Origin of the sequence: Lacticaseibacillus suibinensis, assembly GCF_003946175.1 — a bacterium.
Classification (GTDB): domain Bacteria; phylum Bacillota; class Bacilli; order Lactobacillales; family Lactobacillaceae; genus Lacticaseibacillus; species Lacticaseibacillus suibinensis.
This window is the reverse complement of sequence record NZ_RHOK01000017.1, coordinates 1-56,542: the sequence shown is the minus strand read 5'-3', so window position 1 is coordinate 56,542 and position 56,542 is coordinate 1. Positions and strand designations below refer to the sequence as shown.

Genomic DNA, 56,542 nt, shown 5'->3' with positions numbered 1-56,542 from the left:
TTCAAGCAGTCCAATCCGCACTGAACCATCGTCCCAGACGTATTCTGAACTATCTTCGCCCATGCGATTACTACCGATGCATGGCGTAACAGACTAGACCACTATCAAGAATTCGTTATCATCGTTGCACTTGACTTGAAAATTGAGGCGCCATTTTTGGTATACTCGCTGGAGATATAACGCCGAGAAAGGGGTGGTCACATGAGCTATGAAGCAATCTTCTTCGAAAAAAGCGATCTGCAAAAATTCGAAATGTTTCGCACGTTGACGGTTCATCATAGCGATGGTTTATCCATCAGCGATCTGGCCACCAAGTTGCACCTGTCCTACCAGCAAAGCTACAACATTTTTCAAGAACTGCTGCGCGATTTGGTCGACTTAACCGATGACACCCGCGCCGTGTGCAAAAAGGCCTTAAATGGCACCACTCCGCTGAAAATCAGCCTCGATGACTACCGCACTTACCTTTTGCAAGATGCCATCGCCTTTCAGTTCATCGATTATCTGGTGCAGGGCAATCGGCCGTCGCTGGACCGCTTCTGTGCTGAACGCTACATCAGTCGCTCGACCTTGATGCGTAAAACCATACCGGTCCGCAATTTTCTAGCCGAATTTCACCTGAAACTGTCTTTGACCAAAACCGCCTTCGTGGGCGACGAAAAGCAGGTGCGGCTGTTTTTACAGCAGTTCTACTGGCTGAGTTACCACGGCACCGAATGGCCGTTTCAGGCGATTGCTTATCGCCAGTTGCGCGCCCAGTACAGCGAGCTACCGTCTGCGGATCCTGATCCGATTGTGGCCGCCCAAGAGCGCGTGTTCTGGGCCATTTGCCGCACACGCCTGTTGCACGGGCACTACATCAAGCTGGATGCCAGCTTTGCCCGCATCTTTACGCATTATCCGTTCCCGACCATCAATTTTTATCAAGAAAAGGCCTTCCCAGGGCTAACAAAACATATTTTGACGGAAGAAAATGCCTTTTTTTACTTCTTTCAACAAAAGACAATTCGCTTCACGCCACCGACCGCCGACCTCCAGCCAGCCGTCGCCTTTATCAAACAAGCGGAGAGTCCCATTTGGCCACTGGTCAAAAACTTGCTGACCATGCTCCAAACGAACCTGCGCGATCCCGAAGATCCGATCTTAAAAAACGACGAGATTCTCCAAATGAACCTCCTCCGCATGACTACGGCGTTTGCGCTGATGGGCGGCAACTACGTCAAGCAGCCAGACCTATTCCCGCCTGACGCCATCACTTACCAACAAACCCAGCTGCAAACTGAGCTCGCCCAATTTATCGCTGACCTCCCTGATGAGCCTGCTTACCAACCCTATAAGCAATCCGCAGAGGCGTTCATGCGCGTCTTGTTCTACTTGTTGGTCCCTTATTTGCGCCGCTTTAAGTGGGACAACACCGTCAAGGTCAAGTTGGTGATGGAAACCACCGATATTGTCTACCGCAACATCATCAATTTCCTGCAAAACCTCAATGTCGTTGAGCTTTTGCCTGATAATGCCCCGCTGACCAAGGCGGATTTGTTGGTCACCTCCTTGGACGATTTCATCGATCGCGAAAAGCTCACCGCTGATGCCGGCAAAATGGCCATTTTCAACTGGTACCTGGACGCCACGACCAGCGACTACCGCGCCTTGTTTGAACAAATCGCGGCGCTGTATCGCGCCAAGCTGGCCCGCCAAACCACCATTGCATAGGCGTTCGCCACTGAAAACGCCCCCGTTCCGCTTGCGCGGTGACAGGGGCGTTTTGATTCAGCCATTCAGCACACTGTCGCCAACTACAGCCGGCGGGCAGTTCGTGCGCGTGGAAGCCTGCGCATAAAGCGCGCGCAGCTTTGTTTTATCATTGCCAATCTCGTACATCACGATGGTCATCAACTCAAAGCGCGTAAACAAGCGGAGATGCCGCGGCTGGGTATCCAGCCAATTGGAAAAAGCCATTTCAAAATCGGTCAAGGTCCAATTCAACCGGCTCAACAACGTCTTCAAGGTCGTTTTCTCAAACTCCGTGATTTTGGCCCAAGTCGTATCATAGTCGAGCACTGTGCCATCTGGCTGCGGGTCAAGGTCTTGATCAATCAAGGCCATCAAAGTGTGCGCTGCCGCATCATTGTGATGCGTATCATATTCAAGCCGCAACTGATGCCGCAAGAGGATGGCCATGTAAGCAGGATCGTCGCTATATTGCACCTTGGCCTCTTGCAGCAAGCGCTCGAGCACGCCATAGTCCACTTTTGGGTGTGACCACCAATGGTCACGGACATGGGCGAAATCAATCACATCTGCAAGGTAGTACTCATGGACCCAGAGCCAGTTGTCAATATCAGCCAAAGCGGCTTGGCCCTTGGGCGTCAGCTCAAACGCCTGCCCGGCCTTGGCCGGCACCGGCTCAATCAAACTGCGATTTAGCAGCTGCGAAATCAGCCGCAGCGGCTCTAGCCGATAACGATCATGCCACACCGGATCGTTCACCGTCTCCGGCGAGCCAGACATGGTCAGCATATACATGAATACCTTAACGCCTGGTGATAACATGGACTTTCCCCCATTTCCCCACATAGGAGTATTTTAGGCGGATTTGAAAACGCTGTCAAATATTTATCAAAGGCAGCGGAACAAGGCCGGTCTTAGCCTGACGAGTAGCCTAGCCAGATGGTTTGCCACCGCTCTTTGGTGGCGGGCCAGCTGGCGTAGCTAATCGCTCAGGCGTTGGCCTTGCGCAGCGCAACTAGGCAGCGGAGCAAGGCGTGCGCAATGCTGCCGGGCCGGCCAGGCTCCGCAGCAAAGGGCTGGAACGTGGTGGCCAGCGCTTTGAGCCGCTTTGCGTCTCAAAGTCGCGGCTTGTTCTAAGCCAGTAAAAACCACTGGCTAAGAACAATTTCACCACTGAGCCCTTTTCTGCTCCACCTGGCCGGCCCTACTGTTGGGGTTGACTCAAATATTTACCGTCCACACAGCAGCTCCAGTCGCCAATGAAGTAGTGAACCGATTTCTCCTGGAATCAAAAAAGGAAGCCTTAGCCTCCTTCCTGTGTTGCTACTTAAGCTTTAATTCGATTTTAGCCAGGCCCTGGTCGGCGTCGAGGACGTCGAAGGTGAAGCCGAACTTAGGAAAAATGTGTTGGAGCTTGGCAAAATTCTCCTTATCAAAGGAGCTGATATTACCATCCAAGATGCCTGCTTCGGACTTACGGGCCAAATTAACGAAGGCCTTCAAGGCAAGCTGGGCAAGGCCCATGTTCTGGAAGTCGTAAAACGCTAAGCGGCTTTCTGAGCCGAGCGTTTCCAGCACGGTGATGTGCATCCGCTGCGACCAACGATTAACGTCAACCAGCAGTTGGGATTGGAAGTCAGCTTTTGAGTGGCCGTATTTGTCCACATTTTCAAACGGCGTGTACACACTGATGGTGAAACGGGTTTGTGAGCTGTTTGCTTTGTAATCGGTGTAGACGATGTATTGCGTCGCCTTTGTTGTGCCCTCTGGCCGGGCTTGATCCATACTAGATAAAATCGTTAAGGCAGGATCTTTTTCGATCGCTGCCAAGCGCTTGGCATAGATCTCATCATAATCAGTTTGGACACTCATTGTGAAACCTCCATTAAAATTGTCGGTTTCATTATACCATTAAGTGCGCAACTCCACGAGAAATCTTTTGCGATTTGAAATGAAAACTCTAATTTACACCATGAAAAAGTATTATTAGAGCCAATTTTCACTCAATCAACGTCTTCAAGCGCCAAAATGTGATTGACTAATTCGAAGTAAGCTTCCGACTGCGGGCCATCGGTGTGCAGGCCAGCTGGCAGCGGCACGGTAAAGCGATACTCGAACCCCAGCCGCGCGAGCAAGGCAATCGAGCGTTGATTATCGGGAAAAGTAGCCGCCCACAGCGCGGTCATCCGCTGGGTGAACAGCTCACGAATCACCAGCCGCAATGCTTCCCGCATCAACCCCTGCCCCCAATAGGGTTGGGCCAAAGCATAGCCGATTTCTCGGGTGCGGGCTTCTGGGGCGGCGGCATCGGCCGTGCGCGGATAAATCCCCACTTCCCCGACGACGGCGCCGTTGACCACCAACGCTAACTCGGTGGTTTGATTTTTCAGCACATGGGCCTTGGCCTCTTCTAAATTGGCAATCGGCCGCATCCCCGCGGGGCCCGCTACCAGCGGGTCTTGGGCCAAGGCCAAATACGCCGGGGCATCGGCTGCCGTGAACGGTCGAACTGAAACGCGGTCACCTGTTAAGTGCATTATTGTGTTCCTTTCCGCGGTGAACCCCCGACCGCCATGCAATCCCTGCAAGCAAACCTTGACTTTTTTTCTGGTTCCGGTATGCTATTAAGGTTCAATCATTATGAAAGAGGTGCTGTAAGATGCGTGATCACATTCTTCTTGCTTGCGCCGAAACCGGCGAACGGATCTACTTGACTTCCAAGAACAAGCGCAACACACCTGACCGACTCACTTTGAAGAAGTATTCTCCAAAACTGCGTCGTCGGGTTGACTTCGTTGAAGTCCGCAAGTAATTCGTCGTCGCTTACGGCCGTAGCGACAACCGCCGTCCTGACTTCAGGACGGTTATTTTTTTGCCCTTTTTTAGGCAAAAGCTGGCCAGTCCGCCGGCATGGTTAGTTGCTGATCATACTGCTCACCGGTGAACGGGTCAGTGAACTGCAACCGGCTGGCTTGGAGCAACTGATGCGCATACCGCTCATCCGCCTGGCCATACAGCGGGTCACCCACGACGGGATGGCCAATCGCGGCAAAATGCGCCCGAATCTGATGGGTGCGGCCGGTTTCTAGCTGGATAGTGACCAAGCTCAAACCACTTTGACTAGCCACCACTTGATAATCGGTGATGGCCGGCTGGCCGTCAGGTTGCACTTCCCGATGAATGCCATCAGCCGCTTTCCCCAGCGGCAGCGTAATCTGACCACTGGCTGGCGCTGGCGTCCCCACCACCACGGCGCGATATTCTTTTTGCAAGCCAGCATCTTGCTGCTGATCAAGCTTACCTTGGGCAAAAATGTGCTTCGCAATCAGCACCAGCCCAGTCGTATCGCGATCAAGGCGAGTCATGATAGCCGGCTGCGGGCCGTCAATGCCTGCCGCCGCCAAATAGCCCGCCGCCCGGTTTAGCAGCGAATCTTCACGGTTGCTGGGGCCAGGGACACTGGCGAGGCCTGCCGGTTTTTCGACAATCAGCCAGTTCGGCAACTCCAGCACCACCTGCAGCGAGCCGTCACTAGGGGTCACCAAATCACTCGGTGGCAGTTCAAAGCGAATTTTGTCGCCGTGAATCACCTCTTGGTTGGTGGTGACCACACCGTTGCGCCAAACCAGGCGCTCGTTAAAGAGCCGTGTCAGCAGGCGATGCGACACCCCGGCCCGGGCCAGAACGCGCTTGACCGTGGTCGCCCGTTCAGCTGAATATTGGAAAGAAAAGTTCATGTTTGCCTCCTGATTAGGTGGTGCTGGTTTCAATCAAAGCGAAACAACGCTCAAAATAGCGGTGTTCGCCGCCTGATTTAGTTGCGCTCCGCGAGGCCAACGCCTGACCGATTAGCTACGCTGCAAGCCTCGAAGCCTAAGACCGGCTTCAATGCTCGCAGCTAGGCTAATCGTCAGGCTAAAGCCGGCCTCACTCCGCAGCCTGATTTAGTTGCGCTCCGCGAGGCCAACGCCTGACCGATTAGCTACGCTGCAAGCCTCGAAGCCTAAGACCGGCTTCAATGCTCGCAGCTAGGTTAATCGTCAGGCTAAAGGCGGCCTCACTCCGCAGCCTGATTTAAATTATACCCGAATTCACGTGGTTGCGGTATGCTGGTGAAAACCGGAGGCGTCTTGATATGGTAGAAAACCCGAATCAGCTTCAGCACTTACATACCGCAAACGGCTCGGTGCTCTTTGATTATCATGGCTGGCATGCGCGCCTGATGGCAGTGAATGATCACTTACTGCGGCTGACCGTGACGGCTGGCGCTTGGCCGCAGCACCCGAGCATCCCCCAGGCGCCAGCAGTCGCCAAACATGCCGACGAAACCGTCGCCACTGGTGGCAGTGGCCAGCAGTATCAAACCCCGATTGTCACCGCCAGCGGCCAGCTACCGCTGAATTTGCATGACCACCAGTTCTCGCTTGGCGCTTACACCGTGAGCTTACAGGCTGGTCAGATGGTGATTAAGCGAGGCGACACGGTGCTTTTGACCCAAACCCTGCCGCAGCTCGCCGGCCAGGCTTGGACCACTCGGATCAAAACCGCGCTGAATGCGCACTATTTCGGCGGCGGCGTCCAAAACGGGCAAGTTGAGCAAACGGGCCGCCTGATTGCCATCAAAAACGAAAATCGATGGACTCGGGGCAGTGTTTCCAGCCCGGTGCCCTTCTATTGGACAACCAGTGGTTATGGCTTTTTGGCCAACTCCTTTACGCCAGGTGAATATGATTTCGGCGACCCGCTGCACGGTGCTTACCTCACGCATGAAGACAGCTTGTATGATGCCTACCTGATTTTAGGCCAAACCCCGGTCAGCCTCATTGACGGCTACTATGAACTCACCGGCCAGCCGGTGCGCCTGCCGGCCTTCGCCTTTTACCCCGCCCACTTCAATGCCTACAATCGCAATTATTGGGTGGCGGTGACGGCTGATTCGGCCGGGGCGCGGCAGTTTGCGGATGGCCATTGGTACAAGGCCTATTCACCGCTGAACAAGGCCACGTTCAACCTCGGCTTTCGGCCCGGCACCATCACCGTCAACAACCAGCCCCTGGTGCCGAATGTCTATGGCAATGGTCAAGTCACCTTCACTGATCCTGATAAAAATGGCATGCCGAAAACCGCGATTCACGAATCGCTCAATGGCGAACACGACGGCCAATTTTCTGGCCGCGCGGTGATTGACCGCTATGCCGAGGCAGGTTTTCCCTTGGGCTGGATGATTCCCAATGATGGCTACGGCTCAGGCTATGGGCAAACCGATTCCTTTGCCGGTGACTTAGCCAATCTGAAAGCCTTCATTCAATACGCCAACGCCCACGGCATTCAAGTGGGGTTATGGACTCAGGCCCAGTTGAGCCCGCAAACCGCCACTCCGCAGAAAAACGATCGCGACTTGCAACAGGAAGTTGAAGCTGGTAGTCGCGCCGTCAAAACCGATGTCGCCTGGATTGGTGAAGGCTATACCTTCGGCGTTAATGCCACCGCGAAAATTCAGGCCGCCTTCGCGGCTCACCAACTGCGACCGTTGACGGTGACCCTAGATGGCTGGGCCGGCACGCAACGCGCGGCGCTGGTGTGGACCGGCGATCAAACCGGTGGCACTTGGCGCAACCTAGAAACCCATGTCGCCAGTTATTTGGCCGCCGGATTAGCCGGCCAGCCGCACATCGCCAGCGACGTGGATGGTATTTATGGTGGCGGCGACCCTATCATTCAAACCCGCGACCTCCAGTGGAAAGCCTTCACGCCTAGCTTTTTTGCCATGGATGGTTGGGGCACGCAGCCGAAGCTGATGGGCATGGAAATGGCGACTGCGGCCATCAACCGCGCCTTTTTGCAGTACCACACCATGCTGGTACCTTATCTGTACAGCCTAGCGACCCAAACTGCGCCCATTATGCGCCCGACCTTCTGGGCTGACCCTGACGCCTTGGCCGCTGGCGAATTGGCGGATCAATTCATGGTCGGGGCTAGTTTGCTGGTGGCACCAATCGTGCGCCCTGACCGCCTGCAACCAGATGGTCAGGCCACCCGCGCCAGTGTTTACCTGCCGCACGGCGACTGGTTCGATTTTTGGACCGGCGCCAAAATTGCCGGCGATCAGACCTTAAGCGATGTCCCCGCGCCGCTGGCTCAACTGCCTGTTTACGTCAAAGCTGGAAGCATCATCCCCTTGGCTTTGCCGCATCAAAATCCAGCGGCGCGGTCGGCGGCGCGGTTAATTGACTACTGGCCAGGGCCAGCCAGGGCCTTTACGCTAGTGGAGGATGATGGGACCACCCTCGCCTATCAAACAGGTGCGCAAGCCACCACCTTAATCACCGCTGAGCGTAGCAGAGGTACCGTCAGCCTGACCATTCACGCCACCGAAGGCCAATTTGCTGGCCAAGCGGAAACCGTACCCGTTCAGCTCTTTGTGGCGGGTCCAGCGCCTACCCAAGTCACAGCTCGAAGCGGCGAGGTGCCGATCGCAGTGCACATGCAACCGGGCCGGCGCGTAGTCGATCCCCTCAACCGCAGCGAAACCGGCGTCACCATCAGTGTACCGGCACGTTCGATTCGCGAACCTCTGACCTTCACCCTGACTTGGTAAGCTTGCACCAATGCTTTAAGTTGACTAAGGTTAAAGTAGTGAAACAAAGGAGGACGTTATGAAAACTGATTTAGATGTGGCGTATGGCCCAGGAGCCTTGCAAAAAGCAGATTTATATTACCCAGAGACGCCAAATGGCGCCGCCATCGTCTTTGTCCACGGCGGCGGCTGGATTCGCGGGGATAAAAGTGCCGACAGCGACATCGGTGCAACTTTCGCCAACGCCGGCTACTTAGTGGCCCTGCCGAATTACCGGTTAGCCCCTGCTGACTTGTTCCCAGCGGCGCAGGATGATTTGGCCAGCTTTATGACTTGGTTTGAGCAGTCTGACTACACGTTTGACCGCCAGCGCGTCGGCCTGTTAGGCGCCAGTGTGGGTGGCACCATGGCCATCACGCAAAGTCTGCAGTCCGGCCAGCCGGTGGTGTCCTGGTCTGCGATCGTTGACTTTGCCAACTGGGTCCAGCAGCATCCCACCGTCAAAGCAGCGCTGGATGCGCGCGGAGAACTGGGTCTCACCGAAATTCACGCCATTCACAATGCCTTTTACAAGTACTTCATTCAAACCTACTTAGGCGACTTGACGCCGGAGAAACTGACCGCCGTCAATCCTATGAATCATCTCACGACCACGCTGGGTCCCACTTTAATGTACAATGCGACGGATGAACTGTCGCCGCTACCAGGGGTATTCCGCTTCCTAGAGCAGGCCGCCGCCTTTAAGCGCGACATCGCGGTTCATGTGGTGCCTGGCTCTGGCCATGCCCGTGATTACACCGCCTTTGCCCTGCCTGGGACGTTGGCCTTTTTCAACTATCATCTGCAAGTAACCGACTAACTGAGAGGTGAGCCAATTTGCACACCATTGCCCTGTTCGGCGGTCAAGACCCGCAAGGCCTGACCGCCAAACTGACCCACGCCTTGCTGGAGGCCTGCGAAGGCACCCATGAATTCATCGACCTTAATCAACTCACAATCCGACCTGATCGCCGCGGCGAAGCCAACCCGGCGTTAGACGCATTGGAAGAAAAGCTCGCGGCTGCCGACGTCTGGGTCCTGGCCAGCCCGACTTATTATGGCACGGTGGCCGGTACGCTTAAGCAAGCCTTAGACTGCTTGCGACCGCGCCTAACGCGGATGACGCACCAAGGTGACACCCTCCCTGGCAAATACAAAGGCAAGGTTTACCTCACCATCACCTCGTGTTTTGCCAGCGGCTTAGAAAACACCTTTACGCACCAAACCGACGCTTGCCTGACCATGCTGGATAAAGCCATGGCCGCGGCCGGTCTGCGCAAAGCCGGCGAGCTCATTTTGCCTGGGACTTGGAATGCTCATGCCGTACCTGAAGCCAAAATTGCCCAGGCTCAAGCCCTTGCCGCCAAACTCCCAGCCAAAGTCAGAAGGGACAACGAAACCATGAAACGCTATTTGCTCTTATTCGGCATGATTGCCATCATGGCCCTAGCCACCATGGGCATCCAGCTCTTGATTCCAGCCACGACCATGAACTTCTGGACCCGCTACGCCAGCTTCGTCCTCATCTTCTTCGTCCTCCTCGCCGGAATTTTGCATTACGCCACATTTGTAAGACATAAACACCGGTAGGCTGCGAAACGCGCCGGTCTTAGCCGGATGGATAGCCTAGCTTAATGCCTTGCCGGCTGATTTTGCCGGCAAGGCATTAAGCGTAGCTAGCCACTTCGGCGTTGGCGCGCTGAGCGCAACTGGATAGGCTGCGGAGCTGGGACGCTTTTAGCCGGATGAATAGCCTAGCGCCAAGCATTGCCGCCGCTTTTTGGCGGCGAGGCTTGGTGCGTAGCTATTCACTCCGGCGTTGCCCCAGCGGAGCGCAACTGGATAGGCTGCGAAGCTGGGACGCTTTTAGCCAGATGGATCCCCATAATCTCAAGAATCAAAAATGCGAAGGCCCACGCCTTCGCATTTTTGATTCACATTCTCATTAGCGGGTCAAAACCAGTGGTTCACTGGCCCCAGTGACCCAGTTTAACTGGCCATTTTCGAGGACAAAGTACAAATCATCAGCATCCCCGGTGGTTGGGCTGAAGACATAACCAGCGCCGCTCTTCACCGCGGTGTAGGTCGCGGTTTTGCCGGCTTGGCCAGCGGAAGCCACGGTCATGGTGGTAGCAGTCAAGGTAACCGTCACATTGGCGTTGTGCCAAGTACCGTAATATGCCGCCAACCCGGATACCGGCTGGCTCGGCGTGCTAGTCGCTTTAGCCGGTGTCTGAACGGTTTGACTGGCGGTGGTTGACCGACTCGCTTGGGTCGCACTTGTCGTTTTCGCACTCGAAGTAGCTGCCGCGGTGCTCGACTGAGTCGCCGCGCTGCTGGTCGAGCTGGCAGTTGCGGCCTGGCTGCTGGTTTCAGCCTTGGCCGCTTTGGCCGTCGTCTTCTTCGCAGACTTCGTGGTCGTCGATTTAGCCGCGGTTTGAACCGTCGCAGTGCTGGCCTGATCAACATTCGTATAAGCCAGCCCCAGCGCACCGACGCTCAGGCCTAAACTCAAGACACTCACTAACAGCCATTTCTTCATCTCAACCACTCCCTTGCTTTGTTAAATTCAGTATAGCAGGCTTGAAATCTTTTTGTAATAAAATCGTCACATAAAATAGTTAAGAATTCGTTATGCCCCGGTCTAGACAACTTTGCTATGTTACAAAATGACAACGGCCAAGCTCGCCCTTTTCATTTGCGAACGTATGTTTGTATAATGACCAAGAGGTGAGCGACATGACTTATGCAGATGAAATTGGCCAGGCAGCCTTCCAAAAACTGGTGGCGGACTTTTTTGCCCATCATTACCACGACCGCGGCATGGTGAAGTGGCAAGGCTACTATTTATCCGATCACACGGCGGCGCTTAATCAGCAGGCCGCCGCCAAAACCCAGTTGCAAAACCAGCCGCTGCTAGCGCAACAAAGCACGGAGCTGATTCGCCAGCAACTGGCAACGGCTTATCGCACTGGCCAAAGCGTCAACGTCCAATTGCAAACTAGCACGATTGATGGCCAATTGGCGGCGCCGCTGGGCGGCAAGGTGCAAGGTTACACTGAAGATGATGAAGTCGTGATTGGTGAAGTTACCGTCCCGATTGCGGCGATTCGCCATGTGACTTTGGTACCATTTTCCCCTTCATACAGTTAATGCTATACTGGGCGTACTTTACATCAGAGAGGAAGGATACCATGCCCCTGATTGCTCTACTGCTCGACGTGATTGCTGCCGGGGTCTTCTGGTTGCAGCAAAACCAAGGCTTGTATCTGCTCGGAACCGTGATTCAAGCCGGCTTAACTGTGATCTTGCTCATCATGCTCTTTACCTATCAAGGCAAACGCTTTGGGTGGTTCAACTTCAGCACTTGGAGCCATGTGTTTACGGTGCGTTTCGCGGTGATTGTCTTTTCGTTCATCATCAACGCCATTATGCTGTTCGTTTACATTTTGAATGTCACCGGCGCTAATAACGTCATTTTCCGCTGAGGCTGATTTTGGCCCAGCGGAGCAATCAAACGGCCTGTAAAACCCGAACTTGGGTGTTTGCAGGCCGTTTGATTTAGACGTTGTATTTTGGCTCGTTCTGTTCTGGGAGCGGCGAACGCCGATTGTGAATGCTGATGCCCTTTTGCACACAAAAAAGCCGGGTTGCCCCGGCTTCATGGTTAATCGATTTGGACTTGAATCATACTCAAATGCGGTAGAGGCATTGGGATAATCACCCGGTCGCCGACTTGTTGCAACGCCACCCGCTTATTGATGACCTGATCGCCATGGCGGGCAATCACCGTCGCATGCGTGGCCATAACTGGTTCGGCTGGATGCCAAGAAATTTGTTGGTAATCATCCAGCGTAAAGTTGGCCAGCCACAAGGTCAGACCGGCTTGGGTCGACACAATCAGCTTCGTGTTTGGCATGTCAATCAAGTAGTCAATGTCAAAAATCGAACTGAGCATCGCCTGATACAGCCCTTGCTTGAAACCGACATATTGCGACTCCCAGCCATACTTCGGATCTTGATTCATCGGCATCACAATGGTGCGGTGATTAATCAAGGCCATCACATTACCCAGCTGTTCATCGTACTCATTGTAGGCATGACTCCAAATTGCCACGTCAGCATCGTCGGCATAACTCAGCTGCAAATAATCGCCGGTATGCTGCAGCATCGTGATGCGCGGATCCATGATCCCTTCCACCGTATGGCCATCAGCCGCTTCAAAGGACTGATACCCGGTGCGCACGCCATGCCATGAGCTTTCAGTGATGTGCAGCAGGTCGCCCAAACCGCGATCCAGCAGCACTTGCACGGACTCGCCGTCGAGGAGCGTGATGTTGCCATGAAGCAGCTGGGTAATGGCGTCGTCGCTTAAGTTACGCAGCAGTTGACCGCTGATGGCCAGCATTTCATGTTCAAAATGGCTAGCCTTAACCAGCGGCGTAATCGTCGTCGAAAAGCCAAACGTGCTGAGCAGCGCTGCCCAGTTGGTTTCATGCGGCAACAGTTCTTCGGGATCAGCGCCTTTTGCCGTGTGCAGCGTAAAGGAAGAGTTCTGATCCACCAGTACCTTAATACCGCGGGTCTGGCTCATTTGCAGACGCTGCTCGGTAATTCGATCGAGGAACGGCTTGCTCTGGGCCAACATCTCGGCGTAATGGTAATCATTGTCGATGCCATTGCCAATCATATCGAAGAGATTGAGCAGAATGCCACGCGCGCCAACCAGCGCCGCGGTTTCAATCTGAAATTGGGTAAACGCCACCGATTTCACGAATGGCGAGTACATGTAGTTTTCCAGCTCTGGGAACAATTCGGCATCATCGCCCAGGTAAGCAGCAGTCGTGCGGGTATAGTCCTCAAACACGCGGCTGTATTTCAGCGGGGCAATTTCGTTGTAGGCTGGCAAATGCGGCCGCGCCACACGTGGATGCCCTTCGCCGCGCAAAGCATCAAACAACCCTGGCCAATCGCGGCCTTCTAGGGCATGCCAGTTCGGGAAGGAGGTCATCAAAGCCAAATCCGTGTCCGGTGAGACCGCATGAACGCGCTGCTCAACTTGATGCACGGTGTCGATCATTTCCTGCCGAGCCACGCTGAGATACACCTGACGCGCTGGCGTCGGCTCGCCGGGCTGGAGCATTTCTTTGACAAAATCGGCCCGGCTAATTTTCCGACCCAATTTTTCCTGATAAATCGCCATGTGCCGGTCGCAGAAGCAAGCCAGCTTCAGCGGCGTGTGGTTGTAGTGGCGGAAATCGTCCTCCAACCACAACTGCTTAGGCTTGAGCGTCGCGTATTGCGCGTAGCGGTCAGCCAAATAGTCGCGCCACTTCGGATCGGCCGGGCAGCCCATCGAGGTGGCTTTTTTGCCGTTAATATCCACTAAGGTGTCGAACCCGATGCTGGGATCAATGGTTTTGCCCCGGTCGCTGTGCATGATGGTCGTCCAAGGATTAAGACTGGTGGTAATGCCTTGGTCAGCGAGGCGCTTGGCCACCGGCCGAATGGCATCGAGCCATTGATCGGTTTGGGTGGCGGTGAGATGACTGGCGTTCAACTCTTCTGGATTAATGAAGAATGCGACGTTATCGACTTGCGCCTTCTGGCAAAATGCCAACAGCTTATCGTCCTTGATTGGCGTATTCGTGCGGGGATCTTGCGTGTAACGTAAGGAATAATGAAACATGGCTGCCTCCTAGTTTTACTAAATTTAATCGATTGCTGGCGTTTCGGGTTAGCAACCGGTCACATTTCGTCTCCTAGTGTACCATAGCCCAGCAAAAAAACGGTAATAGGTAAAATATTAGTTCACTTTTTTACCACCTTTTAGTAAAATAGGCGTGACGATAACAAAATTCTGATTTTGGGCAAAGGAGGGACCGGTATCGCCACCTTAAAAGATATTGCTGACGCCGCGCATGTATCCAGTGCCACAGTTTCCCGCGTACTCAACGCGGACACCTCGCTGCAAGTTTCCGCCGCCACGCGCAAACGCATTTTTGCCACGGCGGAGGCCTTAAATTACACCAAGCATCAGCATAAAACGCAAACTGCCGCGGGCACCATTGGCATCGTTCAGTGGTACTCCGAGCAGGAAGAAAACAACGATCTCTATTACCGGGCGATTCGCTGGGGCGCTGAAACCCAGCTGCAGGCCGCCGACTTTGCCATCGCCCGCTTTTTCTCTAACGATACGCTGGCCGATGCCGGCAACTTGGCCGGTCTGATTGCCATCGGTAAATATAGTGAAAGTCAGCTCAACCAATTCAAGGCGCTTAACAAGCCGCTGGTGATCGTCGACCAGGACACGCTGGATCAAAGTATCTCCTGTGTCACCACCAGCTTTGCGGCGCCAGTGGGCAAAATCATTGCCTATTTCCGGCAGCAAGGCCATCACCGCCTCGGCATGATTGCTGGCCGCGAGGAAACCACCGACGGCCAAGCCATTGATGATCAGCGGACAGTGGCCTTTGAAGCCACGCTGCGTGACCAAGGCCTGCTGGAAGACGCCATCATTGCCGATGCGCCTTTCACCATTGAAGGTGGCTATGCCACGATGACGGCTCTCATCAAGCAATATGGTGATCAGTTGCCGCATGCCTTCTTCGTGGCTAGCGATGCCATGGCCATCGGCGCCATTAAAGCGCTCCAAGAGCAGCACATCGCCGTACCAGACCGCGTTAGCATCGTCGGCTTCAATGATCTGGCAGTGGGCCGGTTTTTGAACCCGAGCTTGTCCACCGTCAAAGTGGCCACGCAGCAAATGGGCATTAACGCGGCCAAGCTGATTCAAGATCAGCTCTCTGGCCTGCTCACGGTGCCAACTCGCATCACCTTAAGTTCTGAACTGATTTTGCGCGATAGTAGCCGTTAACGGCAAAATACAATATTGGAGGTTTCATCATGGACACAGCAGCACTTAAGCAAGGCTTCAAGCAGGTATTCGGGCACGACGCCGCCCATGTCTATTTTGCACCAGGCCGCATTAATCTGATCGGCGAGCACACGGACTATAATGGCGGCCACGTTTTCCCTTGTGCCATTAGTTTAGGCACCTACGCCGCGGTTGGCTCGAATGATGAGGCCAAGTTCCGGCTCTACTCTGCCAACTTTGAAAATATTGGCATCATTGACCTGCCCCTGGCTGAAATCACCGGCGCCAAAGACGGTAAGTGGAGCGATTACTTCAAAGGCATGGCCCAGCAGCTGCTCAAAGCGGGCGCTACCTTCGACCAAGGCCTAGATTTATACATCAAAGGCGACCTGCCAAACGGCGCCGGCCTCTCCTCTTCCGCCTCACTGGAGCTGCTGACTGGGACCATTTTGAATACGACTTTCAATTTAGGCCATGACATGCTTGAACTCATCAAAATGGGCCAAAAAACTGAAAATGAATTCATCGGTGTCAACTCCGGCATCATGGATCAATTCGCCATCGGCATGGGCCGGGCCAACCACGCCACCTTGCTAGATGCCAGCACCTTGGAATACGAATCCTTACCACTGGCCATGGGCGACAATGTGGTGGTCATCATGAACACCAACAAGCGCCGCGAACTTGCCGACTCCAAGTACAACGAACGCCGCTCTGAATGCGAAGCAGCCGTGGCCCGCCTGCAAGCCAAGCTGGACATCAAAACCTTGGGCGAACTGGATATTGATACCTTCGACCAGTACACCTACCTGATTGAAGACCCGACCCTGATTCGCCGCGCGCGGCACGCCGTTTTTGAAAACCAGCGCACCTTGAAAGCCGCAGCGGCACTTAAAGCCGGCGACCTCGCGGCATTTGGCCGGCTGATGAGTGCCTCTGGCGTATCGCTGGCGTATGATTATGAGGTAACTGGCAAAGAACTGGACACCTTGGTTCAAACCGCCGTTAAGCAGCCCGGCGTCCTCGGCGCCCGCATGACCGGCGCCGGCTTTGGCGGCTGCGCCATTGCTTTAGTCGCCAAAGACCAAGTCCCAGCCTTCACTAAAGCAGTCGGCGATGTTTACCAGGACACCATCGGGTACGCCGCTGACTTCTATATCGCTAATATTGCGGATGGACCCAAGGTGATTGACTAACAACCAGGCTGCGGAGCCGAGCGGTCTTAGGGGGACGGGTAGCCTAGCGTAAGGCATTACCGGCGCATTCTGCCGGTGAGGCCTTATGCGTAGCTACCTGCTCCCCCGTCGCTCGGCGGAGCGCAACTACAGGCTGCGGAGAGTGGCTGTTCTTAGCCCGACAGCTAGCCTAGCTCTGGGCATTGAAGCCGTTCTTCGGCTGCAAGGACCGGAGCGTAGCTAGCTGCTCGGGCGTTAGCCACTCGGAGCGCAACTACAGGCTGCGGAGGCGGGCGCATTTAGCGGGATGGCTAGCCTAGCTCTGGGCATTGAAGCCGTTCTTCGGCTGCAAGGACCGGAGCGTAGCTAGCCACGCCCGCGTTGCCCGCCGGAGCGCAACTACAGGCTGCGGAGGGTGGCTGTTCTTAGCCCGACAGCTAGCCTAGCCTGAGGTATTGCTGGCGCACTTTGCCGGCGAGACCTCAGGCGTAGCTAACTACTCGGGCGTTAGCCACTCGGAGCGCACCTACAGGCTACGAAAGGTGGCTGGTTTTAGCCGGTGGAATAGCCTAGCTCAAGGCATTGCCGGCGTTTTTTGCCGGTGAGGCCTTGGGCGTAGCTATTCACGCCGGCGTTAGCCACCTGTAGTGCAACTACCGGCTGCGAGGCCAAACCAACGTACTTCCCACAGTTTCATCACTCAAAAAGGAGAGCTTATCATATGACAATTGCAGTTTTAGGCGGGGCCGGCTATATCGGCTCCCACACCGTCGCTCAGCTGGTTAAGGCTGGCGAGGATGTGGTGGTTTTGGACAATCTCATCACCGGGCATGAACGCGCCATTGACAAAAAAGCACGCTTTTACCAAGGCGACATTCGCGATTACCATTTCTTGAGTCAGGTCTTTAGCACCGAAAAAATCGACGCGATTATCCATTTTGCTGCCTTCTCCATCGTGCCAGAATCGATGCAGGATCCGCTGAAGTATTTTGACAATAATACCGGCGGCATGATCACGTTGCTGGAAGCAATGAAGCAATTCGGCATCGATAAGATTGTCTTCTCCTCCACCGCTGCCACTTACGGCGAACCGAAGCAGATTCCAATCAAGGAATCCGACCCCCAAGTGCCAACCAACCCGTATGGTGAGTCCAAACTGGCCATGGAAAAAATCATCAAGTGGGCCGATGTCGCTTACGGCATTCACTTTGTCGCCTTGCGCTACTTCAATGTCGCCGGTGCCATGCCTGATGGCAGCATCGGGGAGGATCACCATCCGGAAACGCATCTGATTCCAATTATTTTACAAGCCGCGGCTGGGACGCGCGACAATCTGCAAATCTTTGGCGATGATTACCCGACCAAAGACGGCACCAACGTTCGCGACTATGTCCATGTGGTGGACTTAGCGGATGCCCACATCTTGGCGCTGAACTACCTGCGCGCCGGCAATGCCAGCGACGCCTTCAACATTGGCTCGGCCACGGGCTTCTCCAACCTGGAAATTCTCAACGCCGCCCGCAAAGTCACCGGCCAGGAAATTCCCGCCAAAATCGGGCCGCGCCGCCCTGGCGATCCAAGCACGCTGATTGCCGCCTCTGACAAGGCCCGCAGTGTGCTGGGCTGGCAGCCGCAGTTCGATGATGTCGAAAAAATCATCGGCGATGCCTGGAACTGGCATGAGAATCATCCGGAAGGCTTTGGTGATCGCCTGTGAAAGCCGTTGAACGTCATGTCAACTGGTGCTTGGAGCTGAACCACGACTACACCGCGCTGGATCAAGTTTATTTGACCAACCGGACCTTGGCTTTGGTGGGCGACGAAGCGCAAAGTCTCGCCGGCGCAGAAGCCGGGCTAGATAACCTCGACCTCCTTGTCCAAGCCGCGGTGCAAAACGGCGTGTGCGTAGACACTACTGCGGCCAAACAGATTCTGGAGGCGGAACTGATGGCCCTGGCCACCCCGTTGCCAAGTTCCGTCAACCGCCAGTTCTGGGGCGCTTATGCCACCAGTCCCAGCACAGCGACGGATTGGTTTTACCAGCTGTCGCGGGCGAATAATTACATTCAAACCCGGGCGATTGCTAAAAACATCCAATTCCCAGCCCAGACGCCTTATGGTGAACTCGAAATCACCATTAACTTGTCCAAACCGGAAAAGGATCCCAAAGACATCGCCGCCGCTGCCAAAGTGAAGGCGCTAGGTTACCCTCTGTGCCAGCTTTGCCTAGAAAATGAAGGCTACCGCGGCCGCGCCGACTATCCCGCCCGGGGCAACCACCGCATTGTGCGCTTTCAGCTCAATGGCCAAACTTGGGGCTTCCAGTATTCACCTTATGCTTACTTCCCAGAACACGCCATTTTCCTCGACAGCGTGCATGAACCGATGCACATCAACCGCACCACTTTCACCAACCTACTGGCGATTGTCCACATGCTACCGACCTACTTCGTTGGCTCGAATGCCGATTTGCCGATTGTTGGCGGCTCAATGCTCAGCCATGAACACTACCAAGGCGGTCACCACACTTTCGCCATGGCCAAAGCCCCAGTGGAAAAAGCCATCAGTTTGCCTGACTACGAGGCTGTAGAAGCTGGCGTTGTGCGCTGGCCAATGAGTGTGATTCGCTTAACCTCCGCCAACCGGGAACAGCTGGCCGAAGCAGCCGAACACATTCGGGCCACTTGGGCGACTTACAGTGATGACAGTGTGGCCGTGCGCGCCTTCACCGATGGGACGCCGCATCACACCGTCACCCCGATTGCCCGCCGGGTCGGTGACGCCTACCAGCTGGATCTGGTGCTGCGCGACAACCAAACTTCCGCTGACTATCCTGATGGCATTTTCCACCCGCACCAGGATGTGCAGCACATCAAGCGTGAAAACATCGGCTTGATTGAAGTCATGGGCCTCGCCGTGCTGCCTGCCCGGCTGGCAGCGGAACTGACTGAAGTCAAAAAATACCTGCTTGGTCAGCCCAATCAGATTGAGCCTTCTCACCTGCCTTGGGCCAAGCAGTTGCAGGCCCAGTTCACCTGGACAGAAACCAATGCCACGGCGCAACTGAACGAAGCCGTGGGCCGCGTGTTCGCCCGCGTGCTGGAAGACGCCGGCGTGTTCAAACGCGATGAAGCAGGCCAAGCTGCCTTCGGGCGGTTTATCGCCGCGCTTTAATGCCACTATTGCATTAACCGGGTCGCCAAAGCGACCCGGTTTTTGCTTGCTTCCCGTTTTGTTAGCGGCGTACACTTAAAAGCAGTCGGAGGTGGCAAGATGCCAAGTGAAAAGCAGGTCATTGCCTTGTGTGGCCGGGTGGGGAAAATTCTGTTGGAAAATGGGGCCGAAACCGGCCGCGTCGAAAGTACGGTCGAGTACATCGGCGCCGCGGCAGGGGTGCCGATTTCGTGTCATGCCGAAATGACCGCGATTTTTGTTGACGCCGACACCGATACCGCCACCCATTTGATTAAGGTGCGCACCAAGGACTTCAACTTGCGCCAAGTGGATCGGATCAACTCCTTATCGCGCGCGTTTACCAGCGGCACGATTGATTACGCTACCCTAGAAAATCAGGTCGCGGTGATTGAATCCTCGCGCCGCGATTACTCCTGGCCGCAAAAAATTTTCGGCGCCGGTTTGGTGTCAGTGGCGCCGATGCTGTTATTTCAAGCGACCTGGGCCGACCTCGGCCTCGCCTTTTTTGTCGGCATCGGCGGCTACCTCGCTTCACAGTGGTTGGGCCAGCGCACGACCACGCCTTACATCAGCATTGGCCTTGGCGGCATGGTGATTGGCTTGCTTGCCACCCTGCTGCAGCGGCTCGGCGTGGCGACCAGCGCCGATAACATCATTATTTCGGCCTTGATGCCCTTAGTGCCTGGCGTGGCCATTACCAATTCCTTGCGTGAGCTAATTGCCCGCCACACCATTTCCGGCTTAGTGCGGGCGATGGATGCGATCATGGTCGCCGGCGCGATTGGTGCCGGCGTGGTGGTCGGCAGTGCCTGCATCTCACTGCTGATGGGAGGCGCGCTATGAGCTTGCTAATCGAACTGATCGTCGCTTTTGCCTCCACCATTGGCTTTGGCATCATCACCAATATTCCCAAGCGCACTTTACTACCAGCTGGGATCACCGGCGCCTTGGCTTGGGTCGTGTATGTGGTGGTGGCGGGCCAAACGCCAAACCTGATTTTACCGAATCTGCTGGCGGCCACGACCATTGGCCTGCTCGCCAACATTGCCGCGATTTGGGTGAAAGCCCCAGTCAATGTCATGTATATCCCCAGCCTCGTGTCCCTGGTGCCAGGGGCTATCATCTACATGAGTATGAAAGACTTTACCCTCGGCCGAGAAACGGCGGCGCAAGCGGGTTTGGTCAAAACCTTGAGTATCGCCATTGGCCTGGCGGTGGGTTTTGTGATTGCGGAAGCGATCTTTAAGCCAATGCGCCGACCGCTACGGCACTGGTTCGAAGCCCGCCGCTAACCCCCACTCGCACTCACCGGGAACCGGTGGGTGTCTTTTTGAAATCAGCAACAATTTTCTTTGAAAACTGGTGCATTTCAACTTTCAAACCGGTGGGCTTTCCTCTAAGATAGTAAGGTATGTACCAGGGAGGAGTATCATCTTGAAAACATCGCGCTTAAGAGCTGGGCTTGAGCTCGCTACCGTGCTGGTGATCGTAGTTTTCGCGGTCATCGCCCTCATGCCGCAAACACCGCACCATGCGCATTACACCTTGGATTCTGGCCAGATTACTTATGATGGCCAGGTCTTCAAACATAAGTTCAGCGGCCAAGGCCGGCTGACGATGAAAAACGGCGATCGCTACAAGGGCAATTTCAAGGACGGTCGCTTCAATGGTCAGGGCACCTTCACCTCGCACGAAGGCTGGCGGTATACGGGCACCTTTAAGGCCGGCGCCGTAACCGGCAGTGGCACCTTAACCACGAAACAAAATCAGACATATCGGGGGTTCTTCAAAAATGGCCAGTACCACGCACAAACACATTAGAATCAAATGGTTCAGTCTTGTCCGCGTCACCGGCCTGGTGTTGGTTTTAACCTATCATTTTTTCCAAAATGAATACCCTGGCGGTTTTATCGGCGTTGATATCTTCTTCACCTTTTCCGGCTTTTTGATTACCAGCCTGATGATTGATGAATTCGCCCGCAGTCATACCTTTGGCTTGCTGGCGTTTTACCGGCGGCGGTTCTACCGCATTGTGCCGCCGTTAGTCCTAGCCGTGCTGGTCGTCATTCCCTTCACGTTCCTTGTGGGCAGCGACTTTATCACCAACATTGGTCAGCAAATTGCCGCAGCGGTGGGCTTTGTGACCAACTTCTTTGAAATCGCCACCGGTGGGTCCTACGAGAATAACTTCATTCCGCACTTATTCGTGCACACCTGGTCCTTAGCGGTGGAAATGCACTTTTACCTGATCTGGGGGGTGGTGGCTTACCTGCTCAGCCGCCTCTTCCAAAAGCGGCCGGAAACCGCTACGGCCCGCCGCACCGATTTTCGCATGGCGATGTTTGCCGTTTCCGGCGTCCTCGCCATCGTCACCTGCTCGTTGATGGTGGTGCAGGCGCAAGGTCTGAAAGACTTCTCGCCGGTTTACTTCTCCAGTTTTACGCACAGCTTCCCGTTCTTCGTGGGCGCCATGATTGGCACCTTGACCGGCGTGGCAGTCCTGCCGAATTGGTTCACCCAAAGCTTCAAGCGCATTAACGCTTGGGTGCCAGCCGCAGTGATGGCTGGCGCCGCAGCCTTGCTGGTCGCGCTGGGGTTTGGGCTTGATTTCAACCAAATTGCCACTTACAACTATGGCTTGCTGGTCGCAACCTTGCTGGCCGGCGTGATGATTGTGGCGGCGCGGATTTTGCATGAAAAAACCCCGACCATTGCCGAGCCCAAGGTCATTACCTTCCTAGCGGACATTTCGTACAGCTTATATCTTTACCACTGGCCGCTCTATGTGATTTTCTCCCACCGGATGGACAACACCCTCGCCGCTGGCTTGACGGTCCTCGTCGGCGGGGCTTTCTCAGCGTTGTCCTACTACATTATCGAACCGGTGATTGCTGGCCGCCAAGGCAAGTTTCTTCACTTCCGGCTGCCTGGTCGCTATGTGGCCGCCCCAGTCATCGTAGCGGCCTTAGCCCTCACCGCTGTCACCGTTCAACGCGTGCAAGCAGCGCCAGAGCTCTCGCATTTGGAACAAACCTTGTGGATCGGCGGTATACAGCAAGACGTTGCCCAATACAACACCAGTGAAAAAATTATTGTGGCAGCACATGATCCCAAGAAAACAGCCCAAGCTGATCTGATGGCCCAAGCGAAAAAAGACGCTGCCGCGGCCGCCAAGGCGCACCCGGACAGCTATGCTGCGGTTAACCAAAATAGCACCGCGGCCAAGTACGGCATCCCCGCTGGTGTGACCATCATTGGCGACTCGGTGACACTGGGTACTGCCCATTACCTCGGCCCGCATGTGGCGAACTCCGAAGTTAATGCTGCCGGCGATCGCAAGATGAACGAAGCCTACGACCTAATGATGCAGATGCAGCAAGCCGGTCAGCTCCGTGAATTCGTTGTCCTCAGCGTCGGCACCAATGCGCTGGATGATTACGCGCAGGTGTTGGACCGCGTCATTGCTGGCATCAAACCTGGGCACAAGTTGGTCTTCATGACGCCTTACAACGCGCAGGCCAGCCCAAGCTGGAATTCCAGCAAGTTAGCAGAGCTGGAACGCCAGCTGCCGGCCAAGTACAAGTGGATCACCATTGCGGACTGGGGCAAAATCGCCCCGCAACATCCCCATGTCTTCAAAGGCACCGATGGCGTGCACTTCGGCGGGCATGACGATGGCGATGTGCTGTTTGCTCAAACCATCAATAACGGGTTGATTGAAGCGGCTAAGAAACCCGCCAAGAAATAAATGAAGCAAAACGAAGGCCCCCTGAATTCAATGTGAATTCAGGGGGCTTATTTTGCCTTAGTTTTGATTCAGATAAGTCACCATCCCATATCCGACACCGTTTTCGGTATTGGGCTTGGTGATAAATTGGCCAACTTGCTTAATCTCCGGTGCCGCGTTGCCCATGACGATTGGCACCCCCACCATGTTCAGCATGGGCAGGTCATTGCCCCCATCGCCAAAGGCCGCGGTTTCTTCGCGCTTAAGGTTTTCTTTTGCCATCAGATAGGCAATGCCGCGGGACTTTTTGGCGTCTTGGGAGGTGATTTCAAGCCATGCCGAGCCGGAGTGCTGGGCGGAAACGCCAGGGTAATCGGCGGCGGCGAAAAAGGCCAGCATCTTGGCCATGACGGCTTCATCGAAGTTAATCAGCATGATTTTGAGAATGTGACGCTCACCGGTGGCGAAGACCTCCTGATAGGGTTTGATGGTTGGGTGCAACCGGCTGACGCGAATTTCGCCTTCGATGTTCTCATCCATCCGCTCGGCATACCAGTCTTCCCCATCGTAATAACTCACCGAAGTCGACGGAAACTGGGCCAGCACCGCTCCAATAATCGCCTGAGCGGTGTCGCTGGCCATGGCGGTTTCGGTCAAAATGCGTTTGCCGGTGGCAGTCGGTTCAAAAATCATGCCGCCGTTAAACGCAATCTGCGGTCCCGTGAGCTGCAACACGTCAATGGCTTCGACCATTTCGCGCGGTGAGCGGGCCGAGACCAAGGTCAGTGGCAGCTGACTTTGCGCAATCAACGCCGCATTTTCTGGCGTCACCCGCCCTTCGTCATCCAGCAACGTCCCGTCCATATCAGTAAACACCCATTTGATCATTCGCCCACTCCTTGTCTGCTTGGCGCCTCGCGCCACTACTGCTTTCCATTGTGAAGGGCTCGGGCCAAGGCGTCAACCGTTCGCGCATAAATAACAAACCGCTTTCATCACCATCAGTAAGAAAATGACGCTTTCAGGTACGCCATAAGCCGCTGTGTCGTGCTTTCATCCAGGCGTCAAACTTGACTTGAGAGCCGTTTTCATTATACTAAGGCAGGTAAAGTGAGTGCTCACTCAAAGCCGAGGAGGGGCGAAATGAAACCAAAAATTCAAACCTACACTGCCTTTGACGCGGATCTCGTGCAAACCCGGGGCCAGGCCCAGCCGCTACCAGCCGATTACGATTGGGCCCAGCGCCAAAGGCCAGTGCTCTATCGCCTGCTCCGGCAGCTTGGCAAGGTCTACTGGCAGACCAAGCTTCACGCCCGCTTCGTCAACCTCGAGCGATTACGCCAGATTGAGGGTAGCTTTTTCCTCTACGGCAATCATACCCAAGCCTTTGGCGATCCTTTCTTGCCGGCGGTGCTAAGCCCGCGGCCAGTAGCGACTTTGGCCGCCGCCGCGAATTTAACCGTGCCAGTCCTGGGGCCGCTGCTGCCGCATGCCGGCGCGTTGATGCTACCAGAAACCGCCAGCCAAACGCGGCGTTTTATGACGCAACTCAAAGCGGTGGTAGGGGCCGGCACGCCGGTGGCCATTTATCCTGAAGCCCATGTTTGGCCGTATTACACTGGCATTCGTCCGTTTAAACCGGGGAGTTTTCACTACCCGGTCCAATTTTACCGGCCAGTATTCAGCTTCACCACCACTTATCAGCGCCATCACGTTACCATTTACCTCGATGGTCCCTTTGCCTTTGACGAAAGCCTCCCGCTACGGGCTAGGCGAGAACAATTGGCTGAGCAGGTGCAAGCCGCCATGCTCCGGCGCGCGCAGGCCAGTACCTATCAAGCGATTCAGTATCGGAGGCAGGAGCCATGAATATTCTTTATTGCGGCGATGCCAGTGTTCAAAACGGCGTCCTGCTATCGGCGCTCTCTTTGGCCCAGCACCAGGCACCACTGCACCTCTACCTCTTCACCGCGGCCTTAACGGTCAAGGGCGAGCGCAAGGCCGCGCTGACGCCGGCGGCTGCGGCTGAACTGCAAACCGCGTTGCAGGTAGCCGATTCTCGCAATACCGTGCACTTATTCGACCTCACGCGCCTCGTCAACCAAGCCCCACCAACCGCTAACTGGGAGACGCGATTCACGCCTTACTGCATGCTGCGGCTGTACGCCGATTTGGTGCCAGGTTTGCCGGAGCGAATGCTCTACCTCGATGCTGACGTGCTGGCCCTGAAGCCGGTGACCGCCTTTTACGAGCAGCCGCTGACCACCACCGAATGTGTGGGGGTGCTTGATCATTACGGCCAGTGGTTTTTCCATCAACGCCTCGGCCGCGACTACATGAACTCCGGGGTGCTCTTGTTGAACCTGGCCCGGATTCGCCAAACCGGCTTGTTTGCCGCTTGTCGCCAGCGCTGCGCCGACCAGCGCATGTTTATGCCTGACCAAAGCGCACTGAACAAACTGGCCCACCACAAGCGCCTGGCGCCACGGCGGTTCAATGACCAACACGGCCCGCATGCCGATACGGTGCTGATGCATTTCTCCACGCGCCTTTCGATTTGGCCGTGGTTTCATCCCGTCACCGTTAAGCCCTGGCAGGTTGAAGCGGCCCAGACGTTACTCGGCGCTGCCACCCCGACCGCGCTTTATCGCCAGTATGAAGCGATTTTAGCTACCAGAAAAGGATGATCTCATGACGCAACCCATCACCATTTTTTATGCCGTTGACGACCACTACGTCGACCCGCTGACCGTTTCGCTGCGCTCGTTGGTGCAAAACGCCGACCCGGCCAAGCAATATCAGGTCATTATCTTAACCGAGCATCTGACTCCGGCGCACAAGGCGCAATTAAGCGCCGAGGCGACGGCCAATGTCAGTGTCGCTTTTCAATCGATTGTCGCCCGGCTGAAGGCCCAGATTACCGACAAAAACAACAAGTTGCGGGCGGATTATTTCACCTTCACCATTTACTTTAGGCTCTTCATCGCCGAGCTGTATCCTGACTTGGACCGCGCCGTGTACCTTGATGCCGATACCGTGGTGTTAACGGATATTGCCAAGTTAACCGCGACTCCGCTCAACGGGGCCTTGCTGGGCGCCGTGATTGACCCCTTCATGGCAGCCAACCCCGAAACCACCGCCTACACCAAGGAAAGCGTGGGCGTGGATGTGGCCGCGTATTGCAACTCAGGGGTGCTGCTGATGGACCTGCAGCAGCTGCGGGCGCGGCATTTTGCTGAGCACTTTTTGACGTTGCTGAATACCTATCATTTCCACAGTTTGGCCCCTGACCAAGACTACATCAACGCCATCGCCCGTGATCGGCTGCTGCATCTGGATGAAAGCTGGAATGTCCAAGGCGAGCGGCCGATTGCCCACCCGCAAGTGATTCATTACAACCTCTTTGATAAGCCGTGGCATTACGCGAAGGTCCCGAACGACCAGTATTTCTGGCAATATGCGGACCAAATGCCTGCGGTCGCACAAACACTGCGCCGCACTCAGCAAGCCTTCGGACCTAAGCAAGTCGCGGCGGATCAAAAGCACCAAGCAGCGTTAATTCAGCTCGCCGTGACCACCAACGCAGAACCTGTGACCTTTGCGCGCATGGCTGCAGCAGGAAAGCAGGTGCAACTATGATTGAGCCCAATGTTGATCCACACTTACCCGTCGTGAAAAATATCGAGCAAGCCGTCCAAGAAGGCCGTTTCAATGATAAAGTGGAGGTGAACGATCCGAGTTTGCCGGCCAGCGAGCAAAAGGATGTCATCGCCAATTATTTGCGGCGCCAGCACACCTGGCGCCATCGCGTCAACAACGTGATTGTACGCACTGGCATGAATCTCACCGCCCGTTGGCTTGGCCGCACCGTCACCATCACCGGCCAAGCGAATTTGGCCGGTGTGCACAGCGGCGCGATCGTCACCAGCAACCACTTCAGCCCGATGGAGAACCTCGTGGTCCGCAAAGGCCTGGGCCTGCCGCGGCTGTACATTGTCAGCCAAACCACCAACCTCAAAATGCCTGGCACGCTGGGCTACGTCTTCAACAACGCCGACATCTTGCCGATTGCGGCGGATGTGAATTACCTCGCCCATGAGTTTCCCGCGATGCTGGAAAAGGTGTTAGCGGCGGGCCGGGATGTGCTCATCTATCCCGAGCAAGAAATGTGGTACAACTACCGCAAGCCGCGGCCGCCGAAGCGTGGGGCTTATTACTACGCGGCACAATTCAATGTGCCGATTATCTCGTGCTTCGTGGCCTTGCAAAACAGCAGTCGCCAGGTTTCCCCGGCGTTCAATGCCGTGTCTTATCAACTTGAAATTTTAAAGCCGATTTACCCGGATCCAACCAAAAGCGTGCGGGCCAACAGCATTGCCATGATGAATCAAGATTATCAGCAAAAATGCGCCGCGTATGAACGCGCGTATCACCGGCCACTGAGCTACACCTTCAGCCCCGATGATATTGCCGGCTGGCGCCAGTAAGCTTTGGCGGGTGCCCGCCGAGAAAGAGGAGCTCATGTCTAATTTAACCTTATTCGAATCCGCGCATGTCCTCGCTGGCTACACCCAAAAGCAGCGCCAAATCCTCGATGCCGCAATCTCGGTGTTCGCGGAAAAAGGCTATGCCGGCGCCAGCACCCATGAAATCGCCAAACGTGCCGGGGTTGCAGAAGGCAACATCTTCGCGCGCTTTGGCAGCAAGCGCGGCCTCTTGAATGCGGTGATCAAGCCGATTATCAATCAGATTTTCCCCAACGCGATGGCGGAAATGATCCAAAATCAGCTCAACCTCCCTTTCCCCAGCCTAGCCGATTTTTGCCGGGAGCTCGTGACGGGCCGGCTCCATTTGTTGCGTGATAACACGGCGGTGATCAAGGTTTTCGTCACTGAGCTCTTCAGTCAGGAGCAGATTCGCGAGCTAATTATTCAGCGGTTTAGCGATGATTACTGGGTGCAACTGACCAAGACCCTGGATCAGCTCAAAGCCCACGGGCAGCTGGTCCAATGGGATAATCATGCCATTATGAAATGCCTGTGGTCGATTGTTGGCGGCACCGCAGTCGGCGCCCTTTATTTTGGGCAGCCACTAGATGACCAAAGCATTGCCCTCACCGTTGAAGCGGCCATCAAGGCGCTAACGCCGTAACCACCTTCAAACTGTCAGCCTTAAGGGCTGTGACAAAAGGCGGGTTTGGAGCCGACAGGTAGCCTAGCCATCCACCAAGTCCGAACTCTGGACTCGGTGGATGGCGTAGCTAGCTGCTCGGCTCCGGCCTTTTGGCACGTAACTCTGCTGAAACATTCGGAGTGAATTTAGGGGCTGTGACATTGATCACAGCCCTTTTTTTGTGGGCTAAGCGCTTCACGAGCTGGTCAATCCAAGCTAATGTTCGGTTTTTGGGCAAAAATGAAAAATTTAATGAAAAAATGGCGATAGTTTGCCATTGTTCATAAAGACACGAACATTGTTTGAATATTTTACGAAATTATCCTTGAAATTAGCGATTTGGACTCCTATACTGATTTTGAAAAGCGAAGGCCGGTCATCGACGCCTGATCAGCGCCGCCGATTTTTTCGGCAAATGTTCGGCTTTTGCTTGCTGAGCTGCTCAGACACTAATACTTTTGTGGGGGACTAATAATGAAGTTCTGGAAAGCACTTGCCGCGTTGAGCACCGCCGCCATTGCCGCCGTTTCCTTGGCCGCTTGTGGCAGTAAAGCCGCTACCAAAAGCAGCGACAGCTACACACCAAAGACTTTGAACATTCAATTCGTGCCATCATCTAACGCCAACACCTTGGAAGCCAAGGCCAAGCCGCTGGAAGGCCTGCTCAAGAAACAATTGGGCATTCCCGTTAAAGTTTCTGTTTCCACCAACTACAATTCCATTGTCGAAGCCATGAAGTCGAAACAAGTTGATGTCGGCTTCCTGCCACCTGATGGTTATGTCCAAGCCCACAAGCAAAAAGCCGCCGACGTGCTCCTCATGGCCCAGCGTTACGGCATCAAGCAGCCTGGTGGCAAGAGCACCGGCAAGCTGGTCAACTACTACAACTCCATGATCCTGGTTAAGAAAGGGAGCAGCATCAAGTCCTGGAAGGATTTGAAAGGCAAGAACATCGCCGTGCAAGATGTCACCAGTTCTGCCGGCTACATCTGGCCGATTGCTGAAATCAAAGAAAAAGGCCTCGACCTGGTCAAGGATGCCAAACTGACCACCGTCACCGGCCACGACCAAGGCGTCATGTCCGTTTTGAACGGCGACACCGATGCCGCCTTCGTCTTTGAAGATGCCCGTACCATTGTGCAAAAAGATGTGCCTGACATCATGGACAAAGTGGTGCCAATCTACATCACCAAGAAGCCAATTCCCAATGATACGATTTCGGTCCGTTCCGATATGAGCAAAGCCTTCCGCACCAAGTTAGCTAAAGCCTTCAAGGCCGTGGCGAAGAGCAAGAAAGGCCACCAAATCATCTCTGAAATCTACTCCCATGAAGGCTATGTCAGCGCCAAAGACAGCGACTTCAATGTGGTCCGCAAGTACGACAAGATTTCAGCCAGCATCACCAACAACAAGTAAGCATGCGAAGCGTTTGCAAAGAAGCTAGGCTCGCCTAGCTTTTTTTGTGGGACGGCCACGGAGGCAATTAGTTATGAAACAAGAAGCGACCCCTGTCATTGAATTCGATCACGTGAGCAAAATCTATGAGAACGGCGTGGTTGGCCTCAAGGACATCAATTTAACCATCATGCCCGGCGAATTCGTCGTGGTAGTCGGCTTAAGCGGCGCCGGCAAAAGTACCCTGATGCGCGCTGTGAATCGACTGCACGATATCAGCCAAGGCGATATTCGGATTGATGGCGAATCCATCACCAAAGCCAAAGGCAAAAAGCTGCGGCAAATCCGGCGAAAAATCGGGATGATTTTTCAGAATTTCAATTTGATCAACCGGGCCACTGTCCTGCGCAACGTGCTCACTGGCCGGGTCGGCTATTACCCGACCTGGAAAATGCTGTTCGGCCTGTTCTCCCCTGAAGACAAGCAGCGCGCTTATCAGGCCTTGCAAACCGTGGAACTCGCTGATAAGGTTTACACCCGCGCCGATCAGCTGTCTGGTGGTCAGCAGCAACGGGTTTCGATCGCCCGCGCTTTGACCCAAGCGCCCAGCTTGATTTTGGCAGATGAACCGATTGCCAGCCTGGACCCAGAAACCACCCGCCGTGTCATGGATGACCTCAAACGCATCAACCAGGAACTGGGCATGACGGTGCTGGTCAATTTGCACCAGGTCGACTTAGCCCAGGCTTATGGCAGTCGCATCATCGGCATTCGCGCCGGGGAAAAAGTCTTTGACGGCCCTGTCAGTGAAGCCACCAGCGCCGTCTTCGATGAGATTTACAACGGCGCAGAAGCGGAGGGCTAACATGGAAGATTTGTTGCCAAAACAAAAACTCAACTGGCATAAATGGGCGCTTACCGCAGTGATGCTGGTGGCGCTGGTGTGGTCGGCCTTCATTACCGATGCGCATCTCGGCTTGTTTTTCACCAACTTTAGCCAGTTCACCGAACTCTTTGTGGAAATGGCGCATGTGGATTGGGCCTACACCGGCTACACCTTGGAGCCGATGCTGCAAACCATCAAAATGTCGATTATCGGCACCTTGCTGGGCTCGGCGCTGGCGTTTCCCTACGCCTTGCTGGTGTCGCGCAACATTGTCACCAATAAAGTCGTCGTGGGTGTGTTTCGTTTCATTCTCAACATTGTCCGCACCATTCCTGACCTAATGCTCGCCGCCTTGTTCGTGGCGGTGGTCGGCATCGGGCCGGTAGCCGGGATCTTCGCTTTAACGATTTTCACCTTTGGCATGGTCAGCAAGCTGTTTTATGAAGCGATTGAAACCATCGATCCCGGGCCGCTTGAAGCCTTGCGGGCCGCTGGCGGCAATCGCATTGAGATCATCCGCTTTGCGGTGTTTCCGCAGATTGCCAACTATTTTGTCAGCTATGTGCTTTATGCCTTTGAAATCAACGTCCGGGCCAGCACCGTGCTGGGTTACATGGGCGCTGGCGGGATTGGGGTTTACCTGCAGCAGGCCCTGTCGATGTTCCGTTATGACCGCGTTGGTGTGATTGTGCTGGTCATCTTCGTGGTGGTGTTAGCCATCGATTATGTCAGTGGTAAAACAAGGGAGGCGCTCCTATGACAGAATTGAAACTCCCTAATCCCCCGGCGCAGCGCCGTTGGGGCAAGGTGCTCGCCGCCGTGATTTTCATCGGCTTAGTCATTTGGGCCTTCACCGGCATGCCGGCTTTCAGTATCAAGGCCAACGCTGTCATGGTCACCAAATCGATTGGTGATGGGCTGATTCATCCTGATTGGGCCTATGTTTGGACTGGTGACGGCGAAGATCTGACCTCCACCCTGTTGGAAACCTTGGGGATTGCGATTCTCGGGACGTTTATCTCCGCAGTGATTTCCCTCCCCTTTGCCTTTTGGGCGGCGCACACCAAGCACAAGTTCTGGCTGGTGACGCGCTCTGGGAAGTTTGTCTTAACCGCCATTCGCACCTTTCCTGAAATCGTCTTGGCCTTGATGTTCATCAAAGCCGTCGGGCCTGGCTCTTTCGCTGGTGTCCTGGCTGTGGGCTTCCACAGTATCGGCATGCTTGCCAAGCTGTTCTCCGAAGCCATCGAAAACATGAATGGTGGCGCTGGTGAAGCCGTCACTGCCGCCGGTGGTAGCGCGCTCGATGTCACCATGCTCGCCAGCCTACCGCAGCTCCTGCCAGAATTCGTCTCGAACACGCTTTACCGGTTCGAACTGGCCATCCGGTCTGCTTCCATCTTAGGGATGGTTGGGGCCGGCGGGGTCGGAACACCGCTGATTTTCGCCATTCAAACTCGGTCGTGGCCGCGAGTCGCCATTATCTTGTATGGCATTATCGTGCTGGTCACCGCCACCGACTGGCTCTCTGGGGCGTTGCGGAAGCGCCTTGTATAAACCTAGTGTTGATTGCCTCAATTATCGGTGTTACCACCGGTGCTTGAGGCTTTTTGAATCCGACGGGTTGAAAATTCTGGGCCCGCCCGAGCAATCATGAAGATTAGATTTGACAATCATGGTATTCGCAGGTATGTTTATTAGAAGTTTCAAATACGATTATAAGGAGGACATTTCGCATGACGGCATCTAAAAAGTTCATGACTAAATTGAATGCACGTCGACTGTCGTTTGTCCGCCGAAGCCTCTAGTTTGAGGCAATCCACTCAGATTAGGAAGCCAGTCGCCGCGCGACTGGCTTTTTTGATGCCTAAATTCTTGACATCACCTAATCTGGAGGGCTTTTATTGAAATATACAGCAGTATCATCGTTTCGTTTGAATCACTATTTTCGGCAATCTTGGCGCTTGGGCCTCACCGTGACCTTCTGGCTCCTCATCAATGCTTTAGCCAACACGGCATACGGCGTGGCATTGGGCCGCGCGCTGACCGCGCTGGGCCAACATGCGACGGGCACTTTTCTGACCTGGCTGGGTATCACCACTGTGACCTTAACGGTTTACGCCGCACAGCGGTACTTCGAACCAGTGGCGGAGATGCGAGCCAATGAACAAATGGCCTTGGACATTCGCCGCGATTTGACCACCCGACTTTCGCATACCAACACCACGCAATTCCATGCTCACCCAGTGCCTGATTACACCTCATGGCTGACCAATGATCTCACCACCATTACTGAATACGGGTTTGAGAACTCCTGGCTGGCCTTGGAACAAGCATTGAATGTGGTCTTTGCCGGCGTGACGTTGCTCCACTACCACTGGAGCTTGTTTGTCGCCGTTTTGGCATTAACCGGGCTCATGCTGCTGGTGCCCAAGGCGTTCGTGGGCAAAATGAATGCCGCCAACACCGCCGTCTCACAAGCAAATGCACGCTTAACCACGGTGGTCACTGATTTACTGAATGGCTTCGATCAACTCTTTATGCTCAATCAAACCCGTCACCTTCCAGGTCAAACCACCGCAGAGAGTCGGCACCTACTCAGTAAGCGGGTAGCCTACGCCAAGGCCAGCAGCCGATTTTATGCAGTGAATATCGCCGTCAACTTCTTTTGCCAACTCGTTATCCTGGCACTAACCGGCTGGCTCTATTTTCAGGGTAAAATCCCGCTGGGCGTTTTTTCCACCAGTCAGATTTTATCCGGCACGATTTTTTCCAGTTTGACCGGCCTGACCGAAAACCTGGCCGAGCGCCAAACCGCTCAGCCGCTGCTGGATAAGTTTGCGGCGCTGCCAACCGCAGAGCTCGTTGCCGGCCAACCGCTGACGCCGCTGCAAACCGCACTGACGCTGGATCAAGTTAGCTTTGCTTATCAGAATCACCCCGCAACGCTACAAGGGCTGACTTATCAGTTTACCGCCGGCGGCCGCTACGCCATCGTTGGTCCCTCCGGCGTTGGTAAGAGTACACTCTTAGCCCTGCTGGCCGGTAAACTTGCGCCCACCGCTGGGACGATTTGCTTTGATGGCCACAATCTGACCACCATCGCCCCCTCAGCCTTGCATCAGCAAGTGGCGGTGGTTGATCAGCAGCCGCTTTTGTTTAATCGTAGTTTGCGCTTCAATCTGACTTTAGACGCCAAAACCAGTGAGGCTGACTTGGGGCAAGTGCTAGCAGCAACTGGGCTGGAACCGCTAGTGGCCAGTTTGCCTGAAGGCTTGGACACTGTGATTGATTACGCCAGTGCTAATTTATCCGGGGGTCAACGCCAGCGTATCGCCTTAGCCAGGGCACTGCTCGCCAAGCGGTCGGTGCTATTGCTGGATGAAGCTACTGCCAATCTGGACCCCGCCTCGGTGCAAGCCGTCACCAAAACAGTTTTAACTTGGCCTAACGTCACGGTAATCATGGTCACCCACCACCTGACCGAACCGCTCGCAACGCGGCTGGATGGCATCTTAACGCTCACACCGCAGCAGTGAGAGGCAACTTCTGCTTGGAATGGACGATTACACCCGGCGTTTGCTGGTGTACAATTAGATTAACCACAAGTTCAGAGGAGAAGTCGGATGTTAAAACGCTTGGGACAAGTACTCGCCGCGTTGATCTTACTCGCGGTCATCGCTGCCGGCCTGACGGTTGCGGCGCCGCATCGGCAAGGCGCTAGCCATGAACTCACCACCAGTAAAACCCCGGTGCTGTGGGTGCTGTCGGATTCGCATTTCATCACCCCGCAGCTGCATGATCAAGGCGAGGCCTTCACGGAAATCAAGCAGTCAGCGGCAGGCAAAGATATCCAGCATCAACCCGTCGCCATCAAGGCTCTCGTGCACGCAGCGTTAACCGCCAAGCCGCGGCCGACCGCCGTGATTTTGACTGGCGATGTCACCTTTAATGGTGAACGCGCCAGTGCGCAGGACCTAGCCAAGCGGCTAGCGGCCTTGCAAGCAGCAGGCATTCACGTGCTGGCCATCCCCGGCAATCATGATATCTACGACGGCTGGGCCCGGAAGTACAAAGGCAAAAATCAGTACAAGGTGCCGCAAATCAGCCCCACCGAGTGGCGCCGCATTTTTAGTGATGGCTATCAAAGCGAAATTGATGAAGATTCGGCTTCACTGAGCTACACGATTGCCCTGAATGCGAACTATCAACTGATTATGCTGGATTCCAACATCTACACCATTCAGCCTTCCAATCGCAACCCGAACACTGGCGGTGAACTGAAACCAGCCACCATGAGCTGGCTGAAAACGCAGCTGGCCGCGGGCAAAAAGGCCGGTCGCACCAGCCTGGTGTTCATGCACCACAACCTTTACCAACATAACCATGTCGTGTCGACGGGCTATGTGTTGAACAATGCCAAAGCACTGCGTAAATTGCTCACCCGTTATCAAGTACCGGTGCTGTTCTCTGGCCACATCCACGCCCAAGACGTGATGGCCGGCGGTGATGGTGAGCCCGTCGAAGTGGTCAATGGCTCCTATTCAATCTCGCCTGCCGGTTATGGCGTGGTTCAACTCACCAGCAAGGGCCTGACCTACACCCGCAAGCAGGCCGACCTCAGCCCGGTACTGACGGCTAAGCAAAAGCAGAACCCGGAACTGGCGCACTACCAGCGTTACTTGAAAAAACTGTTCCTGCAAAACGGTGAAGGGCTGGCGGTTCAAAGCCTCTACAATCGCCCTGGCATCACCGAAGCTGACTTAGACGCCGGCATGCACTTCATGGGTGAACTCAACTGGCGCTTTTTCACCGGTCAAGATCACATCTCGGATGCTGAAGTCAAAGCCCTTAAGCAAACCCGCGGTTATCAGGTGGACGCCAAAACCGCCTCCCTGAAACGCTACATCAACACGATTATTCAGGATACGAACATGAATGATTTGCATTTCACCATCAAAACCAAATAACCACCCAGAGGCTGAGACAAAATGCGGTTTTAGCCCAGAGTATAAGCCAAAGGGCCTGTGAAACCTGAACTTAGGTTTTGCAGGCCCTTTGGCTTATACGGCTAGGGCGTCGCATTTTGGCTCGTACTGTTCCGGAATAGTCGTGCGCCCATCTTCATCTCAAATTATGTTTCAATCACTTTTTTGCCAATCAAAAAGCCGCCAACCAAAGCGGTCAGCGGCAACGAGAGCCTAGAAATTCGTGGTGTCAGGATCGGTGGCTAACCCGGCAATGCCGTGCAACCCGTCCAGCGCCTTCATGTCATCGGCAGTCAAGTCAAAGTCAAACAACTCAGTGTTGGCCTTGATCCGCGCCTCGTGCACGGACTTAGCCAGCGGCAGGAAGCCGTGCTGCAAGGACCAACGCAAAAGCACTTGCGCGACCGACTTGCCATAGTGCTTGGCAATCGTGGCCACCTGCTCATTGCCCAGCAACTTGCCGGTACCAAGTGGGCTGTATGCTTCGCTCAGCATGTGATACTTTTCATTCATCGCGGTGACTGCTGGCTGCAAATCGCTTGGGTTCAGGAAGATCTGATTGACCATTGGGGTGACCGTAGCATTTTGCATCAGGACATCCATATGCTGCTGGCGGAAGTTCGAAATCCCAATGGCGCGCGCTTTGCCGGCCTTCAGTACGGCTTCCATTCCCCGCCAGGTATCAGCGAGGCTGTCTGGATAATTGTCCCGGAAGCCAACAGGGTTTGGCCAGTGAATAAGGTACAGATCAACATAGTCCAAGCCTAATTTGGTCAGGGAAGCATCAATGCCCGCCTGCACCAGGTCAAACCGGTGGGCGTCATTGTTCAGCTTGGTAGTGACGAACAAGTCATCGCGTTTGATGCCACTGGCTTTGATGCCGGCGCCGACCGTTTCCTCATTGCCATACATCGCTGCGGTATCAATATGCCGATAGCCGGCCTTGATCGCGGCCTCAACGCTTTGCTTGGCCACATCACCATCTGGGGTTTGCCAGGTGCCAAAGCCCAAAACTGGGATTTTCACCCCATTACTCAACGTGTAAGTATCCTCTAAACTGTTCAATTTTGTCATGTTTAATCCTTTCTTGGTGCTGATGATTGCCAACTTGCATACTGCGTGATCAGACCCTGGGTGCCTAAGTCCCCTTCGCCGGCGTCCACCATGGCCTGGTACAGCGCCTTGGCCTGCTTGGTAGCAGGCAGGTCCAGGTGCATCTGGTCGGCCGCCTCAAGTGCAATGCGCAGGTCTTTGACGAAATGCTTCACGAAAAAGCCTGGCGTATAGTCCCCCGCCAAAATTCGCGGGCCATAATTGGTTAAACTCCAGTTGGCGGCACTGCCGCCGCCCACCGTGGTCAGGACCTTATCCAAGTCCAGCCCCGCGGCTTTCGCGTACACCAGCATCTCACTGAGTCCGGTCATGGTGCCGGCAATCATAATTTGATTGGCCATTTTGGTATGCTGACCACTGCCAGCCGGGCCAAAATAGTTGATGGTACTGCCCATGGCGGCAAAAACCTGCTTCATCTGCTCGTAGGCCGTCTGGTCGCCGCCCACCATGATGGTGAGGGTCCCGTTTTTAGCACCAATGTCACCGCCTGATACCGGCGCATCCAGCGCCACTGCCGCTTGCTTAGCTGCCGCTTGGGCAATGCGCTGAGCAAGGGCTGGGGCACTGGTCGTCATATCAACCAAAATCTGGCCGGCTTTGGCGCCGGCCAAGACGCCATGCTCGCCGAAGTAAACGGCCTCGACATCCTGCGGGAAGCCCACAATCGACAGCACGGCATCTGCCTCAGCGGCGACTTGCTGCGGCGAATCGGCCCAGGTCGCACCAGCAGCTAACACCTTGTCAGCGTGCGCCTTGGTGCGGTTGAACACCACGACTTCATAGCCGGCTTGCAGGAGGTTGCTAATCATGCCGGTCCCCATGATGCCGGTGCCGATAAATCCGATTTTCACATGCTCACCTCATTTCAGACTTGCTAAAAGTAAGTATACCGCATTTTCCAGCAGAATCGAAAGGCGGCGGCTTATGAGAACATCAAAACAGCGCAGTCATCGCTGACTGCGCCGCTTGCTACTGCTGGATAAACCCGTATTCCAAAATGCGCATGTAACTTTTTACTTCATCGACGAGCCACTCGAGATCGGCCACTTGGGCGTCGGGATGGGCATCAAGAAACGGCCGCGCTTTGCTGGCAATCAGGTCATTCATCGCCGCAATCAAATCGCCCACCATTTTCGGGGTCACCTCGGGCTTCAGCTTCATCCGCCCAAGCACGGGACCGAGGAGATCTTGGCTGACCAGCTGCATTTCGCCGGCCATGAGCTGGTTGATTGCCGGCGCCAAGGCCTTGGGATAACCGCCGCCATACAGGGTCATCGCAAAGGCGAACTCTGGTTTATAGTCCACCTGGAGCGCAATCTTATAGCGCAGGGCCCGGGTGACCATGGTTTCCAAATCCGGTGCATTCTGCCAGACGCTGAAATCCGCCACCTCGTTCAGCCGCTGAAACACCCACTGCGCCGTGGCCAGGTACAACGCTTCTTTTGTGCCGAAATAATGAAAGAGCAAGCCTTTGGACACCTTGGCGTCGGCGGCAATCAAGTCGGTTTTGGCACTGCGATACCCCATTTGGGCAAAATGCGTCAGGGCCGCATGCAAAATCCGTTCGACTTTGGCCGGATCTTTGACCACAGGTTGGCCGATGGTTGCTGGGGTCATGTTGCTCACCTCAATTCATTAACAAGTCGCGACGCCGATAAGCCCACAGGCCGACCGCTAGCAGCACCACGCCGAGCGCCGTCATCCAGCCAAAGGTGCCCCAGTTAACCGCAGCTACCGGTACCTTGTTGACCCAGCCATACGGCGACAGCTTCAGCGCCCACTTTGGCAAGCCAATCAGCGGCCCCATGTACAGGGAGACCACCCCGTAAACCGGCACAATCCAGATGGCGCTTTGCCATTTTGGCAGGAGTCCGGCCAGCAGCATGGCCAACCCGCACACCACCAGCAGCGCCGGCCAGTAGCCGACAAAACTGCGCATGAAGCGCGCCAGCGTGATCGTGATGGTCATGCTTTGTTGACCCGCCGCGGCCATGCCCCAAATTGCGGCAATGAAGGCTGCGGAGCCGACCACCAAACCGTAACCGGCAGAAGTTAAGGCTAGGCGCAAGCGGCCGATGGGCTTGGCCTGCATCAAGGTCAGCAACCCTTTTTGCTCATCGCGGTTCAAGCTCAAAATCATCATCACTGCTGGAATGGTGGCCACAACGACGAAAATCACTGCCAGCTTGTTGGCCATGGCTAGCACCACGGCGCGATTGGCCGCCGCGACTGCCGCACCGCCAAGCAACTTGCCTAGTACTGGGTTCGTTTTGACCAAATCCCCCACGGTCCCGAAAATTGAACCGTAACTGGCGCCCAGCAGCACCAGGCCCAGCAGCCAAACAATCGTGCTGGTCCGGTTGACTCGCGCCAGCAGGGACAGCGGTCCGCGCAGGAAGGCACTGGCCCGCTTGCGGCCAGGCTTCGGGGCAATGAGCCCGGCACCTAAATCGCGCCGCGCGGCCAAAGCCACGGCACAGGCCCCACCAAGCAGAGCGCCGGCCAGCATGAGCAGCACCGGCCACCAAGTGTTGTTGGTGTAGAGCTCCATTTTTTCGATCCAGCCAAAAATCGTCCACCAGGTTAAATCAGGATTTTGAACATCCGTCCCCATCCGGGCGATGAACACCAGCCCTAGAAAACCGTAACTGAGCATCAGCGCGCCGCGGCTGGTGCTGGCCAGCTGGGCAAACAGCAAACTAAAGCTACCAAACATCAGGCCAAAGGCGGCTAGGCCCAAGCCAAACAGCCAATTCCCTGCCGCAGTGGCGCCAGGCATTTGCGCGGCTTGCAGGCCGAGCGCTTCCAGCACCCCACCCAAGCCATTGACAATCACCAGTTCCAACATGGCCGCCAGCAGTGGCGCCTGCCGGCCCACACTGCGCGCCAGCATGAGCTCGGTCAGGCCACTTTCTTCCTGACTGCGAGTGGCATGAATGGCCAAGTGAATGTTCATCATCACGGTGAACAGACCCATGAACACCATCATTTCACTGCCGTAGATCAGTGCCGTCGTATAAGGCGGCTTGGCGGTGAAGGGTCCCAGCAAGGAGACCATCGCTGGCGTCTTCAAGGTCGTGGCAATGGTGGCCATTTCCTTTTGGGTGCCATAAATGCCGCCGAACTTCGCCGCGGCGGCCGCCATCAAACCCACCAAGCCGGTGAGCCACAGCACGATTTTGAGCCAGTCATGCCGCAGCTCGAGTTTCAGCAAGGTGCCGGTGCGCTTAAACGTGCTGTGTGGCATCCGCTTCACCTTCTTTGTTGTAATAACGCAGGAACAAATCTTCCAGCGTCGGTGGGGTGCTTTGCAACTGGACGATTTCGAGGCTGCTCAGCTGATCCATCACGCTGCCCACGGCTTCACTGTCCACAGTAAATTCCGCCTTGGTGTTACTTTCAGCCTTGAACTGGTGCACGGCAGCCAAGGTCGCAATGGCTGTCAGCGGCTGCTTGGTTTGCACATGAATCGTGCTGCGGCTGAGCTTTCGCATCGAGGCCAGGCTGCCGACTTCGATGCTTTCCCCTTGCCGGATGATGCCGATGCGATCACACATCCGCTCCACTTCGCTGAGAATGTGGGAGGATAACAGAATGCTCTTACCGGCCGCCTTCAGCGCCAAAACCTCCTGTTGGAAGACTTCTTCCATCAGCGGGTCGAGGCCGCTAGTCGGTTCATCAAAAATATACAACTCGGCATCGGTGGAAAAAGCGGCGACCAACGCCACTTTTTGGCGGTTCCCTTTGGAATAAGTCCGGGCCTTTTTGGCCACATCCAGGTCGAATTTCTTGATCAACTCGTCGGTGCGGGCGGTATGCTTTTGACCGCTTAGTTTCAGTAGCAGATCTATAATCTCGCCGCCAGTCAGATTCGGCCACAAGTCAACATCCCCTGGCACATACGCAATCCGCTTGTGAATGGCCACGGCGTCGGTCCACACCGACTGGCCAAAAATGGTCGCTTGGCCGGAGGTGGCCTTGAGGTTCCCCAACAAAATCCGAATCGTGGTGGATTTACCTGCCCCATTCGGCCCGATAAAACCAAACACTTCCCCGGGATGAATGGTAAAGGTGATATTTTTCAGCGCTTGAAACTTGCCAAAGCGCTTGGTTAAATGATCGATTGCAACGACCTCTGTCATCGCTATCTCCTCCTCTTATGCTTTGATGGTCTCAGTGTAGAAGCCATCGACTGGCGAGTCAATGAGAATCGAGTCAACCAATGAGGCCCGCTAAACCGGCGCTATCAACAGATTGACTCATCAGGTCGGTCTGAGTCAATAAAAAAGCGACTGCACCTTAAACAGCGCCGTCGCTTCGTTCAAATCAAGCTGAAATTATGTCACTAGCCGAGAGTTGCAGCCTGCCTCACCGCCGTCGGCACCGCCGGATCAGCCGCAAAATCAGCCAACCAATTGCGGGTGATTTGAGCCGCTCGCGCGTGTTGCCATTGTCGAAGATCACTAGCCTGCCACTTGCGGGTGTCTCGCTGCTTCGGCAAAGCGGCGTGCGAGTCTAGTAGTCCTTGCGCCGCGGCGGCCAGTTTGGCCGCCACCAGGTCATCTAACGCCTGCCGCTGGCTTGGACTAGCCACGCCCCGCACCGCCAGGTAGTCATCCAGGCCAATGCAGTTCACCACAGTCTCACGTGCGATTTGCTGCATATAAGCTGGCACCACTGCCTCGCCAACTGGGAGGTCGCGCACGGCGCCATCAATCAATGTCATCATTCAATCACTCCTAAAATAAGATTAAAAAAGTCGTACATCAAATGCACGACCCCCGAAGTGATCTGCATCCGTCTATGGTGGGGCACGTTGCCTTGCGGTACGTTGCCGGTTGGTCACAGTGCATAGCCACTACCAACACTCTTGATACATACGATTTTCTTTGGCTTAAATATAGCAGATTTAGCGCCCAAAAGCCAGCAAAAAGAGCCTCCGCAGAGGCTCTTTCGGTGGTACTAGTATGACAGAAGGATGATTAACGCTCGTCGGCTTTCTTCTTACCGAAGAAGGCTAGCACGCCCGCAATCATGGCGGCGCCAAGGGCCATCAAGCCGGTTTGAGCTTGATCGCCGGTGGCTGGCAATGCCGCCTGTTGCTTGGTGTCAGTGGCGACGCCAAGCTTGGTCGCCTTGGCTGCACCCGTAGTCGCAAGCGCCGTTGGCTGCGCCGCAGCGGCCGCTTTGGCCTGGGCATCAGCCGCAGCCTTGACCTTGGCTTGCTGAGCAAGTAGCTTGGCTTGAGCCGCTTCATTAGCTGCCTGCGCTGCGGCCGCCGCATTGGCTTGCGCCGCCGCGCCTTCAACATCACTCCCGCCAAAGCGGGTGTTGTTCGCTGCAGTGTTCTTCGCCGCGGCTGCTTCGTTCTTGGCCGCCAGCGCCTGCGCATAAGCAGCGGCAGCATCGGCTTTAACCTGCGCCGCAATTAACGGCTTGAGGTTGGCCAGTTCGGTCAGCTGGGCCAGCTTTTGATCAGGCGTCGTTGCGGCTTTGCCGGTGTTCTTGGCATTGTCGACATCGCCGTACCAGCTGCGGCCGGTCGCCGCGTCGGTACTATTGCCTGTGGCTACTGGCGTCGCTTGCTTGACTTCATTGGCCAAAGTGTCCAGTGCATCATCAAGCAATGCATTCAGCTGTTCAGTTGCCTGCGCCGGCGTCAAAGCACCGGCCTTGGCTTGGTTGTACAGGTAATCGAAGTCACCATTGAATGTGCGACCAGACGGGGCTTGGGTTTCGCCTAACCCGGTAGCAGCCACTTGCTGCTTTGCGGCGGCGATTTCATCTAGCGTGGTGGCCTGGTTCAAGAAAGCATTCAATTGCTTCTTCGCTTCTTCTGGGGTCACAGTGCCAGCCTTGACTTCAGCGGTCAAGTTGTCCAAATCGCCGTAGTAGGTCCGCCCAGTGGCTGGATCTTGGGTTTCACCAGTGGTCGTGCCGAGACTTTGCTTAGATTCCTGAATGGCGGCGAGGATATCCGCATTCGGATCAACCGTTGGGGTCGTGGTGGCGTCCTTTTTCACAAGCTGAGCAATCGCGTTATCCAACGCAGTTTGCGCCGCTTGAACGTCAGCCAAGGTGGCATCCTCATCGTTCAGGACCTTTTGCGCTTGCTGCCGAGCCGTGGCAAGCACCGCTGCGGTTGCGTGCGTGTAGTCGCCGGTAGCACCCAGTTCACGCGCCTTAGTCAACGTGGCCTTCAGTGCGGCCTTGGCGTCCTTCAACGCCGCCGTGTCTTCAGCCGTAGCAGGCACATAGTTGACCACGATGGTTTGGACTGCGGTCTTGTTGCCAATGTAGTCCTGGGCGTAGATATTGAACGTGTTCTTGCCTGGCTTCAAGGTTTCAGATTGACTGAAGTCTTGATCGTAACCCTTCGTCGAATTGAAGTCCACGTCAGCATAGCCAGCCATGACGTTACTGCCATTGATATACAAGTCAGCGTAGGTGTTATCGTCCTTAACGTTCCCAGTGAGAGTGAAGGTCGGGTCGCTGGTTGTGATGGTGTCGTTGACGCCATCGCCATCAGTATCCTTGGCCTGGTCCACGGTCAGCGTTGGCAGTTGAGCATCCACGTACAAGCTAATCCGTTCTTGAATCGTGGTGGTGGATGTGTCGTCGCCAATCAAAACGCCGAAGTTATTGCCGTGATGCTTGCCGATGTCCAAGGTGACACTGAAGGTGCCATCAGAGTTGATTTTCACCTTCTGATCACCAATGGTCAGATTCGTGGTTGGCCGTGCAACTTTCCCGGTGATGGTGATTTTGCCCGTAGCCGGATCATAGTTCTTGGTATCCGCGGCGATGTAGTTGTACCCGAAGGCAATGCCATCATCGAAGGTCACGTCTTTGTTGGATGGTGCGACCACGCCGTAGTTGCTGGACGTAATCGGTTGATCGACTTCCGTTTGGTTACCATCAGCATCAGTGGCGGTGACTTTAGCCGTGTTGTCGCCACCGGCGATTGGCACATCGGCGGTGAAGGTGTGATCGGCGTTAACCGTAGCATCGATGGTTTGATCACCAACGACGACCTGAACGGTCTGCGTGTCGTCGCTGACGGTCCCAGTCAAGGTCACTTGCGTTTCGGAAGACTGCGCCGTCGTGGCCGCTTGATCCCCTTGCTTGTAAGTGGCCTGACCATCAACCGCCAAGGCATCGATCTCAGGGGCCTTCATTGCGACTTGAATCTGCTTCTCGTACAGCAAAGTTTGCTTACTGTCATCGGTGTAAACCTTAACCGTGGTGGTGTAATCATCATCGCTGACTGGCAGATCGGCAGTAAAGTTACCAGAATTATCATCGGCATAGTCAACTGTGCCGTCATGTTCGTTGCCATCAGCATCGGTATAAGTGAAGCTTGGTTCAACTAGGTAATTACCACCAAACTCAAACGCGGTGCCATCATCGTTGAAGCCCTTGGTTTGCGTCGTAATCTTGTCTGGCAAACCGCCTTGGTTGATGACCAAGCCGCCGTTGGCTTCGCCTGGCTTCTGAGCCGTAGTCGAGGTCGTGGCAGCGTTCGAAGCGTTGTCAAACACCCCAATGGCGATACTGTTGCGGCCAGCGGCCAAAGCCTTAACCTGCGCATCGCTCAGCGCAATCTTGATCTTGGTGTAGCCATCAGCGGTGGTGCCTTCGGTTTCGTAACTGGTAGGATCCTGGTCACCGTCGTTTTCCACGCCGTTAATGGCCGTGTTGGCGGAACCGTCCAGGCCACTGAAGTTATCGAAGGCTTCAGCCGTCAGATAGTACTGCTTGTTGCCATCCTGGTCGGTTTCGGCGGTCAGCTTCAGGTTTCGCACTTCTGGCTTAACGCTATCGATTTTAACCTTGAAATCAAGCACTTGCTGCTTATCGGTGCCGTCTGGCGTACCGACCACGCGGTAGGTGTAGGTGCCATCTGGCAGGGTTTCGGTTTGGTTAGTTTGCGGATCGAAGTACGTGCCGTCAAATTCCGCGCCATCCAGCTTTTCGTATTTCTGATCTTTCGCATACCAGTAACTCTTGGTAGCGGCCTTATAGGTGGAGAAGGTCGTCAGCAGGTTGCCTTGATCGTCTAACAGCTGAGTCTGGACATCATTGGCATTGCGGAACATCCAGTATTCAGGCTGAATCCAAGCAATGTCAGCGCCCGGCGCGGTGGAGAAAGCAATGTTGTTGGTATCGATGACGTAATTGCCTTGGGCATCGGTGGTGAGACCAGGGTTGCTGATGGCCCCATCTTCATCATTCCCGCCATTGACAATGGTCCCGGTGTTGCCGGTCGTGGTTGGCGTGAAGGTGACGCCGTTGAAGTCATCAAACAGCTGGGGATCGCCCCAGCTGCCGTAGAAGCCCATGTATGGGATGCTCAGCTTGGAGTCATCGGAGCCTTCAAAATTCAGGAAGCCTTCAACGTATTGATCCTTTTCAAAATCGCTTGGTAAGGTCAAGGTGAAAGTGAATTCTTGGGTGGTCCCTGCTGGTACAGCAATCGTGGAATCCGCCTTGATGTTGGCCCCAGCAATCGCCTTGTCATACAACGTCGCGGTTTGCGCGTCGGTGGCAGAGGTATAAACCGCTGTCAGCTTCGCGTTGTCCTTCAGCGTGTAGGTGATTGGCTGATCGGTGCGGTTGGTGAACTTCAAGGTAAACTGATGCGTCGCTTCATCGAAGTCTTTCAGTTCAACGCCTGGGTAGTCATTGGCACCAGTGACCGTGGATGGGTTCTTGCTGATGGCATCAATGGCTGCGTCCACGTCCACCATCCCTGCGCCTTGACGCCGTGGGGATTCGATGACAGCATCGCGGTCGACATCAGTGATTTCAGTGGCGGTGTTCATTTCGATGGTCTTCATGAAGGCCGCCCGTTCACTGGCAGTCATGCTTTGATACAAGGCATAATACTTGCCATTTTCGTCATTCATGGCCTGCGTCAACAGCGCCTGTGAACCAGCGATGAATGGTGAAGCCATGGAGGTCCCAGACAAGTTCGTGTAGCCGTTGTTGTTCTGGGTCGACCAGATATTGCCACCAGGCGCGGTGATGTCAGGCTTGAAGGACAAGTCCGACGTTGGCCCGTAGGAACTGAAGGTGGACATGGCATCCGTCGCGGTAAGGGTGTTGTCCATTTGCTTCAGGCCGATTTCAACATTGAAGGTGGCATCTGGGTTAGACGCCAGATAAGCGACCAACTTGTCCCCATCATTAGTGGACAAACCGGCAGTTGGGAAACCCGCATCGTAGGCCACAGACGTGAGTGCTTCGTCGCCGCCAGCATTGTTGACGATCAAGACGCCAGCCGCGCCAGCCGCCTTCGCGTTGGCCTGCTTTTCAGTAAAGTTGATGTCGCCGCGCTTCACAATGGCAATTTTGCCTTTCACATCAGCGGTGAATTGATCAGCCGTACCAATGCCGAGGTTACCGTCAGCATCTTTGACTTCGTAGAACTGTTTGCCATCAAAGGCGGTCAGGTCAAAGCCAGTACCGGTTTCGGTCATGGATGGGCCCAAAATCGTGGTGCCATCGGCGGAAATCGTGATGGCGTTGTTGATGGCCTTGGTGTTCTCAGCGGAAGCAACCGTAGTCGCATGGCGGGCCGTGCCTGGGGTGGCGACCATTTCCATATCCGGATTGCCGAAGTAGTCAACGTTGGTGCCATCTTGGTCAGACACTGAAGTCCCGTCATTCCCGGCGGAAATCACAGCGGCAGTCCCAGCATTGATGGCATTTTCCACCGCCGCGACTTCTGGATCGTCGTCACTTTGTTTGCCTGAAGCAGAACCCAGTGACATGTTCAAAACATCCGCACCCAACTTAGCGGAGTCATCAATCGCGCCCACAACTGAAGTGGAATCAGTGGTCGCCGCGGTATCAGAGTTCGAGAAGACTTTCATCGCCAAGAGCTGCGCTTCTGGCGCCACCCCAACAACGGACGTGGTCGGATCGCTACCAGTACCATTGGCCCCGATAATCCCGGCGACGTGCATCCCGTGTTGCTCTTCCGGATTGTCGTCGGTGATAATTTCATCGTTATCGGCGTAGTTATGCCCATAAGGCACCTTGGACGTGTAGTAGCGGCCATAGCCGGTCTTGCTGATGAAGGCATTGACGTCATCTTCGCTCAACTTGGCGGTGCTGGCATCGCTCAACCGGAAGTCCTTGTGGTTAGGATCAATCCCGGTATCAATGACAGAAACAACCGTGCCTTCACCTTTGTACTTGTAGTTCGACCAAACTGTGGAAACGTTCGCCATATCGTTGGCTGAAGACTCAGCGGCGTAATAAACCTTGGCAATGGAAACCGACTTGACCCCGGCGACTTGTTCCAACTTGGTTAGATCTTTGACCTGAACTTTGGTGGTAAAGCCGTTGATGACATAGCCGTAACTTTCGCCGGTACCTTGGGCAGTGATGGCCGCCACCGCCGCTTTGGTGCTAGCCTGCGCGGCAATGACCTTATCGGTCGCCGCCTGAATTTCGGCGGTGCTGGCGTTGGTGCTCAAGCTGCCATTTTCGGCGGCAGGAGCGGCAGCCAGTTGAATAATGACATCAACATAAGTGTCTTTTTGCTGGGCCGTGGTCAACTTCGTGAAGTTAACCCCCCGGGCCGCCAGCTGCGCTTCGACCGCTTTGGCAGTGGTATCCTCCGTGGTGGCCAACGCCTTGGCTTTGGCGTTACTGCGGGTCGCTAAAGTCGCCGCGGCCTTGGTCTTTGCCTTAGACTGACTATCAACACTTGCTTTAGCCTGCAGTTCGAACACAGGCGACAGTGCCAATGCCCCCAAAACAGCAGTACTTGCAAGCGCCGTCACAATCGTTTTGCTTGTCCTATTCATTCATTTACCCCCTAGAGTGACTCAAACCTCACCATCTTGATTAAGTGATGATAAGAATGATTATATGTGGAAAATTCTAATTTGCAACCTATTTCTCAAAGAAGGTTCTAATATTCTTCAAATTTTGTTGTGCTTTTATTCGGGCTAAAGAATGTGTTTCCGTATGAGAAACACCCACTAATGGGAGCTTTGTATCCAACAATTACCGGTATTTAGCGATTCTTCAAGAAAAATGAGAGAAATATTAGGAATAACGTTGCTCTTCATTAACTCTGGCGGTACAATCAGAAGCACATGTTTGGGGAGGAGTATTTTCATGAAGACAATTTTGAAACCAACCCGGGTGCTGGTCGCCCTGGGGGTCATGCTGACGTTGGCCGGTTGTGGCAACGCTTCACAAACCGATCAGGCCAATCAGCCGGTCGTCGCGCAATATGCCAAAAAGAAAATCACGCAGCAGGACTTTTATGAGGCGTTAAAAGCCGAGCCGAGTGCGAAACAAGTACTGGCCAATCTCCTGATCTATGGGGCCATGAAAGATGCGTACGGTAAGAAGATTGATGAAACCAAAGTCACCGCTGCCTACAAATCCTACCAATCGCGGTATGGTGATCAATTTGCTGATTACCTAGAAGAAAATGGCTACACCAAAAAGACCTTCAAGCAAACCTTGCGCCTGAACTACCTCAGCGAAGCGGCGTTGAAAGCACAGATCAAGCCCACCACTGCCCAACTCAAGGACGCCTGGAAAACGTACCAACCGAAAATTACCGTCCAACATATCCTGACGACCAGTGAAGACACGGCCAAAACCGTCATCGCCCAGTTGCAACAAGGCGCCGACTTTGCCAAGCTAGCCCAACAATACTCAGTAGATAACACCACCGCCAGCAACGGCGGCAAAATGGCAGCGTTTGACAGCACCGACAAGAACCTGGACTCCACCTTCAAGGACGCGGCGTACAAGCTGAAGGATGGCGAGTTCACCACCACCCCAGTGAAAACCACCAGCGGCTATGAAGTGATACAAATGATCAAGCACCCTGCCAAAGGGACCTTCAAGGCCAGCAAAGCCGCGTTAACCGCCTCCCTTTATCAAAAATGGGAGGCCAGCACCACGGTGATGAAGAATGTCATCAGCCAAGTGCTCAAAGACGAAAACGTCAAAATCAAGGACAAGAATCTCCAATCCGCGCTGAACGCTTATAAAGGCACCACCACTTCCGGTACTGCCACCACCAAGTAATGCAAGACACCGCCCCTCAGCGTGAGGAGCGGTGTTTTTGATTCATTATTCAATGAACGGGCTTCACTTCAATTTGATTTGATCAAGCGGAATCACATGCGTGCGATACCTAATTTTGTAGTAGGCAAACATCCCCAAGAACACCGGCAGCGACATGTAGCTAATCGCCAAGCGATACCACTGCCCAGACGTTACCGCCTGCAAATCCTGCCCGAACACAATCACTAGCCCCATCACTGCGGCCACGATTGGCCCCAGAGGAAACCACCGCGCATGGTAAACCAACTCATCCACCGAATGACCCTGCTTCGTGAACTGCTCGGCCATAAATGACCGAGCTTCTGGGAACACCGCTGACTTACACATCCAGCGCTGAGCTTTCTGCGCAGAGGTTACGACTATTGACCAAGGCACGTCCCGTGCCAGAGACTCTAACGAGCCTGTTTGCTTTTTTCTAAGCTGCTAGAATATTTATAGCCGCGTTAATGTCGCGGTCATGGTGAGTATGGCATCGTGGGCAAGTCCACTCACGGATAGTCAGTTCGTGTTTACCATCGTCATATCCACATACTGAGCATCTTTGCGATGTCTTGTATGGTGACACTGCGACGACTTGTTTGCCGTACCAGGCCGCCTTGTATGCCAGCATTAGCCGCAGTTCACGCCAAGATTGATTAGCGATTGCCCGCGCTAAGTGATGATGACGCAGAAGACCCTTGGTTTTCAGATCTTCCAGCTTAATCACGTCATACTTAGACACAAGTTCAGTGCTTATCTTCTGCAAGTAGTCTCGGCGCTGGTTGACGACTTTTTCGCTGTACTTTGCCACCATCACCTTAGCCTTCAGGTAATTTTTGAAATCACTCAACCGCCGTGGGGCAACAACTTTGAGATCTTTGTCCCAAGCGATTTCCTTTTCCGCTTGATGGCGCCGACGGGCAAAACGTTTTTCCCAATAGTGCTTTTTCTTGGCTAACGCCTTGTCGAAACGTTTAGTCGCGTACCTCTTACCATCACTTGTGATTGCAAGGTCGGCTACGCCCATATCAATGCCTGCCAACGCCTTAGTTTGATGCCAAGAGGCAATTTCAACCTCTGCGACCACCAACACGTCATATTCACCCGTGCTACTCCGAACCACCGTTGCGGTCTTAATCTTACCAGTGGGTAATTGCCCGGCCCGGAATTTGATTATGCCGACCTTGGGTAACCGAATATGGGTTTCATCTAACAGGGCAATATTGCCGTTAACGGCATTTGACCGATAAGCGGGGCGCGTAAAGCGCTTGGACTTGAACTTCGGGTAACCGGCGTGTTCTTTGAACAGCTTTTGGAAGGCTAGATGCAGATTGTGACTAACACCCAAAAGACTAGTTGCGTCAGCTTCCTTTAGCCATGGATATTCTTATTTGAGGGGCTTGAGTAAATAGTTCATGCCAAATTCATTAACGTACTTACCTCCATTTTCGTGACGTTTGGTCTGCATATTGAGCAATTCATTCCAAACGAACCGACCCATACCAAAGTTACGCTCAAATTGAAGCCGTTGAGTGATGTTCGGATAGATGCGGAGTTTAAACATCTTCATTGTCACTAAGCTTCACCACCTTCAACGTTGGCCATCAATGTATTGATTTTGTCGCTATTAGCTGAACCGCCCTTTCATGCCTACCACATAACAATTACGCGGTCATATGGGACATTCCCCAATTCACGAACAACTATTTTGTTGTGCCGAATCTTGCGCGAATCGGCGGCGCGGTGAAATTCCTTTCTGCCAGCGCAGAATATTAGTCACTGCAGGCTTGACGGGGCGCCAATCAATAGGGGCATACAATCGTCCTCACCGAATTCCATTCTGTCGATGCTTAATCCGTATTCCTCAGCAGTCTCAAATAGAATTCACTTGGCTGTAACCTCTTGTGGTATTTAGTTCCTCAGATGATGTGGTAATTTAAGATTGTAGACAGAGGTTCTACCATATGGAAGACTTGTGGCATCCTTCATGGCACTATCTATGGCAGCTTATGCGATACTGTACGCAGAGTGTATGCGACACACAAACAGGTCATTTCATCACGTGCTTAAAAGAACGTGTTTCCTTGCCCTAATTCAAAAAGGTCGCCACCGAGGCTGAGTCTCGGTGACGACGCATGGGCGCCTGACGCTAAAGTAGGTCTTGTTCAGGCAGCTGATAATTGGTAATCACCAGATGCTCAACGTCTTTGGCGTTGCGGTTCTTGAAGTTAACTAAGTAGGATTTATCGAAAGCATGCAGAAACACCTGCTGACCGTTGGCAGTGGCGGTGCCGGCTTCATACAAAGCGGCAATCAGCGGTGTGTGCTTGATCACGAGCATCCAATTAGCGACGGTCTCGTGAATTAAGTACTGCGCCAGTCGGCCTTGGTCGGATTGGCCAAACTCGTTATTGGCATAAGTGGAAAAATCAGTATCATAAGGCGGATCGAGAAACAGGAAATCGCCTGCCACCGGAGGATGCGCGGCCATAAATGCGGCAAAGTCCTGATTTCCTATGGTGGTGCGCGCCAACAGGGCCGTTAATTCCGGGTTGTGATAATCCGCCACCCGACTGGCCAACGTGTTGTGGTTGTAAGTCATGCCACCGTATGGGACGTTGAACTTTCCGGTTTTGGAATAGCGGAACATTGAGGAGTACGCGTACTGGCGAATGAACAAATACAGCGCTGCTTGCTCCCCAGGCGTGAAGGCCAGCTCAGGGATGCGATTAAACAAGTCGCGGTAGTACACATACAGCGAGGATTTAAAGGTGGTCAAAATGATTTGTTCAAAATCAGCCTGCGAAATGGTGACACCACCTGCCGCTTGCTTGCGCAGGAAGTTCACCTTGCGCGCCATCGCCACCGGCAAATCGGCAAAGAAGCCCTGTCCCTCTTCAAACGCCGGGGCAAAGGCGGCCGCCATCGCGGCTTGATGGGCCTTGACCCAGGCCTGAGTCTGCGGCCGCGTCTGTTCTGTGGCTTTCACCTGTGCCGCAAAAAAGGCCAGCAATTCCGGCTTCCCGTGCTCGACATAAGCTTCCGCCCCAACCCAAGCCGCATCAATGCGCGCGACCGCTGCAAAGAAGCTTTCATCCCCGGTGGCCACGGCGCGATACAGCCGCATCAGCTCATCAGAGCGATCATTGATGTAGTACCCGTCGATGGTTGAAGCACGGCGGCTGCCCACGGCAAAGTACACCGCGCCGCCGCCCACGAAGGGTTCATAATAATGACGAATTTGCGCCGGCAAAGCCGGCAAAATGTGCGGCAGCTCCTTGGTTTTACCGCCGGGATATTTCAATAAAGGCGTCAGCATCTTCTCTACTCTTTCATCGCAACCAAATTTTTCTACTCAGTGTCTCTAGTGTACCCAATGACCACCGGTGATACAACGCTCACCGGCGGGCCCAGGCGTCCAAGGCACTTTCAATCGCATTCGGCCACTGAATGTAAGTGGTCAGCTGGCGCGCCGCGGCACTGATCTGCTCTAGCAACGTGGCCACTTCCTGCGCAGTCGCGTCCGTCGCATAGGCGACCTGCATCATTGCGCTGAACTGTTTGATGGTCAGAGGCACCACTGGCACCGGTTGGCCCAACCAAGAATCGTGATTCAGCAAAAACAGCTGCCACAAAGTGCGCTGATTGATGCGTGCGCTGATAAACACGCCCAGCGTCGGCTTTGGACTGGCCTGGCTGATTTTGATCACATGGTCAATCACCGATGAGGCCTCGTGTTCCCATTGCACCGTGCCAGCCATCAGCGAGACTTCCGGCACCAAAATGCTGCTGGCCAGATGCACTTCCATATCTGGCGTGTTGCCGGTGCCTGGTGCAAAGGACTTCGGGGTCAAATCGGGATTCATCTGGAAATGATGAATCACTTCCTTGTCCTGACCGCTCAGCGCGACAAACGCCCGCCAGGTATTGACTTCCAGCCACAACGCCGCCTGGTCTTTATCATTTAAAATCGTCTCAAACCGCTCAAGAATTTCTTGCCGGGCGGCCGGCGTCTGTGCTTCTTTTTGGACATACAGCAGTTCCGTTTGCGCCAGCACGGCCTGATCCAGCGCCGACTCAAGGTCTTTCAGCTGTTGAATCGACGCCTTGGCCAAATTGGCCTTGATCCCCGCTACTTGCGCCGGTGCATAAGGCGCGTCAGGCAAAGTAGCGAATAACCGCGCCGCATGGTCCAGCTTGTCCTCGACCAACTGCACCCGCGCATCTGGCTGATCCCATGGCAGTGACAAATTGCCCACGGCCCCAAACCAAGCCAGCGTCTCACGGGCACTTTTTTGAACCAGGTGGCCATTAACCGACTGCTGCGGTGGCAGCACAAAGGTAAAATCGTTCACCAGTTGCTGCAGCTTCGGCTGATTCAGCGCCGAGACCCGCAACTTCATCGCGGTGCCGCGGCCGTGCGAGTAAAAGAGCTCGGTGAATTCCAACGCCCGCCGCAAGGCATCGGTGTAGTCATGCTGAATTGAAATGATCTTGCGGTCAGGGGTGGCGGGAAAGAACTGGTGCCAGGTCTTGATCGCCAAAGCCTCAACAGCGCGGTTGTCATTGCGACTCGGCAGCTTGGCATAGGCCGTGCGGAAGGCCCGCACTGCTTCAATGGTCGTTGGCACCGCGGCATCGTCCAACGTGCCGAACACAAAGGTGAGCTCGTTGCGACTCAGTGCGCCAAAATGTGCCATCAGCTGCAGCACTGTCCGCAACGGGAAAACACCATGGTGCTCATCGACCATCACGTACATTTTGAGCAGCTGAACCAAAAAGTCCTCACCGCTTAACTGGCCGGCCACTGCGCGCTGTCCCACCGGCGTGAGGCGCGCGGTTTTAGCGTCCATCAAGCCATATTGTTCAGCAGTGGTGACGATTTGGCGGACTTTGGATTCCTTGTCACTGAAATCACTCGCAGGTTGCTGGCCAGCCACAAAATCAGCTAACGTCAGTTGCGTCAGCGGGTCCGGATCATCGGCATCGCTTTCGATGGCATAGCGAATCGCCCGCCGCACCGGATAGAGCACTGGGATTTTGGCCATGGTACTTGGCTCCTGATTTGCCACTGCAGCTTGGTAATCTGCTTGTTGAAACTGGGCAAAATATGGCAGCCAGGCCATTAGCTTGGCAATCGACCGCGGCGCCGTGCGCCAGTTGAAGTTGGTTTTATCGGCCATGACAGTGGCCCCCCTTTTTAACCGTATAGTGATAGTTTAACATGCACGACTCGCCCACCTCGCAGGAGTTTTGGCCTCTCATTGAACGCTCGTTTTTCTCGGGAACAAATGTGCTACAATGCCCATTAAACTGTTTTCAAAATCACCGCGCGCTATCGCCTGGCTTCCAAGTGGTGAATCGTCAAGCGAAGAAAGGGGTTAACCCATGTCAAACCGCACCAAACGCACCATCACCATTTTGATTTTCAGCGAATTTTTGATCTGTCTTGGCATGAGCCTGATTTTCCCAGTGATGCCTTTCATCAAAAATGAGCTGCATTTTACTGCCACTGATATGGGCATCATGTCGTCGCTCTATGCCTTGATGCAGTTCATCGCTTCGCCGTTGATTGGCCGCCTGTCGGACCGCATTGGCCGCAAACCGTTGCTATTGGGGGGGCTCGCGTTGTTCGCCGTGTCCGAAGTGTTATTCGCTTTGACCAATCATCTTTATATGCTTGATTTGTCTCGCATCATCGGCGGCTTATCCGCCGGGGTGTTTGTCCCCACCGCGCAGGCTTTGGCGGCAGATGTGACAGATCTCAAGCACCGGGCCAAAGTGATCGGCTGGCTGTCCGCGGCTTTCTCCGGCGGCCTCATTCTCGGACCTGGCCTAGGCGGACTACTAGCCCAGCACGGTTCCCCGGTTGTCAACTCAAGCGCAACACTCGCTAACCAATCCTTGTTAGTGGTATAGCTTTAAGCCATGTTGGGATAATAGTCACAGGGCCGAAGCCAGCCCAGGCTGCGCCGTGGCCGATGGTTGAGGGCGGACTGCACTGCCTGAACCTGATCAGCAGTAACAGTCTTGAGGGATCTGCCCTTAGGGAAGTACTCACGCAATAGACCATTGGCATTCTCGTTAGACCCACGCTCCCAGGGTGAGTACGGATGAGCGAAGAAGATCTTGGTGCCGGTGACTTGGCTCAGCGCAGCAAACTCGGAGCCATTGTCGAATGTGATCGTCTCGAACTCCTTGGCACCATAGTCATCGATAGTGTCTTGAAGCGCTGCCCGGCAAGTCTCCGCCCGATAGTTCGGTATCTTCACGATGATCTCAGTTCTGGAGTAACGTTCGGTAAGAGTCATCAAAGCTGGTTCGCTCCGCACACGCTTGCCCTTGACTAGATCGCCTTCCCAATGACCAGCGCCAGAACGCTTGTCGACGACCTCAGGTCGCACCTCTATCGAGTCTCCAAGCTTGCGCTTATTCATGCGAGCATGGCGCTTACCAGGATGCTTCACTCTTCGACGCAGCTTCATTGGTAAGTCGACATTGGTGATGGGTAGCAGTCCTTGGTCAATATAGCGATAGATGGTCGGCGTTGAAGGACATTTCAAATGCGGATACATCATCTTGAAGGTATGCACGAAGCTGTCGAGACTGTGTACACGAGGGCGCTGGTGCAGGGCTTTGATGAGATCGTCGAAGAAGTAATCGCAGCTGTGAAGCAACCCGTGTGAGCGGCTGTTGAGCCGAGCTCGTTCATGACGAGCCTGGGCAGCATTAGCGAAGTATGCGGAATGAATCCTACGATTCGAGCTCATGTGATCAACCGCGCCTCGCCGTAGCTCACGGCTGATCGTACTAGGGTTGCGGCGAAGTACAAGAGCAATAGCGCGGCAAGACAAGCCCTGCCTGTGCAAGGCTTCAATAGCGCCTCTTTCGGCGGAACACAGTTGTTGGTATGAGCGGACGGTGGTAGTCTGAGAGTGGGTCATGAAGATTCCTCTTTCTTGTCTGTCTAGTCGCTAACAAGAATAGGTCTTCCTGGCCTTTTTGTACAAACCGGTCTAGCGGTTTAGGCGTTGCACTTGAAGTTTAAACCGGGGAAGTTAAATCTGGGGCTCAGAATTGGGTTACTGTCAGTATCCAGGATAATGGAATTGTTGATTTATTGCCGACAACACATGCGGACATGATTGGAACACAGATTACTCAAGCACGTTATAAGTTTGGAGATTTTGATATTCGTGATGAGGCTTTGGACTCGGAATATTTCAAAGAATATGAAGCAGCCTTCCAGGTTGATACTGGAATTAACTTCAATGTGATGGAGAGTGTGCTCCAATTCTTAGCAAGTTATGGAGTCGTGGAAGAGCTCAAAAACAAGCAAAAATTAACGGTCATTGGAAATGTGGTTGAAGCCTCACTGGATGAACTGGCAATGGAATTTGATTTACAAACAACATTTAGTGCTGAAGACTTTTACCTCAATTTTCAAGTCAAGTGCAACGATGATAACGAATTCTTGATAGTGGTCTAGGCTGTTACGCCATGCATCGGTAGTAATCGCATGGGCGAAGATAGTTCAGAATACGTCTGGGACGATGGTTCAGTGCGGATTGGACTGCTTGAAT

General features: G+C 54.4%; 47 protein-coding genes and 2 pseudogenes. 29 read left to right on the top strand and 20 right to left on the bottom strand.

What is annotated here, in order from left to right; all coding sequences use genetic code 11:
• Positions 1–201: 201 nt before the first annotated feature.
• Positions 202–1,713 carry a helix-turn-helix domain-containing protein gene (locus EKM90_RS09315; RefSeq protein ID WP_125581981.1) on the top strand — a complete coding sequence of 504 codons (1,512 nt, stop codon included), beginning with the start codon at positions 202–204 and terminating at the stop codon, positions 1,711–1,713.
• 57 nt (positions 1,714–1,770) lie between these two features.
• Here the strand turns inward: EKM90_RS09315 and EKM90_RS09310 are convergent, their stop codons facing one another.
• From EKM90_RS09310 to EKM90_RS09300, 3 genes are all read right to left on the bottom strand, one after another.
• Positions 1,771–2,553 carry a hypothetical protein gene (locus EKM90_RS09310; protein WP_125581979.1) on the bottom strand — a complete coding sequence of 261 codons (783 nt, stop codon included), beginning with the start codon at positions 2,551–2,553 and terminating at the stop codon, positions 1,771–1,773.
• 501 nt (positions 2,554–3,054) lie between these two features.
• Positions 3,055–3,603, bottom strand: coding sequence for a hypothetical protein (locus EKM90_RS09305; RefSeq protein WP_125581977.1), 549 nt, complete (start codon positions 3,601–3,603; stop codon positions 3,055–3,057).
• Between the two features lie 131 nt (positions 3,604–3,734).
• The gene (locus tag EKM90_RS09300) at positions 3,735–4,268 is read right to left on the bottom strand and encodes a GNAT family N-acetyltransferase (RefSeq protein WP_125581975.1); all 534 of its coding nucleotides are present in this window, start codon (positions 4,266–4,268) and stop codon (positions 3,735–3,737) included.
• A gap of 122 nt (positions 4,269–4,390) precedes the next feature.
• On the opposite strand from EKM90_RS09300, the gene rpmG reads away from it, so the two are divergent.
• Positions 4,391–4,543 (top strand): 50S ribosomal protein L33, encoded by a 153-nt coding sequence (rpmG, locus tag EKM90_RS09295; RefSeq protein ID WP_125581973.1) that lies wholly within the window; start codon positions 4,391–4,393, stop codon positions 4,541–4,543.
• Between the two features lie 70 nt (positions 4,544–4,613).
• On the opposite strand, the gene EKM90_RS09290 is transcribed toward rpmG, so the two are convergent.
• On the bottom strand, positions 4,614–5,468 hold the full coding sequence (locus EKM90_RS09290) for an RluA family pseudouridine synthase (protein ID WP_125581971.1): 855 nt from the start codon (positions 5,466–5,468) through the stop codon (positions 4,614–4,616).
• Between the two features lie 398 nt (positions 5,469–5,866).
• On the opposite strand from EKM90_RS09290, the gene EKM90_RS09285 reads away from it, so the two are divergent.
• The 3 genes from EKM90_RS09285 to EKM90_RS09275 are packed head-to-tail and all read left to right on the top strand — an operon-like array spanning position 5,867 to position 9,937.
• The gene (locus EKM90_RS09285) at positions 5,867–8,329 is read left to right on the top strand and encodes a TIM-barrel domain-containing protein (protein WP_125581969.1); all 2,463 of its coding nucleotides are present in this window, start codon (positions 5,867–5,869) and stop codon (positions 8,327–8,329) included.
• Between the two features lie 58 nt (positions 8,330–8,387).
• The gene (locus EKM90_RS09280) at positions 8,388–9,167 is read left to right on the top strand and encodes an alpha/beta hydrolase (RefSeq protein WP_125581967.1); all 780 of its coding nucleotides are present in this window, start codon (positions 8,388–8,390) and stop codon (positions 9,165–9,167) included.
• Positions 9,168–9,184: 17 nt separating this feature from the next.
• Entirely contained in the window at positions 9,185–9,937 is a 753-nt protein-coding gene (locus EKM90_RS09275) for a flavodoxin family protein (RefSeq protein ID WP_125581965.1), read from the top strand.
• 355 nt (positions 9,938–10,292) lie between these two features.
• Here the strand turns inward: EKM90_RS09275 and EKM90_RS09270 are convergent, their stop codons facing one another.
• On the bottom strand, positions 10,293–10,889 hold the full coding sequence (locus EKM90_RS09270; RefSeq protein WP_125581963.1) for a hypothetical protein: 597 nt from the start codon (positions 10,887–10,889) through the stop codon (positions 10,293–10,295).
• A gap of 197 nt (positions 10,890–11,086) precedes the next feature.
• Here EKM90_RS09270 and EKM90_RS09265 point away from each other — a divergent pair, with 197 nt between their 5' ends.
• Positions 11,087–11,500 (top strand): phage infection protein, encoded by a 414-nt coding sequence (locus EKM90_RS09265; protein ID WP_125581961.1) that lies wholly within the window; start codon positions 11,087–11,089, stop codon positions 11,498–11,500.
• Between the two features lie 41 nt (positions 11,501–11,541).
• Positions 11,542–11,835, top strand: a complete 294-nt coding sequence (locus EKM90_RS09260) for a hypothetical protein (RefSeq protein WP_125581959.1) — start codon at positions 11,542–11,544, stop codon at positions 11,833–11,835.
• A 179-nt stretch (positions 11,836–12,014) separates the two neighbouring features.
• On the opposite strand, the gene EKM90_RS09255 is transcribed toward EKM90_RS09260, so the two are convergent.
• Positions 12,015–14,036, bottom strand: coding sequence for a hypothetical protein (locus EKM90_RS09255; RefSeq protein ID WP_125581957.1), 2,022 nt, complete (start codon positions 14,034–14,036; stop codon positions 12,015–12,017).
• A 177-nt stretch (positions 14,037–14,213) separates the two neighbouring features.
• Between EKM90_RS09255 and EKM90_RS09250 the strand changes: the two genes are divergently transcribed.
• The 8 genes from EKM90_RS09250 to EKM90_RS09215 all read left to right on the top strand — a co-directional run bounded on the left by EKM90_RS09250 (position 14,214) and on the right by EKM90_RS09215 (position 23,342).
• A complete protein-coding gene (locus EKM90_RS09250; RefSeq protein WP_125581955.1) occupies positions 14,214–15,224 on the top strand; it encodes a LacI family DNA-binding transcriptional regulator in 1,011 nt (336 codons plus the stop codon).
• A gap of 29 nt (positions 15,225–15,253) precedes the next feature.
• Positions 15,254–16,420: a galactokinase gene (locus tag EKM90_RS09245; protein WP_125581953.1), complete on the top strand. Its 1,167-nt coding sequence runs from the start codon at positions 15,254–15,256 to the stop codon at positions 16,418–16,420.
• Positions 16,421–17,120: 700 nt separating this feature from the next.
• The gene (galE, locus tag EKM90_RS09240) at positions 17,121–18,116 is read left to right on the top strand and encodes a UDP-glucose 4-epimerase GalE (protein WP_125581951.1); all 996 of its coding nucleotides are present in this window, start codon (positions 17,121–17,123) and stop codon (positions 18,114–18,116) included.
• Positions 18,113–19,573, top strand: coding sequence for a UDP-glucose--hexose-1-phosphate uridylyltransferase (locus tag EKM90_RS09235; RefSeq protein ID WP_125581949.1), 1,461 nt, complete (start codon positions 18,113–18,115; stop codon positions 19,571–19,573). Before galE ends, EKM90_RS09235 begins: the two co-directional genes overlap by 4 nt.
• A gap of 99 nt (positions 19,574–19,672) precedes the next feature.
• Complete coding sequence (locus tag EKM90_RS09230; protein ID WP_125581947.1) at positions 19,673–20,437, top strand: threonine/serine exporter family protein; 765 nt, start codon at positions 19,673–19,675, stop codon at positions 20,435–20,437.
• On the top strand, positions 20,434–20,886 hold the full coding sequence (locus EKM90_RS09225; protein WP_125581945.1) for a threonine/serine exporter family protein: 453 nt from the start codon (positions 20,434–20,436) through the stop codon (positions 20,884–20,886). Before EKM90_RS09230 ends, EKM90_RS09225 begins: the two co-directional genes overlap by 4 nt.
• A 142-nt stretch (positions 20,887–21,028) precedes the next feature.
• Positions 21,029–21,415, top strand: a complete 387-nt coding sequence (locus EKM90_RS09220) for an MORN repeat-containing protein (protein WP_225422807.1) — start codon at positions 21,029–21,031, stop codon at positions 21,413–21,415.
• Positions 21,411–23,342: an acyltransferase family protein gene (locus tag EKM90_RS09215; protein WP_125581983.1), complete on the top strand. Its 1,932-nt coding sequence runs from the start codon at positions 21,411–21,413 to the stop codon at positions 23,340–23,342. Before EKM90_RS09220 ends, EKM90_RS09215 begins: the two co-directional genes overlap by 5 nt.
• Before the next feature lie 57 nt (positions 23,343–23,399).
• On the opposite strand, the gene EKM90_RS09210 is transcribed toward EKM90_RS09215, so the two are convergent.
• Positions 23,400–24,209 (bottom strand): Cof-type HAD-IIB family hydrolase, encoded by an 810-nt coding sequence (locus tag EKM90_RS09210; RefSeq protein ID WP_125581943.1) that lies wholly within the window; start codon positions 24,207–24,209, stop codon positions 23,400–23,402.
• 255 nt (positions 24,210–24,464) lie between these two features.
• On the opposite strand from EKM90_RS09210, the gene EKM90_RS09205 reads away from it, so the two are divergent.
• The 11 genes from EKM90_RS09205 to EKM90_RS09155 all read left to right on the top strand — a co-directional run bounded on the left by EKM90_RS09205 (position 24,465) and on the right by EKM90_RS09155 (position 35,744).
• Positions 24,465–25,190 carry a lysophospholipid acyltransferase family protein gene (locus tag EKM90_RS09205; protein WP_125581941.1) on the top strand — a complete coding sequence of 242 codons (726 nt, stop codon included), beginning with the start codon at positions 24,465–24,467 and terminating at the stop codon, positions 25,188–25,190.
• Positions 25,187–26,008, top strand: a complete 822-nt coding sequence (locus tag EKM90_RS09200) for a glycosyltransferase (protein WP_125581939.1) — start codon at positions 25,187–25,189, stop codon at positions 26,006–26,008. Before EKM90_RS09205 ends, EKM90_RS09200 begins: the two co-directional genes overlap by 4 nt.
• Before the next feature lie 4 nt (positions 26,009–26,012).
• The gene (locus tag EKM90_RS09195) at positions 26,013–26,960 is read left to right on the top strand and encodes a glycosyltransferase family 8 protein (RefSeq protein ID WP_125581937.1); all 948 of its coding nucleotides are present in this window, start codon (positions 26,013–26,015) and stop codon (positions 26,958–26,960) included.
• The gene (locus EKM90_RS09190) at positions 26,957–27,808 is read left to right on the top strand and encodes a lysophospholipid acyltransferase family protein (RefSeq protein WP_125581935.1); all 852 of its coding nucleotides are present in this window, start codon (positions 26,957–26,959) and stop codon (positions 27,806–27,808) included. Before EKM90_RS09195 ends, EKM90_RS09190 begins: the two co-directional genes overlap by 4 nt.
• 34 nt (positions 27,809–27,842) lie before the next feature.
• Complete coding sequence (locus EKM90_RS09185; protein ID WP_164507938.1) at positions 27,843–28,472, top strand: TetR/AcrR family transcriptional regulator; 630 nt, start codon at positions 27,843–27,845, stop codon at positions 28,470–28,472.
• 495 nt (positions 28,473–28,967) lie between these two features.
• Positions 28,968–29,909 (top strand): phosphate/phosphite/phosphonate ABC transporter substrate-binding protein, encoded by a 942-nt coding sequence (locus tag EKM90_RS09180; RefSeq protein WP_125581931.1) that lies wholly within the window; start codon positions 28,968–28,970, stop codon positions 29,907–29,909.
• Between the two features lie 73 nt (positions 29,910–29,982).
• On the top strand, positions 29,983–30,753 hold the full coding sequence (gene phnC / locus EKM90_RS09175) for a phosphonate ABC transporter ATP-binding protein (protein WP_125581929.1): 771 nt from the start codon (positions 29,983–29,985) through the stop codon (positions 30,751–30,753).
• Position 30,754: 1 nt separating this feature from the next.
• Entirely contained in the window at positions 30,755–31,534 is a 780-nt protein-coding gene (gene phnE, locus EKM90_RS09170; RefSeq protein WP_125581927.1) for a phosphonate ABC transporter, permease protein PhnE, read from the top strand.
• The gene (phnE, locus tag EKM90_RS09165) at positions 31,531–32,331 is read left to right on the top strand and encodes a phosphonate ABC transporter, permease protein PhnE (protein ID WP_125581925.1); all 801 of its coding nucleotides are present in this window, start codon (positions 31,531–31,533) and stop codon (positions 32,329–32,331) included. Before phnE (EKM90_RS09170) ends, phnE (EKM90_RS09165) begins: the two co-directional genes overlap by 4 nt.
• Before the next feature lie 347 nt (positions 32,332–32,678).
• Positions 32,679–34,313 carry an ABC transporter ATP-binding protein gene (locus EKM90_RS09160; protein WP_125581923.1) on the top strand — a complete coding sequence of 545 codons (1,635 nt, stop codon included), beginning with the start codon at positions 32,679–32,681 and terminating at the stop codon, positions 34,311–34,313.
• 87 nt (positions 34,314–34,400) lie between these two features.
• A complete protein-coding gene (locus EKM90_RS09155; protein ID WP_125581921.1) occupies positions 34,401–35,744 on the top strand; it encodes a metallophosphoesterase in 1,344 nt (447 codons plus the stop codon).
• A 231-nt stretch (positions 35,745–35,975) separates the two neighbouring features.
• On the opposite strand, the gene EKM90_RS09150 is transcribed toward EKM90_RS09155, so the two are convergent.
• From EKM90_RS09150 to EKM90_RS13200, 7 genes are all read right to left on the bottom strand, one after another.
• The gene (locus EKM90_RS09150) at positions 35,976–36,836 is read right to left on the bottom strand and encodes an aldo/keto reductase (RefSeq protein ID WP_125581919.1); all 861 of its coding nucleotides are present in this window, start codon (positions 36,834–36,836) and stop codon (positions 35,976–35,978) included.
• A 2-nt stretch (positions 36,837–36,838) separates the two neighbouring features.
• Positions 36,839–37,726: an NAD(P)-dependent oxidoreductase gene (locus EKM90_RS09145; RefSeq protein WP_125581917.1), complete on the bottom strand. Its 888-nt coding sequence runs from the start codon at positions 37,724–37,726 to the stop codon at positions 36,839–36,841.
• A gap of 118 nt (positions 37,727–37,844) precedes the next feature.
• Positions 37,845–38,492, bottom strand: a complete 648-nt coding sequence (locus tag EKM90_RS09140; protein WP_125581915.1) for a TetR/AcrR family transcriptional regulator — start codon at positions 38,490–38,492, stop codon at positions 37,845–37,847.
• A gap of 10 nt (positions 38,493–38,502) precedes the next feature.
• Positions 38,503–40,122: an ABC transporter permease gene (locus tag EKM90_RS09135; RefSeq protein ID WP_125581913.1), complete on the bottom strand. Its 1,620-nt coding sequence runs from the start codon at positions 40,120–40,122 to the stop codon at positions 38,503–38,505.
• Entirely contained in the window at positions 40,103–41,017 is a 915-nt protein-coding gene (locus EKM90_RS09130) for an ABC transporter ATP-binding protein (protein ID WP_125581911.1), read from the bottom strand. Before EKM90_RS09130 ends, EKM90_RS09135 begins: the two co-directional genes overlap by 20 nt.
• Before the next feature lie 203 nt (positions 41,018–41,220).
• A complete protein-coding gene (locus EKM90_RS09125) occupies positions 41,221–41,604 on the bottom strand; it encodes a hypothetical protein (protein ID WP_125581909.1) in 384 nt (127 codons plus the stop codon).
• A gap of 253 nt (positions 41,605–41,857) precedes the next feature.
• A complete protein-coding gene (locus tag EKM90_RS13200; protein WP_125581907.1) occupies positions 41,858–47,695 on the bottom strand; it encodes a S8 family serine peptidase in 5,838 nt (1,945 codons plus the stop codon).
• A gap of 316 nt (positions 47,696–48,011) precedes the next feature.
• On the opposite strand from EKM90_RS13200, the gene EKM90_RS09115 reads away from it, so the two are divergent.
• Positions 48,012–48,941, top strand: coding sequence for a peptidylprolyl isomerase (locus EKM90_RS09115; protein ID WP_125581905.1), 930 nt, complete (start codon positions 48,012–48,014; stop codon positions 48,939–48,941).
• 63 nt (positions 48,942–49,004) lie between these two features.
• Here EKM90_RS09115 and EKM90_RS09110 read toward each other — a convergent pair whose 3' ends face one another.
• From EKM90_RS09110 to EKM90_RS09095, 5 genes and pseudogenes are all read right to left on the bottom strand, one after another.
• Positions 49,005–49,307 (bottom strand): hypothetical protein, encoded by a 303-nt coding sequence (locus tag EKM90_RS09110; RefSeq protein WP_125581903.1) that lies wholly within the window; start codon positions 49,305–49,307, stop codon positions 49,005–49,007.
• An 88-nt stretch (positions 49,308–49,395) separates the two neighbouring features.
• Positions 49,396–50,334: pseudogene (locus EKM90_RS09105) on the bottom strand (RNA-guided endonuclease TnpB family protein); the annotation flags it as partial.
• A 12-nt stretch (positions 50,335–50,346) separates the two neighbouring features.
• Positions 50,347–50,529 carry a helix-turn-helix domain-containing protein gene (locus EKM90_RS13195; protein ID WP_308439330.1) on the bottom strand — a complete coding sequence of 61 codons (183 nt, stop codon included), beginning with the start codon at positions 50,527–50,529 and terminating at the stop codon, positions 50,347–50,349.
• 579 nt (positions 50,530–51,108) lie between these two features.
• On the bottom strand, positions 51,109–52,278 hold the full coding sequence (locus EKM90_RS09100; protein WP_125581901.1) for a DNA adenine methylase: 1,170 nt from the start codon (positions 52,276–52,278) through the stop codon (positions 51,109–51,111).
• Positions 52,279–52,357: 79 nt separating this feature from the next.
• Positions 52,358–54,142, bottom strand: a complete 1,785-nt coding sequence (locus EKM90_RS09095; RefSeq protein WP_125581899.1) for an AlwI family type II restriction endonuclease — start codon at positions 54,140–54,142, stop codon at positions 52,358–52,360.
• Between the two features lie 205 nt (positions 54,143–54,347).
• On the opposite strand from EKM90_RS09095, the pseudogene EKM90_RS09090 reads away from it, so the two are divergent.
• Positions 54,348–54,812, top strand: a pseudogene (locus tag EKM90_RS09090) (MFS transporter); the annotation flags it as partial.
• Between the two features lie 68 nt (positions 54,813–54,880).
• On the opposite strand, the gene EKM90_RS09085 reads toward EKM90_RS09090, so the two are convergent.
• Positions 54,881–55,903, bottom strand: a complete 1,023-nt coding sequence (locus EKM90_RS09085; RefSeq protein ID WP_125581895.1) for an IS30 family transposase — start codon at positions 55,901–55,903, stop codon at positions 54,881–54,883.
• A gap of 197 nt (positions 55,904–56,100) precedes the next feature.
• On the opposite strand from EKM90_RS09085, the gene EKM90_RS09080 reads away from it, so the two are divergent.
• Positions 56,101–56,448 (top strand): hypothetical protein, encoded by a 348-nt coding sequence (locus EKM90_RS09080; protein ID WP_164507936.1) that lies wholly within the window; start codon positions 56,101–56,103, stop codon positions 56,446–56,448.
• Positions 56,449–56,542: the final 94 nt, after the last annotated feature.

Coding starts and splice junctions, on each gene's coding strand:
- EKM90_RS09230 (WP_125581947.1), top strand. CDS start 19,673: ATGCCAAGTGAAAAGCAGGTCATTGCCTTGTGTGGCCGGGTGGGGAAA.
- rpmG (WP_125581973.1), top strand. CDS start 4,391: ATGCGTGATCACATTCTTCTTGCTTGCGCCGAAACCGGCGAACGGATC.
- galE (WP_125581951.1), top strand. CDS start 17,121: ATGACAATTGCAGTTTTAGGCGGGGCCGGCTATATCGGCTCCCACACC.
- EKM90_RS09080 (WP_164507936.1), top strand. CDS start 56,101: ATGATTGGAACACAGATTACTCAAGCACGTTATAAGTTTGGAGATTTT.
- EKM90_RS09260 (WP_125581959.1), top strand. CDS start 11,542: ATGCCCCTGATTGCTCTACTGCTCGACGTGATTGCTGCCGGGGTCTTC.
- EKM90_RS09255 (WP_125581957.1), bottom strand. CDS start 14,036: ATGTTTCATTATTCCTTACGTTACACGCAAGATCCCCGCACGAATACG.
- EKM90_RS09265 (WP_125581961.1), top strand. CDS start 11,087: ATGACTTATGCAGATGAAATTGGCCAGGCAGCCTTCCAAAAACTGGTG.
- EKM90_RS09180 (WP_125581931.1), top strand. CDS start 28,968: ATGAAGTTCTGGAAAGCACTTGCCGCGTTGAGCACCGCCGCCATTGCC.
- EKM90_RS09100 (WP_125581901.1), bottom strand. CDS start 52,278: ATGCTGACGCCTTTATTGAAATATCCCGGCGGTAAAACCAAGGAGCTG.
- EKM90_RS09305 (WP_125581977.1), bottom strand. CDS start 3,603: ATGAGTGTCCAAACTGATTATGATGAGATCTATGCCAAGCGCTTGGCA.
- EKM90_RS09300 (WP_125581975.1), bottom strand. CDS start 4,268: ATGCACTTAACAGGTGACCGCGTTTCAGTTCGACCGTTCACGGCAGCC.
- EKM90_RS09200 (WP_125581939.1), top strand. CDS start 25,187: ATGAATATTCTTTATTGCGGCGATGCCAGTGTTCAAAACGGCGTCCTG.
- phnE (WP_125581925.1), top strand. CDS start 31,531: ATGACAGAATTGAAACTCCCTAATCCCCCGGCGCAGCGCCGTTGGGGC.
- EKM90_RS09245 (WP_125581953.1), top strand. CDS start 15,254: ATGGACACAGCAGCACTTAAGCAAGGCTTCAAGCAGGTATTCGGGCAC.
- EKM90_RS09095 (WP_125581899.1), bottom strand. CDS start 54,142: ATGGCCGATAAAACCAACTTCAACTGGCGCACGGCGCCGCGGTCGATT.
- EKM90_RS09085 (WP_125581895.1), bottom strand. CDS start 55,903: ATGACCCACTCTCAGACTACCACCGTCCGCTCATACCAACAACTGTGT.
- phnC (WP_125581929.1), top strand. CDS start 29,983: ATGAAACAAGAAGCGACCCCTGTCATTGAATTCGATCACGTGAGCAAA.
- EKM90_RS09210 (WP_125581943.1), bottom strand. CDS start 24,209: ATGATCAAATGGGTGTTTACTGATATGGACGGGACGTTGCTGGATGAC.
- EKM90_RS09185 (WP_164507938.1), top strand. CDS start 27,843: ATGTCTAATTTAACCTTATTCGAATCCGCGCATGTCCTCGCTGGCTAC.
- EKM90_RS09205 (WP_125581941.1), top strand. CDS start 24,465: ATGAAACCAAAAATTCAAACCTACACTGCCTTTGACGCGGATCTCGTG.
- EKM90_RS09155 (WP_125581921.1), top strand. CDS start 34,401: ATGTTAAAACGCTTGGGACAAGTACTCGCCGCGTTGATCTTACTCGCG.
- EKM90_RS09150 (WP_125581919.1), bottom strand. CDS start 36,836: ATGACAAAATTGAACAGTTTAGAGGATACTTACACGTTGAGTAATGGG.
- phnE (WP_125581927.1), top strand. CDS start 30,755: ATGGAAGATTTGTTGCCAAAACAAAAACTCAACTGGCATAAATGGGCG.
- EKM90_RS09135 (WP_125581913.1), bottom strand. CDS start 40,122: ATGCCACACAGCACGTTTAAGCGCACCGGCACCTTGCTGAAACTCGAG.
- EKM90_RS09125 (WP_125581909.1), bottom strand. CDS start 41,604: ATGATGACATTGATTGATGGCGCCGTGCGCGACCTCCCAGTTGGCGAG.
- EKM90_RS09270 (WP_125581963.1), bottom strand. CDS start 10,889: ATGAAGAAATGGCTGTTAGTGAGTGTCTTGAGTTTAGGCCTGAGCGTC.
- EKM90_RS09310 (WP_125581979.1), bottom strand. CDS start 2,553: ATGTTATCACCAGGCGTTAAGGTATTCATGTATATGCTGACCATGTCT.
- EKM90_RS09115 (WP_125581905.1), top strand. CDS start 48,012: ATGAAGACAATTTTGAAACCAACCCGGGTGCTGGTCGCCCTGGGGGTC.
- EKM90_RS13200 (WP_125581907.1), bottom strand. CDS start 47,695: ATGAATAGGACAAGCAAAACGATTGTGACGGCGCTTGCAAGTACTGCT.
- EKM90_RS09110 (WP_125581903.1), bottom strand. CDS start 49,307: ATGTGTAAGTCAGCGGTGTTCCCAGAAGCTCGGTCATTTATGGCCGAG.
- EKM90_RS09315 (WP_125581981.1), top strand. CDS start 202: ATGAGCTATGAAGCAATCTTCTTCGAAAAAAGCGATCTGCAAAAATTC.
- EKM90_RS13195 (WP_308439330.1), bottom strand. CDS start 50,529: ATGAAGATGTTTAAACTCCGCATCTATCCGAACATCACTCAACGGCTT.
- EKM90_RS09190 (WP_125581935.1), top strand. CDS start 26,957: ATGATTGAGCCCAATGTTGATCCACACTTACCCGTCGTGAAAAATATC.
- EKM90_RS09285 (WP_125581969.1), top strand. CDS start 5,867: ATGGTAGAAAACCCGAATCAGCTTCAGCACTTACATACCGCAAACGGC.
- EKM90_RS09130 (WP_125581911.1), bottom strand. CDS start 41,017: ATGACAGAGGTCGTTGCAATCGATCATTTAACCAAGCGCTTTGGCAAG.
- EKM90_RS09195 (WP_125581937.1), top strand. CDS start 26,013: ATGACGCAACCCATCACCATTTTTTATGCCGTTGACGACCACTACGTC.
- EKM90_RS09290 (WP_125581971.1), bottom strand. CDS start 5,468: ATGAACTTTTCTTTCCAATATTCAGCTGAACGGGCGACCACGGTCAAG.
- EKM90_RS09280 (WP_125581967.1), top strand. CDS start 8,388: ATGAAAACTGATTTAGATGTGGCGTATGGCCCAGGAGCCTTGCAAAAA.
- EKM90_RS09140 (WP_125581915.1), bottom strand. CDS start 38,492: ATGACCCCAGCAACCATCGGCCAACCTGTGGTCAAAGATCCGGCCAAA.
- EKM90_RS09225 (WP_125581945.1), top strand. CDS start 20,434: ATGAGCTTGCTAATCGAACTGATCGTCGCTTTTGCCTCCACCATTGGC.